The sequence below is a fragment of the Acinetobacter pittii ATCC 19004 = CIP 70.29 genome, from assembly GCF_000369045.1.
In the GTDB taxonomy this organism is placed as follows: domain Bacteria; phylum Pseudomonadota; class Gammaproteobacteria; order Pseudomonadales; family Moraxellaceae; genus Acinetobacter; species Acinetobacter pittii.
In genome coordinates this window covers 115,343-173,013 of sequence record NZ_KB849790.1, presented here as the reverse complement: position 1 = coordinate 173,013, position 57,671 = coordinate 115,343, and the positions used below count along the sequence as shown (strand labels likewise).

At 37.2% G+C, this 57,671-nt stretch carries 56 protein-coding genes; 35 read left to right on the top strand and 21 right to left on the bottom strand.

What is annotated here, in order from left to right; genetic code table 11:
- Positions 1 to 185: 185 nt before the first annotated feature.
- Complete coding sequence (locus F928_RS13405; protein ID WP_002122141.1) at positions 186 to 599, bottom strand: HIT family protein; 414 nt, start codon at positions 597 to 599, stop codon at positions 186 to 188.
- Positions 600 to 616: 17 nt separating this feature from the next.
- Positions 617 to 886 carry a YARHG domain-containing protein gene (locus F928_RS13400; protein WP_002122146.1) on the bottom strand — a complete coding sequence of 90 codons (270 nt, stop codon included), beginning with the start codon at positions 884 to 886 and terminating at the stop codon, positions 617 to 619.
- A gap of 855 nt (positions 887 to 1,741) precedes the next feature.
- Between F928_RS13400 and F928_RS13395 the strand changes: the two genes are divergently transcribed.
- A complete protein-coding gene (locus tag F928_RS13395; RefSeq protein WP_005076167.1) occupies positions 1,742 to 2,206 on the top strand; it encodes a hypothetical protein in 465 nt (154 codons plus the stop codon).
- Positions 2,207 to 2,319: 113 nt separating this feature from the next.
- Here F928_RS13395 and F928_RS13390 read toward each other — a convergent pair whose 3' ends face one another.
- Positions 2,320 to 3,405, bottom strand: a complete 1,086-nt coding sequence (locus F928_RS13390) for an alpha/beta fold hydrolase (protein WP_005076165.1) — start codon at positions 3,403 to 3,405, stop codon at positions 2,320 to 2,322.
- A gap of 136 nt (positions 3,406 to 3,541) precedes the next feature.
- On the opposite strand from F928_RS13390, the gene metZ reads away from it, so the two are divergent.
- The 5 genes from metZ to rnd all read left to right on the top strand — a co-directional run bounded on the left by metZ (position 3,542) and on the right by rnd (position 7,787).
- Positions 3,542 to 4,729, top strand: coding sequence for an O-succinylhomoserine sulfhydrylase (gene metZ, locus F928_RS13385; RefSeq protein WP_005076163.1), 1,188 nt, complete (start codon positions 3,542 to 3,544; stop codon positions 4,727 to 4,729).
- Positions 4,730 to 4,898: 169 nt separating this feature from the next.
- Complete coding sequence (locus tag F928_RS13380; RefSeq protein ID WP_005076161.1) at positions 4,899 to 5,135, top strand: hypothetical protein; 237 nt, start codon at positions 4,899 to 4,901, stop codon at positions 5,133 to 5,135.
- A gap of 265 nt (positions 5,136 to 5,400) precedes the next feature.
- Entirely contained in the window at positions 5,401 to 5,730 is a 330-nt protein-coding gene (locus tag F928_RS13375) for a YbaB/EbfC family nucleoid-associated protein (RefSeq protein WP_002113538.1), read from the top strand.
- Between the two features lie 9 nt (positions 5,731 to 5,739).
- Complete coding sequence (gene recR, locus F928_RS13370; RefSeq protein ID WP_002113756.1) at positions 5,740 to 6,336, top strand: recombination mediator RecR; 597 nt, start codon at positions 5,740 to 5,742, stop codon at positions 6,334 to 6,336.
- Between the two features lie 332 nt (positions 6,337 to 6,668).
- Entirely contained in the window at positions 6,669 to 7,787 is a 1,119-nt protein-coding gene (gene rnd, locus F928_RS13365) for a ribonuclease D (RefSeq protein WP_005076158.1), read from the top strand.
- A 464-nt stretch (positions 7,788 to 8,251) separates the two neighbouring features.
- On the opposite strand, the gene F928_RS13360 is transcribed toward rnd, so the two are convergent.
- Complete coding sequence (locus tag F928_RS13360; RefSeq protein WP_080632710.1) at positions 8,252 to 8,926, bottom strand: FMN-dependent NADH-azoreductase; 675 nt, start codon at positions 8,924 to 8,926, stop codon at positions 8,252 to 8,254.
- Positions 8,927 to 9,044: 118 nt separating this feature from the next.
- On the opposite strand from F928_RS13360, the gene F928_RS13355 reads away from it, so the two are divergent.
- The 3 genes from F928_RS13355 (at position 9,045) to F928_RS13345 (ending at position 10,774) form a co-directional block, all read left to right on the top strand.
- The gene (locus F928_RS13355) at positions 9,045 to 9,896 is read left to right on the top strand and encodes a LysR family transcriptional regulator (RefSeq protein WP_005076152.1); all 852 of its coding nucleotides are present in this window, start codon (positions 9,045 to 9,047) and stop codon (positions 9,894 to 9,896) included.
- 97 nt (positions 9,897 to 9,993) lie between these two features.
- Positions 9,994 to 10,260 (top strand): hypothetical protein, encoded by a 267-nt coding sequence (locus F928_RS13350; protein ID WP_005076149.1) that lies wholly within the window; start codon positions 9,994 to 9,996, stop codon positions 10,258 to 10,260.
- A gap of 178 nt (positions 10,261 to 10,438) precedes the next feature.
- The gene (locus F928_RS13345) at positions 10,439 to 10,774 is read left to right on the top strand and encodes a hypothetical protein (protein ID WP_005076147.1); all 336 of its coding nucleotides are present in this window, start codon (positions 10,439 to 10,441) and stop codon (positions 10,772 to 10,774) included.
- A gap of 72 nt (positions 10,775 to 10,846) precedes the next feature.
- Here F928_RS13345 and F928_RS13340 read toward each other — a convergent pair whose 3' ends face one another.
- Positions 10,847 to 11,011, bottom strand: coding sequence for a hypothetical protein (locus F928_RS13340; protein WP_002113596.1), 165 nt, complete (start codon positions 11,009 to 11,011; stop codon positions 10,847 to 10,849).
- A gap of 464 nt (positions 11,012 to 11,475) precedes the next feature.
- Here F928_RS13340 and F928_RS13335 point away from each other — a divergent pair, with 464 nt between their 5' ends.
- The 8 genes from F928_RS13335 to F928_RS13300 all read left to right on the top strand — a co-directional run bounded on the left by F928_RS13335 (position 11,476) and on the right by F928_RS13300 (position 18,880).
- On the top strand, positions 11,476 to 11,781 hold the full coding sequence (locus tag F928_RS13335) for a YcgL domain-containing protein (protein WP_005069366.1): 306 nt from the start codon (positions 11,476 to 11,478) through the stop codon (positions 11,779 to 11,781).
- Positions 11,774 to 12,160 carry a hypothetical protein gene (locus tag F928_RS13330; RefSeq protein WP_002113949.1) on the top strand — a complete coding sequence of 129 codons (387 nt, stop codon included), beginning with the start codon at positions 11,774 to 11,776 and terminating at the stop codon, positions 12,158 to 12,160. Before F928_RS13335 ends, F928_RS13330 begins: the two co-directional genes overlap by 8 nt.
- A gap of 29 nt (positions 12,161 to 12,189) precedes the next feature.
- Positions 12,190 to 13,041 carry an AAA family ATPase gene (locus F928_RS13325; RefSeq protein ID WP_002113662.1) on the top strand — a complete coding sequence of 284 codons (852 nt, stop codon included), beginning with the start codon at positions 12,190 to 12,192 and terminating at the stop codon, positions 13,039 to 13,041.
- A 15-nt stretch (positions 13,042 to 13,056) separates the two neighbouring features.
- The gene (locus F928_RS13320) at positions 13,057 to 14,244 is read left to right on the top strand and encodes a vWA domain-containing protein (RefSeq protein ID WP_002113937.1); all 1,188 of its coding nucleotides are present in this window, start codon (positions 13,057 to 13,059) and stop codon (positions 14,242 to 14,244) included.
- Positions 14,245 to 14,280: 36 nt separating this feature from the next.
- Entirely contained in the window at positions 14,281 to 15,486 is a 1,206-nt protein-coding gene (gene trpB, locus F928_RS13315; protein WP_002113726.1) for a tryptophan synthase subunit beta, read from the top strand.
- 236 nt (positions 15,487 to 15,722) lie between these two features.
- Complete coding sequence (prmB, locus tag F928_RS13310) at positions 15,723 to 16,730, top strand: 50S ribosomal protein L3 N(5)-glutamine methyltransferase (RefSeq protein ID WP_002113580.1); 1,008 nt, start codon at positions 15,723 to 15,725, stop codon at positions 16,728 to 16,730.
- 12 nt (positions 16,731 to 16,742) lie between these two features.
- A complete protein-coding gene (aroC, locus tag F928_RS13305; RefSeq protein WP_002113712.1) occupies positions 16,743 to 17,834 on the top strand; it encodes a chorismate synthase in 1,092 nt (363 codons plus the stop codon).
- A 329-nt stretch (positions 17,835 to 18,163) separates the two neighbouring features.
- A complete protein-coding gene (locus tag F928_RS13300; RefSeq protein ID WP_002113891.1) occupies positions 18,164 to 18,880 on the top strand; it encodes a hypothetical protein in 717 nt (238 codons plus the stop codon).
- A gap of 229 nt (positions 18,881 to 19,109) precedes the next feature.
- On the opposite strand, the gene F928_RS13295 is transcribed toward F928_RS13300, so the two are convergent.
- Positions 19,110 to 20,339, bottom strand: a complete 1,230-nt coding sequence (locus F928_RS13295) for a GGDEF domain-containing protein (protein ID WP_002113652.1) — start codon at positions 20,337 to 20,339, stop codon at positions 19,110 to 19,112.
- Between the two features lie 320 nt (positions 20,340 to 20,659).
- Between F928_RS13295 and F928_RS13290 the strand changes: the two genes are divergently transcribed.
- Positions 20,660 to 21,412 carry an iron-containing redox enzyme family protein gene (locus F928_RS13290; protein ID WP_002113940.1) on the top strand — a complete coding sequence of 251 codons (753 nt, stop codon included), beginning with the start codon at positions 20,660 to 20,662 and terminating at the stop codon, positions 21,410 to 21,412.
- Positions 21,413 to 21,460: 48 nt separating this feature from the next.
- On the opposite strand, the gene F928_RS13285 is transcribed toward F928_RS13290, so the two are convergent.
- A complete protein-coding gene (locus tag F928_RS13285) occupies positions 21,461 to 22,600 on the bottom strand; it encodes a hypothetical protein (protein WP_005076136.1) in 1,140 nt (379 codons plus the stop codon).
- 156 nt (positions 22,601 to 22,756) lie between these two features.
- On the bottom strand, positions 22,757 to 23,743 hold the full coding sequence (lipA, locus tag F928_RS13280; RefSeq protein ID WP_002113898.1) for a lipoyl synthase: 987 nt from the start codon (positions 23,741 to 23,743) through the stop codon (positions 22,757 to 22,759).
- Between the two features lie 362 nt (positions 23,744 to 24,105).
- On the opposite strand from lipA, the gene acoA reads away from it, so the two are divergent.
- From acoA to F928_RS13250, 6 genes are read left to right on the top strand one after another with little or no spacing between them, the layout of a single operon-like run.
- Positions 24,106 to 25,068 carry a thiamine pyrophosphate-dependent dehydrogenase E1 component subunit alpha gene (gene acoA / locus F928_RS13275; protein ID WP_001177517.1) on the top strand — a complete coding sequence of 321 codons (963 nt, stop codon included), beginning with the start codon at positions 24,106 to 24,108 and terminating at the stop codon, positions 25,066 to 25,068.
- A 13-nt stretch (positions 25,069 to 25,081) separates the two neighbouring features.
- Complete coding sequence (gene acoB, locus F928_RS13270; RefSeq protein ID WP_002113812.1) at positions 25,082 to 26,101, top strand: alpha-ketoacid dehydrogenase subunit beta; 1,020 nt, start codon at positions 25,082 to 25,084, stop codon at positions 26,099 to 26,101.
- 1 nt (position 26,102) lies between these two features.
- On the top strand, positions 26,103 to 27,638 hold the full coding sequence (acoC, locus tag F928_RS13265; protein ID WP_005076132.1) for a 2-oxo acid dehydrogenase subunit E2: 1,536 nt from the start codon (positions 26,103 to 26,105) through the stop codon (positions 27,636 to 27,638).
- 10 nt (positions 27,639 to 27,648) lie between these two features.
- Positions 27,649 to 29,052, top strand: a complete 1,404-nt coding sequence (lpdA, locus tag F928_RS13260; RefSeq protein ID WP_002113563.1) for a dihydrolipoyl dehydrogenase — start codon at positions 27,649 to 27,651, stop codon at positions 29,050 to 29,052.
- A 26-nt stretch (positions 29,053 to 29,078) separates the two neighbouring features.
- Positions 29,079 to 29,864, top strand: coding sequence for an acetoin reductase (gene budC / locus F928_RS13255; protein WP_005076128.1), 786 nt, complete (start codon positions 29,079 to 29,081; stop codon positions 29,862 to 29,864).
- 29 nt (positions 29,865 to 29,893) lie between these two features.
- Positions 29,894 to 30,952, top strand: coding sequence for a 2,3-butanediol dehydrogenase (locus F928_RS13250; RefSeq protein ID WP_005076126.1), 1,059 nt, complete (start codon positions 29,894 to 29,896; stop codon positions 30,950 to 30,952).
- 46 nt (positions 30,953 to 30,998) lie between these two features.
- Here F928_RS13250 and F928_RS13245 read toward each other — a convergent pair whose 3' ends face one another.
- Positions 30,999 to 31,910 (bottom strand): bestrophin family protein, encoded by a 912-nt coding sequence (locus F928_RS13245; RefSeq protein ID WP_000637009.1) that lies wholly within the window; start codon positions 31,908 to 31,910, stop codon positions 30,999 to 31,001.
- Between the two features lie 69 nt (positions 31,911 to 31,979).
- Positions 31,980 to 33,251 (bottom strand): sigma-54 interaction domain-containing protein, encoded by a 1,272-nt coding sequence (ntrC, locus tag F928_RS13240; protein WP_005076124.1) that lies wholly within the window; start codon positions 33,249 to 33,251, stop codon positions 31,980 to 31,982.
- A 191-nt stretch (positions 33,252 to 33,442) separates the two neighbouring features.
- On the opposite strand from ntrC, the gene F928_RS13235 reads away from it, so the two are divergent.
- From F928_RS13235 to F928_RS13220, 4 genes are all read left to right on the top strand, one after another.
- On the top strand, positions 33,443 to 34,138 hold the full coding sequence (locus F928_RS13235; RefSeq protein WP_005076121.1) for an MBL fold metallo-hydrolase: 696 nt from the start codon (positions 33,443 to 33,445) through the stop codon (positions 34,136 to 34,138).
- 9 nt (positions 34,139 to 34,147) lie between these two features.
- Complete coding sequence (locus F928_RS13230) at positions 34,148 to 35,803, top strand: bifunctional protein tyrosine phosphatase family protein/NAD(P)/FAD-dependent oxidoreductase (RefSeq protein WP_005076119.1); 1,656 nt, start codon at positions 34,148 to 34,150, stop codon at positions 35,801 to 35,803.
- Positions 35,804 to 35,997: 194 nt separating this feature from the next.
- The gene (locus F928_RS13225) at positions 35,998 to 36,789 is read left to right on the top strand and encodes a sulfite exporter TauE/SafE family protein (RefSeq protein ID WP_005076117.1); all 792 of its coding nucleotides are present in this window, start codon (positions 35,998 to 36,000) and stop codon (positions 36,787 to 36,789) included.
- Between the two features lie 109 nt (positions 36,790 to 36,898).
- Positions 36,899 to 37,903, top strand: coding sequence for a homoserine dehydrogenase (locus F928_RS13220; protein ID WP_005076115.1), 1,005 nt, complete (start codon positions 36,899 to 36,901; stop codon positions 37,901 to 37,903).
- Positions 37,904 to 37,936: 33 nt separating this feature from the next.
- Here F928_RS13220 and F928_RS13215 read toward each other — a convergent pair whose 3' ends face one another.
- Positions 37,937 to 38,854, bottom strand: coding sequence for a DMT family transporter (locus F928_RS13215; protein ID WP_005069324.1), 918 nt, complete (start codon positions 38,852 to 38,854; stop codon positions 37,937 to 37,939).
- A gap of 166 nt (positions 38,855 to 39,020) precedes the next feature.
- Between F928_RS13215 and lumQ the strand changes: the two genes are divergently transcribed.
- Positions 39,021 to 39,875 carry a helix-turn-helix domain-containing protein gene (gene lumQ, locus F928_RS13210; RefSeq protein ID WP_005076113.1) on the top strand — a complete coding sequence of 285 codons (855 nt, stop codon included), beginning with the start codon at positions 39,021 to 39,023 and terminating at the stop codon, positions 39,873 to 39,875.
- On the opposite strand, the gene F928_RS22045 is transcribed toward lumQ, so the two are convergent.
- The gene (locus F928_RS22045) at positions 39,872 to 40,267 is read right to left on the bottom strand and encodes a winged helix-turn-helix transcriptional regulator (protein WP_005069321.1); all 396 of its coding nucleotides are present in this window, start codon (positions 40,265 to 40,267) and stop codon (positions 39,872 to 39,874) included. The genes lumQ and F928_RS22045 overlap by 4 nt on opposite strands.
- 95 nt (positions 40,268 to 40,362) lie before the next feature.
- On the opposite strand from F928_RS22045, the gene acpD reads away from it, so the two are divergent.
- On the top strand, positions 40,363 to 40,971 hold the full coding sequence (gene acpD, locus F928_RS13205) for an FMN-dependent NADH-azoreductase (RefSeq protein WP_005076111.1): 609 nt from the start codon (positions 40,363 to 40,365) through the stop codon (positions 40,969 to 40,971).
- A gap of 83 nt (positions 40,972 to 41,054) precedes the next feature.
- Here acpD and chrA read toward each other — a convergent pair whose 3' ends face one another.
- Both chrA and pcaT read right to left on the bottom strand, forming a co-directional pair.
- Positions 41,055 to 42,404 (bottom strand): chromate efflux transporter, encoded by a 1,350-nt coding sequence (gene chrA, locus F928_RS13200; RefSeq protein WP_005076109.1) that lies wholly within the window; start codon positions 42,402 to 42,404, stop codon positions 41,055 to 41,057.
- Between the two features lie 183 nt (positions 42,405 to 42,587).
- Positions 42,588 to 43,874 (bottom strand): MFS transporter, encoded by a 1,287-nt coding sequence (gene pcaT, locus F928_RS13195; RefSeq protein WP_005076108.1) that lies wholly within the window; start codon positions 43,872 to 43,874, stop codon positions 42,588 to 42,590.
- Positions 43,875 to 44,390: 516 nt separating this feature from the next.
- Here pcaT and fatA point away from each other — a divergent pair.
- Positions 44,391 to 46,595 (top strand): TonB-dependent siderophore receptor, encoded by a 2,205-nt coding sequence (gene fatA / locus F928_RS13190; protein ID WP_005076106.1) that lies wholly within the window; start codon positions 44,391 to 44,393, stop codon positions 46,593 to 46,595.
- Between the two features lie 55 nt (positions 46,596 to 46,650).
- On the opposite strand, the gene aspA is transcribed toward fatA, so the two are convergent.
- A complete protein-coding gene (gene aspA, locus F928_RS13185; RefSeq protein WP_016806169.1) occupies positions 46,651 to 48,069 on the bottom strand; it encodes an aspartate ammonia-lyase in 1,419 nt (472 codons plus the stop codon).
- Between the two features lie 404 nt (positions 48,070 to 48,473).
- On the opposite strand from aspA, the gene F928_RS13180 reads away from it, so the two are divergent.
- From F928_RS13180 to F928_RS13165, 4 genes are all read left to right on the top strand, one after another.
- Entirely contained in the window at positions 48,474 to 48,656 is a 183-nt protein-coding gene (locus tag F928_RS13180) for a hypothetical protein (RefSeq protein WP_005076102.1), read from the top strand.
- Between the two features lie 110 nt (positions 48,657 to 48,766).
- Positions 48,767 to 48,988 carry a hypothetical protein gene (locus F928_RS13175; protein WP_014206692.1) on the top strand — a complete coding sequence of 74 codons (222 nt, stop codon included), beginning with the start codon at positions 48,767 to 48,769 and terminating at the stop codon, positions 48,986 to 48,988.
- Positions 48,989 to 49,534: 546 nt separating this feature from the next.
- Positions 49,535 to 50,428: a LysR substrate-binding domain-containing protein gene (yjiE, locus tag F928_RS13170; protein WP_002113716.1), complete on the top strand. Its 894-nt coding sequence runs from the start codon at positions 49,535 to 49,537 to the stop codon at positions 50,426 to 50,428.
- 233 nt (positions 50,429 to 50,661) lie between these two features.
- On the top strand, positions 50,662 to 51,555 hold the full coding sequence (locus F928_RS13165) for a LysR family transcriptional regulator (RefSeq protein WP_003651675.1): 894 nt from the start codon (positions 50,662 to 50,664) through the stop codon (positions 51,553 to 51,555).
- 48 nt (positions 51,556 to 51,603) lie between these two features.
- On the opposite strand, the gene F928_RS13160 is transcribed toward F928_RS13165, so the two are convergent.
- The 6 genes from F928_RS13160 to F928_RS22520 all read right to left on the bottom strand — a co-directional run bounded on the left by F928_RS13160 (position 51,604) and on the right by F928_RS22520 (position 57,346).
- Positions 51,604 to 52,776 carry a thiolase family protein gene (locus F928_RS13160; RefSeq protein ID WP_002113802.1) on the bottom strand — a complete coding sequence of 391 codons (1,173 nt, stop codon included), beginning with the start codon at positions 52,774 to 52,776 and terminating at the stop codon, positions 51,604 to 51,606.
- A gap of 65 nt (positions 52,777 to 52,841) precedes the next feature.
- A complete protein-coding gene (gene atoE / locus F928_RS13155) occupies positions 52,842 to 54,251 on the bottom strand; it encodes a short-chain fatty acid transporter (RefSeq protein ID WP_002113591.1) in 1,410 nt (469 codons plus the stop codon).
- Between the two features lie 116 nt (positions 54,252 to 54,367).
- Complete coding sequence (atoA, locus tag F928_RS13150; protein WP_002113731.1) at positions 54,368 to 55,009, bottom strand: 3-oxoacid CoA-transferase subunit B; 642 nt, start codon at positions 55,007 to 55,009, stop codon at positions 54,368 to 54,370.
- 1 nt (position 55,010) lies between these two features.
- On the bottom strand, positions 55,011 to 55,715 hold the full coding sequence (gene atoD, locus F928_RS13145) for a CoA transferase subunit A (RefSeq protein ID WP_002113873.1): 705 nt from the start codon (positions 55,713 to 55,715) through the stop codon (positions 55,011 to 55,013).
- Between the two features lie 245 nt (positions 55,716 to 55,960).
- Positions 55,961 to 56,842, bottom strand: a complete 882-nt coding sequence (locus tag F928_RS13140; RefSeq protein ID WP_002113536.1) for a LysR family transcriptional regulator — start codon at positions 56,840 to 56,842, stop codon at positions 55,961 to 55,963.
- 114 nt (positions 56,843 to 56,956) lie between these two features.
- Positions 56,957 to 57,346 carry a hypothetical protein gene (locus F928_RS22520; protein WP_025465552.1) on the bottom strand — a complete coding sequence of 130 codons (390 nt, stop codon included), beginning with the start codon at positions 57,344 to 57,346 and terminating at the stop codon, positions 56,957 to 56,959.
- Positions 57,347 to 57,671 lie beyond the last annotated feature (325 nt).

Here is a 57,671-nt window from a genome sequence, read left to right as displayed (position 1 = left end):
ACAAAAAGTTACAAAAGCTCACCAACTTGCTAAGCAGTATCGGCAAAATTTGTGACAGAGAAGTGAAGAATAAATGACAGTTTTATGACGTTTAAAATTTAGAAATAAATTAGTTGTTTTCATTTTTTTGATAGTTTTTAGACGAAAAAAAGCGGAGTCTAAACTCCGCTTTAACCATATAAAAATCAAAGAGCTGCTTTAATTTTTTCAGCTAATTCTTTAATTTTTTCTTGATCCCCTAACTCAACAGCATGGCGTCGAAGATGCTGCACATTTGTTGGAATTAGGTGAAAATGAACATGTGGAACAGTTTGTCCTGCTGCTGCTCCAGAAAGTTGCATCAATACAATACCTTCCAAATTGAGTGCTTTTTCCATTGCCTTAGCAATCTTCTGAACAATTTGTATAGTATAGGCTGCTGCTTCAGCAGGTAAGTCCAGCAGTGTTACAGCAGGTGTTTTTGGAATAACTAATGTATGACCATCGGCTTGAGGCATAATATCCATAAAAGCTAGAACTTGATCATCTTCATAGACTTTTATCGCTGGAAGTTCTCCACGTAAAATTTTTGCGAAGATATTTTGATCATCATATGCCATGTATTATTCCTTTAAAATTATTTACATTTCAATTCTTTTTGACGTTCTTTAATAGCGTCAAGACGTTGTTGCTCTTTGTCAGAAAACTTTGGTTTTGTCGTATGACAGTTCTCATTACCATATTTTTCTTTAGCATCAGGATCTTTAAAACAAAAGCCTTTTGACGCATAAATCAAATTGTAATCATCTTGCAATTTTTGACATTCTTGCTCAGGTGTTGCAGCTTGTACGCCTAAACTAGCAATGCTCACCATGCCAGTAAAGACTGCAACCATAAATTTATTCATGAGCTTTTCCTCAGTTAAAGGTATGAACCTGTACTCAATATAAGGTTTCTTACCAATATTTCAATGACTATTAATTACTCAAGTGTCATTTTGGTTTGAATTTTGGGCAAAAAATGAATAAAATCTTTATATATCAATGTTTTAAAAATAAACAATAAAAACAAAAACTTAACTAAATTTTTATATATCTTTCCATAATTTAACTACTATCTAATACCTTGTAATTGCTCATAATGAAGGAAATAGGAAGCTTGCTTCTATTAAATAAAAAAACAAAAAGTTCGTAGAAAAGCCATATTCATGACTCATCTTTTGCTGAAAAGACAGTTTTAGTTTGAATTTTGGTCAATGGAAAAGAAAGATATTAATGCCATGATCAAAGAACAAAGCGTGATAATTATCACATTTTGTATTTCAGGATTAGGTGGAATTCACTAGGCCCATTTATTTTAGACGGAAATGGGCTTCTCTTATTGAAACAGAGATAAAATTATTTTCGACTTTTATTTAAGATTAAAATTCACCTGAAAGATGCATTGATTTTACATATTTAAAGTCTTATTATATGCCCCATAATTGCTGCGTTTGATAGTTTTTGTTTTTTATAGCCCATTTCTCCCAATGAAATGGGCTTTTTTTTATTAAAGTTATTTCGAATCATTAAAATCTAGTATTTTATATTGAGAATAAGTTCGCCTTATATTTGGATTTTGTGGCATAGTCTAAATGTTGCTTTCATAATTGCCCTGATAGTTACTTTCTACCCTCATACCCTTACACATAGTAATAGTATATTCATCATACTTCCTTAAAGGATCAGTCGTTCGTTAAGACTAAATATTAAAGGAATAGGTGATGTCACAATTTTTACTAATTGCTGAAAAAGTTTATAAAAAGTTCGAAGAAGAAAAGCTTTTCTCCGAGGATGTAATTGGGCACTTGAATAGCTTAGTTAGTATTATCCGGCAAGAGATAAAAGACACTTCATACAAATTAAAATATAACTTTATTGATTTTGAAGAATGTTTAAATAAACCTGCAAAGGAATGTTCAGTTAAACTCGATATCAGCTTAATGCCAATTTATAAGAATAAAAGTGAGTACATTATGTGGTTAGCGAGTTTTATCGAAAAAATTACTCTAGGTGGAAGAGAAAAGTTTCCACCGCTTACAAATAGTTTACTTCCGAGCTGTATAGTGACTAATCCTTATGTAACAAAACTGGAGCAGGCCAAGGCCTCTTCTGAAAAAAGTGCACAGATGATTGTAAATTACTTTAAATCATCCGATTATAAAAAAGTTAACAAAGTGCCTTCATAGTGAAAATAATAATTTTCTATTAAAACAATAATATTATTGGTAAATGCACTGTTATAAGAGGGTTTATTCCACCCAACCGAATAAAAGCAATAGGTTGAATCATGACCTTATTCTTAAATTTGCGTTGATCGTTCGGTGAGCCATTTTGCTAGTTGTGGCCAGAACTCCAATGCACTTGCCTGACTCGACATGAGACCCAAATGTCCGCCAGGGATGAGAGTAAATGTAACATCTTGGCTACTGGTTAACTGGCTTAATGGTTGAGCTGCATCAGCGGTAACCAGTTGATCACTACGACCCGCGCCCACTAAGAGAGAGCAGTCGATATTTTTTAATTCAATTTTTTTATCTTTTAACTCAATAAAGCCGCGCTTCAATGGATTTTGCAACCAAACATTGAACAACATGTCCTGATTAATTCCACCCGGGTAATCAATCATATTATTTAAAAAGCTACTTAGAGTGGCATGCTCTTGTACGAACTGAAGATCATTAAGGTTTTTAAGTAATTGAATATGACCATCGAGCCAGCCTTTAGGGTCGAGAATTTTGAAACCTAAAGAATTTAAAATTCCTGGGCTATGAATCAGACGTTTTGGCAATCCAGAGTAAATACGTTTTTGAATTTTTTTATTGCGGCCAATCGTATTGTTTATGGTTCGATAGAGTTTCCCAATATAGCCAGAAGCATAACTGTCTATTGGGCTACCAAGAACAATAAGATTTTTAACATAATTTGGATGATTATGCGCTGTATATAAAGTGACGAATATACCTGCCATACTCCATCCGTGAAGCGAGATTTGCTCACTTCTGGAGTGTGTTCTGACAAGTTGTATGGCTTTAGGAATGAAATCTTCAATAAATGATAAAAAGTTAAGGTGTCTGTCTTTAAACTTTAAACGGCCCCAATCTACCAAATAGACATCAAAACCAGCATTTTGGAAGTATTTAATAAGAGAACGATAAGGATATAAATCATATATCGCCATATTAATAGCGAGTGGAGCAACGAATACTAAAGGTTCTTTGAATTGTTTTTGAGTAGCTGCGTAATAACGTATACGGGTTTGATTAAATTCACCAATCACTTCGTACGGAGTGCTTTGTGACAATACTAATGTTTGAGGGCGAAATAGTCGGGTAGAGAGGTGCTTGATTTGACTTTGTTCAGAGACAAGGGACTTTAAGCGTTTCATCTTGCTTTTACCAACTATTTACTAAAGTTGAATAAAGTCTAAGCGATAATTTTAAGGTTTACCTTGACCTTAAATACCCTAGACACTCAAAATGATGATAGTTTTTTAGTACATGACCAGTAAAGGCGAACATTTAATGAACCAGTCTGATGATTTAGAATACCAACTTGATACTTTAGCTATTCGTACCGGACATACTCGTAGTTTTGAAGGCGAACATGGCGAACCGATTTTTTTGACTTCATCATTTGTATATGAAAATGCGGCTGAAGCTGCAGCAAAATTTTCTGGTCAGGTTCAAGGAAATATCTATTCTCGTTTTACTAATCCGACTGTATCGATGTTCGAAAAACGTTTAGCAGCTTTAGATGGTGCTGAACGTGCCGTGGCTACAAGCTCTGGAATGGGCGCGATTTTGTCAGTTGCTATGGCATACCTAAAAGCGGGTGATCATGTTATTTGCTCAAGAGCAGTTTTTGGTTCAGTTGTTGCTTTGTTTGAAAAATATATTGCCAAGTTTGGTGTAGACATTACATTTGTTGATTTATGTGATTTAGACGAATGGAAAAATGCTGTACGTCCTGAAACCAAACTTTTCTTTGTTGAGTCACCGTCTAACCCTCTAGCTGAGATTGCAGATATACAAGCGTTAGCAGATATCGCCCATGCGAATGGTGCATTACTTGCGGTTGATAACAGTTTCTGTACACCTGTTTTGCAGCAACCACTCAAGTTTGGTGCGGATCTTGTGATTTACTCTGCGACTAAATACTTAGATGGCCAAGGCCGTGCATTAGGTGGTGCTGTTGTTGGTAATCATCAGTTGTTAGAAGAAGTTTTTGGTGTTGTTCGTACGCTTGGACCATCAATGAGCCCATTTAATGCATGGGTTTTCTTAAAAGGTCTAGAAACTTTACGTTTACGTATGAAAGCACACTGTGAGAGTGCTCAAATTCTTGCAGAATGGTTATCTACTCATGAAAAGGTAGAGAAGGTTTACTACGCTGGTTTACCTGCTCATGAAGATCATGAACTTGCTGCTAAACAACAAAATGGCTTTGGCGGTATTGTATCCTTCGTTGTTAAAGGCGAGCGTGAAGGTGCGTGGAAGGTTATTGATAATACTAAGTTTATCTCGATTACAGGTAATCTAGGTGATGTGAAATCGACGATTACCCATCCAGCAACCACAACTCATGGCAAACTTTCTGTTGAAGCAAAAGAAGCAGCTGGTATTCAAGAAGGTCTAATTCGTGTTTCTGTTGGTCTAGAAGATATTAATGACATTATTGGTGATATCTCGCGTGGATTAGATTTAATCTAATTAAATTATGTTTGTTATGGAAAAGCCACATACATTTTAATGTGGCTTTTTTGTGTTACTAATAAGCAACAATAGCAATAAAAAGTCTACGTATTGTTATAAATCAGTCTAAAATTTCAACGTATAAAAGTTCTAAATTTAATAAAAATAACAAAGAGAGTCTTTAGTCATGCTTAAACCAATAATTATTTTAGTTGCGATAGGGGCAATTGGACTGGTTGGATATAAAGTATTTGCTCAAAAAGATGAACCGACACAGATCAGTGAAACTGTATTATTAATTAATGATGCAAACAAATCCGTTCAAGATGCTGATCTTTCAATAGAAAAAGCCAATACTTCGTTCAAGAAAGTTCCTTTAAGTGAATATAAAACAAACAATAAAAGTCTACAGGCTGCCCAGTAACTTTTCTAAATTTTACTTTTTTCTATTCATCAAAAGTTTTTTATATAAAAGCTTTATAGTGGATTGACCATAGAAAATAGTTTCATAGATACCAATAGAAAACATTGATTTATTGTGTCAGAATTACGGATTAATTTTGATTTAAACGTACTAACCTCAATGATCTTGATGATCTATAGGGGGAGTAGAAAGAGTTTAAGTTTTGCAGTGTTATGTGACTATCAATAATACTTGAAATATTTGATAGAGATACGGAGTTAGGTTTATGAATATCAATATGCTTATGCAGCAAGCGCAGCGCATGCAAAAAGATATGGAATCAAATATAAAAAAGGCTAAAGAAGAGCTTGCTCAAACTGAAGTACACGCTGAAGCGGGCGGTGGTTTGGTTAAAGTCACAATGACTGGCCGTTATATCGTAAAACGTATCGAAATTAATCCAGAATTACTTCAAGATGAACCAGACATGATTGAAGACTTAATTGCTGCTGCAGTAAATGATGCTGTGCGTCAAGCAGAAGTGATTTCTGAAGAAAAAATGCAAAAAGCAAATTCTGGTATGGGTTTACCACCTGGCTTAGCGGGCATGTTCTAAGGAAATTCAGTGTTTAGCGATAGATTTGAACAACTCGTTCAAGCTTTACGTATATTGCCAAGCGTTGGTCCGAAGTCGGCTCAACGTATGGCTTTACATCTTTTGATGAAAAATCGAGAAGGGGCATTTGCATTAGCGCATGCTTTACATGAGGCTTCAAGTTATATACATGAATGCAGTGTCTGCCATTCTCTGACTGAACATGAAATTTGTGATATTTGCGCCTCAACTGACAGAGATGATCAGTTATTGTGTGTGGTTGAATCACCAGCGGATGTGATGGCGATTGAGCAAAGCGGTAGCTTTCGTGGAAAATACCATGTTTTAGGTGGCCATCTTTCTCCATTAGATGGTATTGGTCCGGAAGAAATTGGTATTCCTTATCTCATTCAGCGTCTAAGCCAAGGTACTATTGAAGAAGTCATTTTGGCAACTAATGCGACTGTAGAAGGACAAGCGACAGCCCATTATTTGGTAGAGGCGACTAAACATTTACCAATACAAATGACGCGTATTGCTCAAGGTGTACCTCAGGGTGGTGAACTCGAATACGTAGATAGTCATACTTTAAGTCAGGCAGTGCATAACCGCATGAGAATGAAATAAGCATTCCGATGCTTATTTCATTAATGAATGTACTATCAATTTGATTAAATTTATTAATTAAATTCAGTTATTAAACATAAATATTATTCTGTCTTTTATTATTAAAGATAGTTTAAATAAAATATGAATATAAGAATGAAAAAGGTCTTATAAATTTTAAATAAAGAACATTTGGAGATAAATTTAAAAAGTACAATTAAAAGATCAAAAAATTATCTATTTTCGAAAAATTGTTCAAAAATAGAGTATTCATAAAGGATTAAGTAGCATTTTTCTGCTTCTATGTTATATATACCAGAGTTTAAAGCACTCTTTGCAATACTTGAGAAAGCATGTTTCAGTTTATCCAACAGCAAACCGAATTGGTTGATGTTCTTCAAAAAATGGATCAATGTTCAATATATGGACTTGATACAGAATTTATTAAGGTTGACACACTCTGGCCTAAACTTGGAGTATGCCAAGTCAATGTAAATGGTGATGTCTATCTGTTGGATGGTGTTTCATTAGATCTAAGCCAGTTTTGGAAAAAGATTTTCCTCGCGCAGCAAAACATTTTTCATGCATGTGGAGAAGATATTGATTTAATCTATCATTATGCTGATCAAGAAGATTTGCTTAATGTATTTGATACTCAAGTGGGCCTTTCTTTTTTAGGTCATGGCCTGCAAGTGAGTTACCAAGGTGCTTTAAAACTTTGTCTTGATATTGAAAAAGATCAGACCAGATCTGATTGGTTAGCTAGACCTTTATCTCCTCAACAACTTTGTTATGCTGCTAACGATGTTTTGTATCTAATGAAGTTAGCTCATCATATTCAAGAACAGCTTAAGCAGAAAGGGCTTTATAACTATGTTCTTGAGGACTGTAGTAGTCTAACTAAAGAAATCATTAGTGAAACCCCTAACGAATTACTATATACCGATGTGGGAAATTATCGTCACTCACGTCGTCAGCTAATGCAATTACAAAATTTAAGTGAATGGCGTGAATACATTGTGAAAGCAACGAATCAGCCACGCAGTTTTATTCTTAGAAATTCAACCATGATTGATATGGTTGAAAAAAACCCTCGCAATAGCTTTCAACTTTCGCAAGTTAAAGATATTCGTCCAAACGTAGTTCGCGAGTACGGCAAAACGATTTTAGAACTTCTTAAAGATTTGCCAGTCGAAAGCAAATGGCCATCAAAGATTGCAAAACCATTTAAGATTACGTCTAAAGAGACTTTAAATAAAATGGATATGGTGCTTGCTCATGCAATAAATGAGACTTCTATTCCTAAAGAAGTGTTGCTGAGAAAAAAATGGTTAAACGCCATTCATCAACATGTTCTATTTCAAGGGGATGAACAGGATTTACCCGACTATCTGTTAGGATGGCGTTATGAGTTATTAACGCAACCATTAATCCAATTGTTTCAAGAAGAAAAACAAAGTTTATCTATTTAAAATGCAATAAATAATTAGAAATTTAAAGGCTCATCATATGATGAGCCTTTTTAACTAAAGTATAACCATTCTGTTAAATTTTTAATTAATTACTATTTAAAATGAGCTAATTATAATATCTAAGTATACAAAAAATAGATTTTCTGTAGTTTATCTAAATAATTATTTAGTCTAATAAAATTCATAAAATAATGTAATAAAGTAAATATAATTTGAAATTTCAATAATGAATTAAATTAACTTATATAATGAGAAAAATTCAATTGATTAAACATACAGGTCTGTATATTCTTGGATTTAAGAAAAACAACTTCAATTTATATAATATATAACTATAAGTTTGTTTCGGTGCAGAAATGAAAAGCCTACCCAATTGGGTAGGCTTTTTTATTTTTAATGATATGGCTTAGTTAAAGTAACTTAATTTTATGAAATTTAAAAATGAGTATTAAAATCTACAGATATTATCTAAATGAATCAGCAAGTTTAGAAACAACTTCTTCAGCTTTTTGAAAAGCATTTTCCAATGATTCTATATGCCTATGATCTCCAAACTCTTGATATTCAGAAGTAATTTCATAAATTTTTTCTACGCCTAAATATTTGCTCAGTGTACGAATGTGGGGTACAAGATGACTCATATCATGCCGAATCCCATCTTTCTCAAACCCAAATTCACCGCTGGAAGTGATAATAATTAAAATTTTTCCAGCTAAAAGAGGTTGTAAGGGAAAGTCTCCACGAGCTAGGTCAAAATCAAAGGTTTTATTGATACGAATAATTTGATCAAACCATGCTTTCAGTTGAGCAGGCATGCCGTAATTGTACATAGGTGAAGAAATTACAAGAATATCTGAGCTCGAAACTTCTGCTATTAATTGATCTGATATAGATAAAACATCACGTTGAGCTTCGGTCCTTTTATTGTCAGGTGTGAATACAGCATCAATCCAGGCTTGATTAATAAAGGGTGGTGGATTCATTCCTACGTCACGATAAATATACTCATCTATAGGCAATTGTTGTTTCCAAGAGTTGATCAACCGACTGGCAATATTTTTTGAAATAGAATTGTGATTTGGGTTGGGGTTAATCGCAGCTCTGACACTAGCATCTATATGTAATATTTTACTCATCATTAATTCCAGAAAGGTTAGGATTTAATTTATTTTGAGTTTTAAAACATAAGTAGACAAACGAGAAAATTACAATTATAGATGATTTTAGTTCATCTATAATTGTAAGTGGGGAGGAGACATGCAAGTTTCTTTGCAAGCACTTAAAGCATTTGAATCAGCCGCTCGATTGGGTAGTTTTAAGTTGGCTGCTGAAGAACTCTCGCTTACACCGACTGCAATTTCACATCATGTTGCGAATCTAGAAAGCAGATTAAATGTTGATTTATTTCATCGACAGGTAAGGAAAATAACGCTTACAACGACAGGGAAAAGACTTGCTGCAGCAATTTCTGAGGGGTTTCGTAAGATTGAAGATGCACTAGATGAAATAACAGTAAATGGAAACGTAGTGAGAGTCGCTAGTACGTCTTCACTAGCTGCAATGCTGCTAATTCCTTTAATAAATGAATTTTATCAATTGCACCCCGATATCTCTGTTGAGTTTTCTACAGGTGAAACTTTAGATAATCATTTATATACATTACCTATTCGATATGGCGACGTATCTTTGGTCCAGTCTCAAGATATCGTTAAATATGAGTCTTTTAATGTATTTGGTTCATCCAAACTTGATCTGCTTAAATGTTCTAGTGAACCAATAACTTTATTTACGACAGAATGGAAAAATAAGGCGTTACCAAGCCCACCACTAGAGGCTTGGTTTGAGGAAAATGAATGGAACCAAGATAGGGTGATAATTAAGAAATTTGATCAGGAAATTTTTGGGATACACGAGGCTTTATCTGCCAATGGATTAGTATTTTGCTCTACTACACTTACCCAAAGGTTTGTTAAGGCGAATCTTTTACAGGAATTTAAAACTAAAGCCGTTCAATCAAAGCTGTGTTACTACATTCCAAATAAGGAAGATCTTAAAAATAGAAATGCTAGAAAATTTATCGAATGGGTTGAAAGTTTATTCAATCAATAAACCTATATCTCTGATTGGTTTTAACTACACAACACTAAAACTTATATAGCGTTTTTATGATATAAAATTAGATAAATTAATAATTAGAGAGATAAATATGCTTAACAACTTTAATGCTGAACAAGCTCGTCAAAATGCTAAAAACTTTAAAATAAATCAAGACGTCATATTGGAAAAAATTTTGACTGGTACTGAGTCTGAATCTAAGGAGGGGAAACGAAAAGCAACTTTCTGGTTTCCTGTTGATGCTATAAGTCCTGATCATCTTACACTGGTTGAAGGGGAGCTTAGAAGCAGAGGTTTTAATGTCTCAACTGATATTGAGCACTCTGGTACCACGATTACAATTGAAATAAGCTTCTAATGAATGATAGTTTTAACTAAACCACTCTTAAAAAGGAGTGGTTTTTTATTGCATGATTTATTGTGAGTTAAAAGAAACTAAATATAAATTTATTTACAATTAAATTTATATTAATCAGGATATTATTTGACAGGTTCTATCTTCTTCTGTAGCTTTACTTTTTAAGTGGAATATGGATATGAACTTCCAAACAATACTTTTATCTTTCAAAAATCAATCTACTGGTACAGATGCATTTAAAGACTTAAAAAATGCATGTGAGCAGTCTCTTAAAGAATCTCAAGATACAAAAGAAAAAGCAGCAGTTTACCTAATCTACGGTTTTGCACGTAGTTATGTAATCTTATATGAAGATGAAGCTGTAACGACCGAATTCGCCCATACTTCTAAAACCCAACTCATTGCTTATATGGAAAGTCTTAATGAAGCTTTATTAAGTCAAGATGATAGCGCTATTTTGAGTGCCTTAAATCAAGTAAGCGATGACTATATAAAAAGCACTCGCGTCTTTTAGAAAAAATTTAACACGTTCTTAAATAAGAAATACTTCTTTAGTTTGAGCTAAAGAAGTATTTATTTTTATATATTAATGGGACTTTTTCTTACCGCCACCATCTTGTTTATTGACGGTAGACCATGCAATTCGTTCGGCTTCTTCTTGAGAATGGCCTCTATCTACTTCACTCTCAACAATATGTTTGGCCTGACGTTTTTGCTTTGCTGTATAAGCAGTTTTATCACCACGAGGCATAATTTCGTCCTCCATATCTATGAACAAGATACTTATTATTGAAACATATCTCGCTATTAAACGAGTTAAGTAACGTCTGGTGATGTGTAGTGAAGTAGTTAAAAGTTTTACTCAAGTGTATATTCTTAAATAAGTGAAAAAGAAATTTATTATTTTCGATAGCTTAAGTATAAATCTTGCAAGAACACTATTATCAAATCTTTGATGATGAATACTTTGTTAAAATCCAAGAACTGCTTTTATTTTAATAAAATAGTTTTTGTATTTTAATATTTAAAATCAAAAACTTATATTGTTTTTATGAAATCTAACTCCTGTTTGGAACAAAGTTATTATCGACCTTAATCAATGTTGTAGGTTAATATTTCTCAAGAATTAAAAAAACGACTGATGCGTAAACAAACCTGCGTGTGTGTGTCGTTTTTTTTCATGTATGCTGTCCTTAGTTCAAGAGTTGATTTGAAATGCACTGTGATATTTATAGATCGAGCAAAAAAGATGAAATGTACATGTATATTGCTCGTCCAAACTATCCTGACAATACGGAACAAGCTGATCCGTTTGAAAATGTTCCTGAAGCTGTTTTACAAGCGTTTGGTCGTGCAACGTTTGTCATGCATTTAGAGTTGGCTCCAACACGTAAATTGGCGCGTGTTAATGTTTTACATGTTTTAGACTCATTACAAACAAAAGGTTTCTTTATTCAGATGCCGCCAGAGGGGTTAATTAACCCGAATGCAGTTGAACCAGAGGGCTTACGTGGTGCGTGAAGATCAAACTGGAATAATGAATCAATTATTCTCTTTTTTGGATGTTATTCCTGAAGGTGTTATTGCTTTAACAGCTTATGGAATAGGCGCTATTATTGCTTTGTGGTGTTGGTGGCGATTAATGCGCCGTCTTCCTACCACCTTTGGTGCAATTAGCTGGCTGATTGTATTTGCTATTTTAGTTACACCAACAGTGTCTGAAGGACCGAATGCATCTGTAGCACCTGCTATTTTTGGACTCCTTTTTGGTGTTTTAACTAAAGATAGTCCGTTGATTTGGTCAAATTTATCTTTAATTCTGTTTGTAGTTGGTCTAGGTTTGGTAATTGGATATTGTTGGTCAAAATATTCAACAAACAAAAGCATGCGTTCCATCTAACCATTGAAATAGAAAAATAAGGTCTTTACATGTCTGCTGATACCCAACATTTTACCGGTACAGATCAATATATCGCGACTGATAGTCTTAAGCTTGCTGTAAAAGCAGCTCGTGCTTTGCAAAAGCCTTTACTGATTAAGGGTGAACCGGGCACGGGTAAAACTTTACTTGCTGAACAAGTAGCACAAAGTTTAGGTTTAAAACTGATTACTTGGCATATCAAATCTACAACTAAAGCACAGCAAGGGTTGTATGAATATGATGCAGTTTCTCGTTTAAGAGATAGCCAGTTAGGTGATGACCGAGTTTACGATATTAAGAACTATATTAAACCCGGTAAATTATGGGAAGCTTTCACCAGTGAAGAGCGTTGCGTATTATTAATTGATGAAATTGATAAGGCCGATATCGAGTTTCCAAATGACTTGTTGCATGAACTCGATAAAATGTCTTTTTATGTTTATGAAACGAATGAAACAATTACGGCAACGCAACGCCCAATTGTAATTATTACTTCAAATAATGAAAAAGAATTACCAGATGCATTTTTGCGTCGTTGCTTCTTCCACTATATTGAGTTTCCAGATGAAGCCACAATGCGAGAAATCATTGCGGTTCATTTCCCAAATATCTCTGCAACACTAGTAAACGAAGCTTTACAGGTTTTCTTTAAACTACGTGAAATTCCTAATTTGAAGAAACCACCATCAACCTCTGAGTTAATTGATTGGTTAAGCTTGCTCATGGCAGATGATATGCCTGAAGATGTATTACGTAATCGAGATACCTCTAAAGCTATTCCACCTTTATATGGTGCTCTCATCAAAAACGAGCAAGATGTACAACTTCTCGAACGCTTGGCTTTTATGTCTCGACGTTAAGGGAGGGAGTAACCCATGTTTGTGCGGTTATTTTACACCTTACGTAAATATGGTGTTCCAGTTACCACTCGTGAACTCATTGATCTAAACCGTGCGGTGAGTGAAGGTTTGGTTTTTGCCGACCAAGAAGAGTTCTATCAGCTTGCTAAAACTATTTTAGTTAAAGATGAGCGATTTTTTGATAAGTTTGATCGTGCCATGAAAGATTACTTTGATGGTATTGAAACTTTTGATATCGATGAGTTGCTTAAGCAAGTTCATAAATTACCAAAAGACTGGTTCGATTTAGAACTTCTCGAAAAGCATTTAACACCAGAGCAAAGAGCTGAACTCCAAAAAGCAGGTTCTTTAGAAGAACTGATGAAAATGCTAGAAGAACGTTTACGCGAACAGCATAAGAAACACCAAGGTGGTAACCGTATGGTTGGCACAGGTGGAACTTCACCTTTTGGAGCTTTTGGTGACCATCCAGAAGGCGTCAGAATTGGTGGGCCGGGGCGTAAACGTTCGGCGGTTAAAGTCTGGGAACAGCGGAAATACCAAAATCTAGATGATGACCAAGTTCTTGGAACTCGTCAGATGCAAATTGCGTTACGACGTTTACGCAAATTTGCTCGCCAAGGCGCAGCTGAAGAGTTAGACGTTGATGGAACTATTCGAGAAACAGCCAAACAAGGTATCTTGGATGTTCAGATGGTGCCAGAGCGTCGAAACCGAATAAAAGTACTGATGTTGTTCGATGTGGGCGGTTCGATGGATGCTCATATTGCTCAATGCGAAAAACTCTTTAGTGCTGCTAAAAGTGAGTTTAAGACACTCGAATACTTTTATTTCCATAATTGTCTCTATGACTATGTCTGGAAAGATAACTACCGAAGAACAGCAACGCGTATGAATACGTGGGATCTGTTCCATACTTACGGACGCGACTATCGTGTAATTGTCGTAGGTGATGCCAGTATGGCACCGTATGAGCTGAAATCGGTAGGTGGCTCGGTTGAATATATGAATGATGAAACAGGTGAGGTTTGGTTACGTCGCCTACGTCAACATTTTGATAAAACAGCATGGTTAAACCCTGAAACTGAAGGGTATTGGCATTACACTCAAACCATTGGTTGGATTAAAGAGATTTTTGAAAACCATATGTATCCAATGACCTTAAAAGGCATTGAGGACTTAACACGCTACCTTTCTCGATAAACTTGATAACTTTAATAATTTAAAAAGAGGGATGATATGCAACATCAAATTAATGGTATTGCTTTGCCAAATGAACAGGGATTTTTTGGTGAATATGGAGGCCAATTTATTCCTCCGCATTTAAAAGAAGCAATGGATGAAATTAATGTTGCTTATGAGGAAATTCGCCATACACCAGAATTTCAAAATGAACTATCAGACCTCTTTACAAATTATGTAGGTCGTCCAAGTCCTTTATTTCACGCAAAACGTCTTTCTGAGCAGTTAGGCGGTGCACAAATTTATTTAAAACGTGAAGACTTAAATCACACGGGTGCCCATAAAATTAATCACTGTTTAGGTGAGGCTCTTCTTGCCAAATATATGGGCAAAAAGAAAGTTATTGCTGAAACAGGTGCGGGACAGCATGGCGTTGCTTTAGCCACGGCTTGTGCTTTAGTTGGTATTCCATGTGAAATTCACATGGGACAAGTCGATATTGAAAAAGAACACCCTAATGTGGTCAAAATGAAAATTTTGGGTGCTCATTTAGTTTCAGTAACACGTGGTACAGCAACCTTAAAAGATGCTGTAGATAGCGCGTTTGAAGAATATTTAAAAGACCCTAAAAACTTTATTTATGCAATTGGTTCTGTGGTTGGACCACATCCATTTCCAAAAATGGTTCGAGATTTTCAATCGATTATTGGCAATGAAATTAAAGAGCAGACGCATCATCGTTTTGGTAAAAACCCAGATTATGTTGTTGCATGTGTTGGTGGCGGTTCAAATGCAATCGGTGCTTTTACGGCATTTTTAAATGATTCGGATGTGAAATTGGTTGGGGTTGAACCAGCAGGACATGGTTTAGAAACTCACATGCATTCGGCAACTTTAACCTTAGGTAAACCAAGTCAAATTCATGGTATGGCGTGTTACGTGCTTGAAAATGAAGCTGGTGAACCATTACCCGTGCATTCTATTGCTTCAGGATTGGATTATCCTGGTGTTGGGCCACAGCATAGTTTCTTAAAAGATTTAGGCCGTGTTGAATATAGCACAGCAACTGATCAAGAATGTTTGGATGCTTTTATGACCTTATCTCGTGTAGAAGGAATTGTTCCTGCGCTTGAAAGCTCACACGCTGTCGCATGGGCAATACGAGAAGCATCAAAGCTGTCGAAAGAAACCATGATTGTGGTTAATCTTTCTGGTCGTGGAGACAAAGATTCGGATTATGTGGCAGAAAAACTTAAGCTTTAAACCAACTAAACACAAAAAGCGGTCTTTAAATATTGACCGCTTTTTTATTTCATAGGCGAAATCTATACCTGGTTAAAAGTTCATTATTTCTTAATTAAAACAAAGTATTCTGATTTTAAGCTGTGATTGTTAGAGATAGGTGTGTAAAACACTGCTTCACAAGGCAAAGCGTTGCGTTGCTTTGTCTCACTCAGTAGAATAGTCACTTTGCAAAATTTGCCTTTGGAGACGCCTAAGTGGAGCGACCGACGATTAGCCCTGAACATTTACAGGAAGCTGCTGAAAATTTATCTACAATTCGAGATTTTATTCGCTTTGGGGTATCAGCATTACGTCAACATGATGCACATTTAGGACAAGGTACTGAAGATTATTTTGCAGAAAGTTCTGCATTAGTTTTACAAACCTTATCTCTTGAATGGTCAGCAGACTCAGAGATTTTAGATGCTAAGCTTTTGCCAAGTGAAAAAGCAGAATTCTTAAGTTTGTTAGAACGTCGTATTAATGACCGTATTCCGACTTCTTATTTATTAAATTTAGCTTACTTCTTTAATAAGCCATTTTATGTGGATGAGCGCGTACTTATTCCGCGTTCACCAATTGCTGAATTAATTGAACAGCGCTTTGCACCATATTGCTTAGATGAAAATGGTCAAATGCGTGAAGCACTTAACAACCTGCCAGAAAATGCAAAACCTAAAACTCCACAGCGTATTTTAGATATGTGTACAGGTTCTGGTTGTATTGCTGTTGCTTTGGCTTATGCATACCCAGATGCGGAAGTGGATGCAACGGACATCTCTAAAGAAGCCTTAGAAGTAGCATCGATTAATGTTGAACACCACAATAAGCAATATCAAGTTGCGTTACTTGAATCTGATTTATTTGCCAAGATTCCAGCTGAAAACCAGTACGATTTAATTGTAAGTAATCCTCCGTACGTTGATGCCGAAGATATGGCTGACTTACCGGAAGAGTTTTTACACGAACCTGAGCTTGCATTGGCAGCAGGCCAAGATGGTTTAGACCTCGTGCGTAAAATGCTTGCTCAAGCAGCAGATTATTTAACTGAAGATGGTTTAATTGTCATTGAAGTGGGTAACTCTGAATGGGCCATGCGCCAAAACTTCAATACGATTGATTTCAACTGGCTTACTTTCCAAAAAGGTGGTTCTGGCATTTTTGCTTTAACCGCAGAACAATGTCGTCGTTATAGAAAACTATTTGAACAGCAACAAGCATAAGGAGTTGTACATATGGCAGGGAACAGTATTGGACAACTCTTTCGTGTAACGACATGTGGTGAGTCTCATGGCGTTGGCTTAATGGCAATTGTTGATGGTGTGCCACCTGGTCTTGAGTTAACCGAAGAAGATCTACAAAAAGATCTGGACCGCCGTAAGCCGGGTACATCAAAATTTGCGACTCAGCGCAAAGAACCTGATCAGGTTGAAATTATTTCTGGTGTGTTTGAAGGTAAAACTACTGGTACGCCAATTGGTTTACTCATTCGTAATACTGACCAAAAATCGAAAGATTACGGCAATATTGCTCAGACTTTTAGACCGGGTCATGCGGACTACACCTATACACAAAAGTATGGTTTCCGTGATTACCGTGGTGGCGGTCGTTCGAGTGCACGTGAAACTGCGATGCGTGTTGCAGCGGGTGCTATTGCTAAAAAATATTTAGCAGAAAAATTCGGTGTATTGATTCGCGGTCACGTCACACAAATTGGTAATGAAGTTGCCGAAAAACTGGATTGGAATGAAGTTCCAAATAATCCATTTTTCTGTGGTGATGTAGATGCTGTTCCTCGTTTTGAAGCATTGGTTACGTCTTTACGTGAACAAGGTACAAGCTGCGGGGCTAAGCTAGAAATTTTAGCTGAAAAAGTTCCTGTAGGCTGGGGGGAACCTGTTTTTGATCGCCTAGATGCTGACATTGCTCATGCCATGATGAGCATTAATGCGGTTAAAGGTGTTGAAATCGGGGATGGTTTCGCAGTTGCTGGGCAATTTGGTCATGAAACACGTGATGAGTTGACGAGTAATGGCTTCTTAGCGAACCATGCAGGCGGTATTTTAGGCGGTATTTCGAGTGGTCAGACCATTCGAGTTGCCATTGCATTAAAACCAACTGCAAGTATTACAACACCAGGTAAAACGATTAATTTAAGCCGTGAAGATACTGATGTATTGACTAAAGGCCGTCATGACCCATGTGTAGGTGTACGAGCAACTCCAATTGCAGAAGCAATGTTGGCTATTGTCCTAATGGATCACTTCCTACGCCATCGTGCACAAAATGCAGATGTTGTTCCACCGTTTGCACCAATTGAACCATAGTCATAATTCTGACTGTAGTAAATTAAGCCCCCATATTTAACTTAAACTTGGGGGCTTTAATTTTTTATCACATTGGGCTCTATTAAATTTTAAATTATTTCCTTGTCTTATAATCTCTATATAAATATAATACGCGCGATTTATTTCTGAATATATTTATCTGCTTAAGTAAGAAATTAAAGTCTTATTAATTTTATACTTGCTCATGATATTTATATCTTAAAGCTAATTTTATTCAAATTAGTTTTATATAAGTTTATTACATATTTAAATTTTATTACTTTAAACAAATAATTTTCAAAGTCATCATTGAAATTGGGGAAATATCAATGAATCAATGTACATATAGAATTGGCTGTATGTCAAAGGATAAACTATTGCCTAAAAACTTAGAGGCAATGATAAAAGTTATTCATGACTTATCTTTATCCTCTCAGCTATCTGAAAATTGGATATATAGTGATGATAACCCAGATATATATATTATTGATTTAGACAGCGGCTATACAAATATTCTTCTTCCTAAAAAAATTAAAATTGTATTAAGTAATAATCCTGAGCTTTTAAAAGGTTATCAATATGGATTAAAGAGGCCATTAAGGTATCAGGAGCTTTTAAAAATTTTATTAGAAATTGAAAATAATGAATATTTTAAAAAATCTTATCGAGAACGAATAGGAAATATAACTGCTACAGATCCGTTTGAGACAAAAATTCTATATAAACTTGTTTGTTATCCAAACTTTAAAAATATTCATGCAGAGCAAATTGTTAATGTAACTAGAGTTTGTGCTTTATTATCTATTGAATCAAAGACAGTCCAAGAAATTAAAAAATTCTTGAACTTATCTGTAGATGAAATACAAAAAATTATAGAGATTATTAAAAAAGAGGCTTATCCGAACTATGAAACGATACATGAGAATATTGTCTCGATATTGCCATTTTCAAATGAAGTTGTTCAGACAACACCTCTAAGGATGGAGCAAAACTTATTGCTCTATTTTATAAATAAACTTTGGAAGAAGTTAAAAGGAGAATTCTGATGAACTGGAATTTTTTAGCTTAGAGTAGGTATGTATTAATCTTAACTAAATCATTCTTAATTTAATATTAAGAACTAAACAAAAATATTTAGTACATATTAAATCTAGATTACATTTTAGCTTTACCACGGATGGAAAAGCTAAATAGAGGGATCTTTTATTATTTTAATTTAAAAGAGTAATATCAAAAACAAATAATTTAATCACTAGCCAAAAGTTATTTTCCATTTTAAGTCAAATCTACAATTTGTTCTTCGTTTACAGCAATCTTATATTGATTACGTCCATTGGTTTTTGCTTTATATAATGCATGATCTGCTCGTGCCACAAAAGCAGAAATAGAATCGTTTAGACGTGGAATTGTGGTTGCGACTCCTACACTAATAGTGACGTGTGGTGAAACATCACTACATGGGTGTTTAATCGCAATTTTATTAATCGCATTCATTAAACGTTCGACTTGTATCAAAGCTTGCTGAGAATTTGTCATTGGAAATAGTAGTAAAAACTCTTCACCACCATAACGAGCAACTAAATCTCCACTACGAGCAGCAATAGAAGAAATAGCAATTGCGATTTCTTTTAAACATTCATCACCTTTGAGATGTCCTAGCGTGTCATTGTATGCTTTAAAATAATCGATATCGACCATCATAATAGTGAGTGGGGTTTCATGTCGTAATGCACGGCGCCATTCATTATCCAAAGTTTCATCTAGATAACGTCGATTGGCTAAACTAGTAAGTGCATCTTGCTGAGAAAGTAAGGATAACTGCTGCGCTTGTTGCATGAGCTCAATGCGATTCAGCTCAATCATACAGTTTTGTAGATAGTTTTCTCGATGTTGACGGTCCGTTGCATAGGCGAGGGTCATTCCCAAAAAACTACTAAAAGTGTAAGTTCGGTTTAAGAACGTCCAGTCGATCACACCATTTAAGTAGTTGCTTACTAAAATTCCAACCAGTCCTCCCATCCATCCAGCAAATATGGCGGTATAAAAGCGCATACCAACAGCACCATAAATAATAACGATTGCATACATCATGGCAGCATGAAAAAGAACATTATCTTGTCCATTCTCAATAACGTTAATTAAAATAAAAGTAATTGCTACCGCTAAAGCCGAGCCAACTCCTACATAATAATCAAAATACTGATTTAATTTTTTAATAAATGATAAAATCCAAGCGATAAGAACAATTACACCAACCCAACAATAATAGCTAAACCAGGATAAAACTTGTTCACTTGGTAAAACTTGATATATACCAAAGCTTAAAAATATATATAATATTAAAATAATAGGCGCTCTATAGCGGAACTCATAGGCAGCACCGTTTTGGTATTGAAAACGATAAATCGTTTCAAGCTGCTTTGGAAACCATACAAAGTTTAATCCTCGTGTGGTTAATAAATCTATTTGTTCCTGTCCCAATATATTGGAACCCTGCAACTTCATAATTAATGCTCTCTATATTGGAAGTTGTCATAAAATGAGACTTATTTTAAGTAAAGTTCCATCTAAAAATATTGATTATATAATGTGTGGTTTATTCAAAATAATAATACAGATTTTTTAAAAAAGTAATGATTTTTATCTATGTTAAATGTGATAAAAATCACGACATTTCAATGATTAGCCTAATAATTATCTAAAGTTCCACAATCCATCGAAAAAAGTTACAAATGGTCGATTAACGATTGTATCTTTATCATTTTCGGATAGACTTATAGCGTGAAATACAGATGATTGCTGTCATATAAATAGGAAAATTAGCAATGACTGCTCTAAATCAATATGGAATGAATTTAGAAATTACGCCGCATAATGGATGGTCACAACGGTTCTGGGACGACCTGTTACCAGCGAAAGAACGGGTGAGTAAACATCCGTTTTTTACGGAAATGGCCAATGGGGGATTGAGCCTAGATAGTTTCCGTTATGCTCTACTTAATTTCTATCCATTAGTCGCCCATTTCCCGTCATATATGGCTGGAGCATTGGGGAAAGCGACTGGATTTTCTGAACCGGGAGTTACTGAAGCGCGAGATTGGTTAATTCAAAATATTAAGGTAGAAGAGCGACACTTAAAATGGTATCGCGATTGGGCTGGAGGTTTTGGCTTAACAGTTGAAGAACTTGATCATGTACGACCACCCGCTGCTATGAATGCTGTAAACCATTTTCTATGGAATATGAGTCATCGAGGCAATTTGGCAGAATGTCTGGCTGCAACAAATTTGGCGATTGAATGGGCAACTGGAGATTGGTCTATTCAGGTGTATAAAGGTATTCATACCTATACTAATCATCCTGAAGTCACGATTGATAAACGTTCTTTAGCTTGGTTGCGCGCTCATGCACATTACGATGATCTTCATCCATATGAAGCTATGGAGTTGATTAAACGCTTATGTAATGACCGTCCTGACTGGCAGCAAAAAGCATTTCATGCTGCTGAAGAAGGGCTGCGATATTATGAATTAGCTTTGGACGACTGCTATAGGGTACAGCTTCAAGCCTCTGCTTGATCTAGCCTTAAAAAGGGAGAATATCGTATGGATATTCTCCCTTTTATTTTATTCGAGCAATTTTAAGAGTTTAGTTCGATAAGGTGTTTCTTCGGGTAATAATTCAAGTAAACGTTCAACGGCATCTACACGGTCTGGTACACGACTGACCACTCGTAATAATTGATCAATATCTTCAATTTGATAAATTACATGACTCAAACGAGCGTCAAAACAATCTCTCCATGCGCATAAAAAAGGACTTTCTGATTTAGCTAAGAAACTTCCTCTATAGAGTGTAAGCGTAGTTGATGTGAAGCCAAGGTTTAAGGCTTGCTCGGCCATTAAAAAATCAGATTGAATTTCGCAGTTAAGTCTATATGGTCGTGACTCGATAACGTCGGGTATTAAGTTTCTGAGTTGAGAAAGTTCTGCTTTTAAAGTGGTAGTACTTACAGGCCGATCACCATATAAAGCATAATGAAGTTCTTCAAGATTAATCCCTTCGGGACAAAGGGTTAGAATGCACAGAATCTCAATTTGACGTTGAGTCAATGTAAGGCTGTGTTGGTTATATTGAACTTTAGGAGTGCCGAAGGCTTTAATATATAAGATATTTTTTTGATGAAGCTGAATTGCTTGTTTAACAATGTCAGCACAACGCTCTACTGCTAAAACTCCAAGTGAATTATGTTTTTGATATTTGGTCGATAAATTCATAATTCCATAAAACTGACCTGTATTCGCATCGGTAATCGGTGCTGCATAACAGACCCAGTCTCTGACACTATTCATTTGGTTTTCATGTGAGTAAACACAACTTGCAGAATGTGTATTTAGGGCAAGACCAATTGCATTTTGACCAACTGCTTGGGTTGACCATTGTCCACCTTCAACAAAATGGACTTGTTCGGCAGATGAACGCATAGGCGTACTACTCCATGTCCAAAGTAGAGTACCATGAGGATCAGTCACACCAATGGCCATATCGGCATCTTCGGCAATATGCATTAAGTTGCGATGGCACTCGTGAATCGAACGACCAAATAATGAATGTTCCCATTCCTCACCCAGATCAAACAAAGGCGCTGCCTCAAGGTCAAGTGATGGTTTTTTCCCTAATTGTTTAGAATGAGATGAGGATTCCGGCCGAAATAAGGACGGGGTAGTATCTATTAAAGGCGATGATAATTGTTCTGACATATCCATATCGAAATTCCTTTATCATTGAAATGGCGTATCCTTAGCCGCTCAATAGTTATAACTTTCTTATTGTGACTATTTCCTAGTTATCTCCTTACCTTAAATAATTTCATAAGGCTTGACCATTATCCTATTGGATAAGTTTTGTTAATTGCCTAATCATTAAGATAAGACATCTTGTCGGCTAAAAGGCTTTGGCACTTCTTCTCCGAAATATTGTCGATCAGCAAAATAGCTAGAACGAACCATAGGTCCACTCCAAATATTTTTAAAACCTAATCGCTTACCGTGTCGGGTATATCGTTCAAATTCTTGTAAATTTACAAACCGATGAATAGGCGCATGTGATTTTGAAGGCTGAAGATATTGACCAATCGTGACAAGATCGACTTGATAGTCTTTTAAATCGTTGAGTAGGGCAAGCACTTCAGCCTCTATTTCTCCTAATCCAACCATCAGGCCAGACTTGGTTTTGATATCGGGACAATATGCTTTAAAGCGTTTAAGTAACTCTAGTGAATGTTGATAATCTGAACCGGGGCGCATCGCTTTATATAAACGAGGAACGGTCTCAATATTATGATTAAACACATCGGGAGGCGATAAGCTCAAAGTCGAAAGCGCCGTCTCTAAACGACCACGAAAATCTGGTACTAAAATCTCAATCAATGTTTCTGGACAACGTTTCCTAATTTCTTCAATACACTTTACAAAATGTGCAGCGCCGCCATCATGCAGATCATCACGGTCTACAGAGGTAATCACGACATACTTTAAATTTAGATTTTTGACTGTTTCTGCAAGATGCTTAGGTTCATCTTCATCTAGCGGTTTTGGACGGCCATGAGCGACATCACAAAATGGGCAGCGACGAGTACAAATATCGCCCATAATCATAAATGTTGCCGTACCTCCACCAAAACATTCCGGTAAATTTGGACACGCCGCTTCTTCGCAAACACTGTGTAACTTCTGTTGGCGTAGCAAATTTTTTATGCGGTTAATTTCTTCAAAATCGGTTATTTTGGCTCTAATCCAATCCGGTTTAGTCGGTAACTCTTCTGTAGGTAAAATTTTAATCGGAATGCGAGCAACTTTATCCGCTCCTCTTAATTTAATACCAGTTTCTATTTGCCTTTTTAAGTCCATATATAAAATTCCATTTTATATTAAATAATTTTCAACTAGACTCTATATAATAAAAATCCTTATAATTTAAATAAAGAATATGGAGTTTATTAATGAGCGTAGTACACAGCTAATATTATAAATTAATAAAGGTTGGTTAAAGGTTTGTTTCACAAGCTAATGAAATGTATTAAAATTTTTTAATTTTATTTTTGCTGTACAAGTTTTTGAAAAATAAAAAATAATAACCATAAAAACCATTTGAAACTTTTTAGTCTAATAGCATATTAAATTAAATTGAGCTTTATTATTTATAGCGAAATATATAACTCTCGCTGAAACTTGGTTGATTTTTAATAATCAAGATAATAAAGGAAAAGGATATGCAATTAACGGAAGAGCAATTACTCGCAGCATATAAACGCATGCGCGATATTCGTGAATTTGAGGATCGACTTCACGAAGAAAATACCAATGGTGATATTCCTGGCTTTATTCACTTATACAGTGGTGAAGAAGCTGTAGCAGTCGGGATTTGCGAAAATTTAACCGACAAAGACTATATCACTTCAACACACCGTGGACATGGACACTGTATTGCAAAAGGCTGTGACATTCACGCCATGATGCTGGAAATTTTCGGTAAAGATGACGGGCTATGTCGTGGAAAAGGCGGTTCTATGCATATTGCCGATTTAGATAAAGGTATGCTCGGTGCCAACGGGATTGTGGGTGGTGGACCTCCTTTAGCCATTGGTGCGGCGTTGACAGCGAAAACCTTAAAGACTGGTGGTGTCGGACTTTCTTTTACAGGCGATGGTGGTTCAAACCAAGGCCTTACTTTTGAAGCGATGAACATGGCTGTTGTACTTAAACTTCCAGTAATTTTCGTTTTCGAAAATAACGGTTTTGGTGAGGGGACTGGTCATGATTACGCTGTAGGAAGCAAGGACATTGCTGGTCGTGCAGCAGGTTTTGGTTTACCTGCAGTTAAAGTTGATGGGACCGATTTCTTTGCCGTCTATGAAGCTGCTCAAACTGCCATTGAACGTGCACGTCGTGGTGAAGGTCCGAGTGTTATTGAAACCATTACAAACCGTTTTTATGGCCACTTCGAAGGTGATCCTGGCTTGATTCGCTCTAAAGAAGAAGTCGAGTTCATCAAAGAAAATAAAGATCCTTTGAAAATTTTCCGAGAGAAAGTTAAAGGCAAAATTGATGAAGCTAAGTTAGACGAGATTGATGCAGCTTCTAAGGCGAATGTTGATGACGCCGTTGCTAAAGCTCGTGCTGCGGCTTATCCAAAACCAGAACAACTCCTTACTGACGTCTATGTCTCTTACTAAAGGAATAGTAAAGATGCCAAATAAAAGTTTTCGTAATGCAATTAAAGAAGCCATTGAATCAGAAATGCGTCGTGATCCAACCGTATTTGTTGTTGGTGAAGATGTTCGTGGTGGGCACGGCGGTAAAAATACCGAAGAGAACGAGCTTGAAGGCTTCGGTGGGGTACTTGGTGTAACCAAAGGTTTATGGACGGAGTTTGGTTCAGAACGTGTGATTGATACACCAATTACCGAGTCTGCAATTATCGGTATGGCCGCCGGTGCGGCTGCAACAGGTTTACGTCCTGTTGCTGATTTAATGTTTATGGATTTCTATGGCGTGTGTCATGACATGCTTTATAACCAAGCCGCTAAATTCCGTTATATGTTTGGCGGAAAAGCAAAAGCGCCAATGGTTGTACGTGGCATGATTGGCGCAGGTTTTTCTGCGGCAGCTCAGCATTCTCAGTCACCATATAACGTATTTGCCGCGGTTCCAGGCTTAAAAGTTGTGGTTCCATCTAGCCCATATGATGTGAAAGGGCTATTAATTCAGGCCATTCGTGATGACGACCCTGTGGTGTTCTGTGAGCATAAAATGCTCTATGACATTAAAGGCGAAGTTCCAGATGCTGCCTATACCATTCCTTTTGGTGTAGCAAATTACACCCGTGAAGGGACAGACGTGACCATTATTGCTTTAGGGTTGATGGTACACCGTGCCAATGAAGTAGCAGACAAATTGGCAAAAGATGGCATTTCGGTTGAAGTGGTAGACCCTCGCACAATTTCACCTCTGGATGAAGAAGGAATTTTAGAGTCTGTTGCATCAACTGGGCGTGTGGTTATTGTGGATGAATCAGCAGCACGCTGTGGCTTTGGTCATGATGTGGCTGCACTGATCGCGCAAAAAGGTTTCCACTATTTAAAAGCACCTGTTGAACTCGTAACGCCACCACATACGCCTGTTCCATTCTCTCCGGTTTTAGAAAAAGAATGGATTCCAAGTGTAGAGCGTATTGAGCAAGCTGTGCGAAAAACATTGGAGGCTTAGGATGAGCGAAATTAAAACGCTGGAGATCCCGAAATGGGGATTATCCATGGAAGAAGGCACGATTGCCCAATGGTTGATTAAAGAAGGCGATAGCTTTAATAAAGGCGATGAAATTTGTGAAATTGAAACCACAAAAATCGTCAATGTATTAGAAGCGCCTTTTGCAGGAACGCTCCGTAAAATTTTAGCGAAAGATGGTGATACTTTACCTGTTGGTGGTCTTATTGCGGTATGTGCTGATAGTGAAATTTCTGATGCAGAAATTGAGCAGTTTATTGCATCACTAGGTGGTTCAGCAGCTAAAGCCCCTGAAACACCTTCGGAGCAAAGTAAAGCGGAAACATTTGCACCTGTTACTGAAAAGGCAGAACAGCCACAGCCTGTAGCTGCAAGTGCTTCAGTTCCAGTAAAGACTGCTAAAGGTGACTACGCTGTACCCGAGTCATTACAAGGCTATCAAGCATCTGATGAGTTGTTTACAACACCGCATGCGTTAAAGCTTGCAGAAAAGCACAATGTGAACTTGGCAAAAGTCACAGGTTCTGGTCGTGAAGGACGTATTAGTGTTCAAGACATCCAGAAAGCTGTACAAGCTGCTGGTGGTCAATGGCCTGATGTTAAGCAGCAAACTCAAACTAAAGTGGTTAAATCTACAGCTGATGATAGCCAAATTTTAGCGACGCCTGTAGCACGCCGTTTAGCAAAACAATGGGGCATTAACCTAAATGACTGCCGTGTTTCAGGTACTCGTGGCCGCGTCTGTAAAGAAGATGTTGAAGCAGTTTACTATCGTAATAACCCAACGTCGGTAAATGAACAACCTGTGCAATGTGCAGCTCAACCACAATCGACCGTTACAACTGTGGCGATGAATGGGATGCGTAAAGCGATTGCTTCACGGTTACAGGCTGCAAAACGTAATGCGCCGCATTTCCGCTTAGTGGTCGATCTAAACGTAGAGGCTTTGCAAAAATTACGTAAGCAGATTAATGAAACGGTTCCTCAAGTCAAACTTTCTATTAATGACATGCTAATTAAAGCAGCTGCTGCGGCACTGATTAAAGTACCTGAAGTGAATGTTCAATTTGATGAGGCGACTCAATCAATTTTACAGTTCTCTCAAGCGGATATTTCGGTGGCTGTAGCGATTCCAAACGGTTTAATTACACCCATTGTGAAAGCTGCGAATCAAAAATCTTTGGCACAAATTTCTGATGACATGCGTGATTTGGCAACCCGTGCTAAGACTGGCAAGTTACAACCTGACGAGTTTCAGGGTGGTAGCTTTAGCATTTCAAATTTAGGAATGTTAGGCATTAAACAGTTCGATGCCATTATTAACCCACCGCAAGGTGCAATTATGGCCTTAGGTGCTTCGGAATCTCGCGCTGTTGTCGAAAATGGCAATGTAGTGGTTCGTGAGATTGTCACAGCGACATTGTCATGTGATCACAGAGTCATTGATGGCGCAGTTGGGGCGAAATTCTTGGCCAGCTTTAAGCAGTTTGTTGAAAACCCTGCTTTAATTTTGGTGTAGGAGAACCCGCATGTCAGAAGCTCAGTTTGATTTAATTGTGATTGGCGCGGGACCGGGTGGGTATGTGGCTGCAATTCGTGCAGCCCAGCTCGGGTTAAAAACCGCAATTGTAGAAGAGCAACATTTAGGCGGAATTTGTCTAAATTGGGGCTGTATTCCCACTAAAGCTTTGCTTGCAGGGGCAGAGCTCGCAACCCAGTTTAAACATTCAGGACAGTTTGGTTTTCAGGTATCGCAACTCGATTTTGATATTCAAAAGCTTGTGCAACATAGCAGACAAGTGTCAGCTCAATTAGTACAAGGTATCGATTACTTACTAAAAAAGAATCACGTCACTGTTTTTAATGGTCGTGCTCAGCTTACGGCGAAAGAAAAAATTGAAGTGACCGATGCTCAAGGTAAAAGTCAGGCTTTGAGCGCACCCCATATTATTTTGGCAACTGGAGCTAAAGCTCGACATGTTCCTCAACTTCCTGTCGATGGAACGTACGTCTGGAGCTATAAAGAAGCGCTTGTGCCAGAGGATTTACCGAAAAGTTTACTGGTTGTGGGCTCAGGTGCAATTGGTAGTGAGTTTGCTAGCCTTTATCAAGACTTGGGGTGTCAGGTCACGCTTATTGATTTAGCCAAGCAGATTTTACCAACCGAAGATGCAGAAGTTGCTCAATTTGTCAGAAAGCAGTTTGAACAAAAAGGAATGAAAGTCTTAACTGATGCTGTCGTTCAAAGTATTCAAATTGTAAATGGTCAAGTTCACTGTGTGATTGAAACGGCAAATGACGTTCAAACGATTGTTTTTGACCGTGTCCTTTCGGCAATTGGTGTACAGCCTAATGCCACGGGGCTAGGACTAGAACATTTAGGTGTCGAACTCAATCCACAAGGTTTTGTGGCAATTGATGACTATTGTAAAACCAATGTAGCAGGGCTTTATGCCATCGGTGATGTGGCTGGTGCACCGTGTCTTGCCCATAAAGCAAGCCATGAAGCCATGATATGTGTCGAGAAAATCGCTGGTGTAGCAAACGTCCATTCACTCGATCGTAGCCAGATACCGGGTTGTATTTTTACACATCCACAAGTGGCGAGTATTGGTTTAACGGAAAATGCAGCAAAAGCTCAGAATCTACCTATACGAATCGGTAAGTTTTCTTTAACTGCAAATGGTAAAGCTTTGGCAATTGGAGATGCGTCAGGTTTCGTTAAAACGGTGATACATGCAGAAACGGGTGAATTACTTGGTGCACATATGGTGGGTCATGAAGTGACCGAACATATTCAAGGCTTTGCGATTGCGAAATATCTAGAAGCAACTGATGAAAGTTTAGCTCAAGTGATTTTCCCACATCCAACATTATCAGAAGCCATGCATGAATCCATTTTGGCTTCAATGCAACGAGCGATTCATATGTAGAAATTCTACATTTACAGGAGTTGAACATGGTTAAGGGATTAAAAAATAAAGTCGTTTTAGTGACTGGGGCAGCTCAAGGCATAGGCCGTGGGATTGCCCTGCGCTTGGCGCAAGAAGGGGCACATATTGCATTAGTTGATATGAAACAAGATCGACTGAATGATGTGCAGCAGGAAATTCAGGCTTTAGGTGTAAATGCGAGCACATTTATTGCTAATATAAGTGACCGCGAGCAAGTGTATGCCGCTATAAATCATGCTGAGCAGACACTTGGTGGGTTTGATGTCATGATTAATAACGCTGGAATTGCACAAGTACAAGCGATTGCGGATATCACACCTGATGAATTCCAAAAAATTGTTGATATTAATATTGGCGGCGTGCTGTGGGGAATACAGGCTGCTGCTGCAAAATTTAAGCAACGTCAACATAAAGGAAAAATCATTAATGCTTGCTCAATTGCAGGCCACGATGGGTTTGCTTTACTCGGTATTTACTCGGCAACCAAATTTGCGGTACGAGCACTTACCCAAGCTGCGGCAAAAGAATATGCCAGTCACGGTATTACGGTAAATGGATATTGCCCCGGAATTGTCGGAACTGATATGTGGGTTGAAATCGATAAACGTTTTGCTGAAATTACCGGTGCCGCAATTGGTGAAACTTATAAAAAGTATGTGGAAGGTATTGCTTTAGGTAGAGCCCAAACACCAGACGATGTAGCCGCATTAGTTGCTTTTCTGGCAAGTGAAGATTCGGACTATATTACGGGTCAATCCATTTTAACAGACGGCGGCATAGTCTATCGCTAAAACAACATCCTGATTTGAGGGAGATAATAATGAAAGCAGCACGTTTTTATGACAGAGGCGATATTCGTATTGAAGATATCCCTGAACCAGAAGTCACTCCCGGCACTGTAGGCATTAAGGTAGCTTGGTGTGGAATTTGTGGTACAGATTTGCATGAGTTTATGGAAGGGCCAATTTTTATTCCACCGTGTGGACATCCACATCCTATTTCAGGTGTATCTGCGCCGATTACCATGGGACATGAATTTTCAGGTGTAGTCTATGCAGTTGGTGAAGGTGTTGATGATATTGAAATTGGTCAGCATGTAGTCGTAGAGCCTTATATTGTGGCCGATGATGTACCGACCGGACCGGGCGATAATTATCATCTTTCCAAAAATATGAACTTCATTGGTTTAGGCGGTCGTGGCGGTGGCTTATCGGAGAAAATTGCGGTTAAACGCCGTTGGGTGCATCCAATTTCCAATAAAATTCCACTGGATCAGGCGGCCTTAATTGAACCGTTATCGGTAGGTCATCATGCCTATGTGCGCAGTGGCGCAAAGGCTGGTGACATTGCACTGGTTGGCGGAGCCGGCCCAATTGGTTTATTGCTTTCGGCAATTTTAAAAGCGAAAGGGCTTAAGGTCATCATTACTGAGCTAAGTGCAAAACGTAAAGAAAAAGCCAAAGAGTCGGGTGTTGCAGATTATATTTTAGACCCGTCAGAAGTTGATGTTGTTTCTGAGGTCATGAAAATTACTAATGGCGATGGTGTCGATGTCGCGTTTGAATGTAGTAGCGTTAACAAGGTGCTAGATACCTTGGTTGCGGCAGTGAAACCAACAGGCGTCATAGTTATCGTTTCGATTTGGAGCCATCCAGCATCGATTAATGTGCATAGTGTAGTAATGAAAGAGCTTGATGTACGAGGCACAATTGCCTATGTAAATGACCATCAAGAAACTATTAAACTGGTTGAAGAAGGTAAAATAAATCTGGAACCTTTTATTACGCAGCGTATTCAACTTGATGATTTGATTTCACAAGGTTTTGAAACCTTAATTCATAACAATGAGTCAGCCGTTAAGATTATTGTACATCCATAAATAGACATTTAAGCCTATAAAAAGAGCGATGATTCGCTCTTTTTTATTAAAGTAAATTGTTGTCTTGGGCTTCAATAATGGGTGGTAATGGCTGCCCTAAAGAGCTTAGAGATTCTCGCTCAATCAAACGCACAATAGAGTCGAGCGGTAAATCATTTTCTTGCAAACCGAAAGGTTCTTCAATTTGAGCGCTTAAGGCATCTAAACCTAAAAACATATAAGCGATTAAACCCACAATAAGCGGTGTCCAAATACCTAAAGCTGCTTCAAGGCTAAACGGTAATATAAAACAGAAACAGTAAACGGCGCGGTGTAAAAGTACTGAATATGAATAGGGTAAAGGTGTACCAGCAATACGGTCACAACCTGCTTGGATATTGCCTAGCTCAACAATATGTCGATTTAAGGTGCTATAGATAATGTCACTAATTTCGCCGTCTTTTAGTATTTTAACTAAATCTTTTTGAATATTTTCGAGTACAAATTGCGGTGCATTAATATGCTCATTTAAATAATTAAGTGAAGAATTATTTAAATAGGCATGTTCAAGAAATTTTGTGGGTTCGACTGTTTGTTGACGCAGTCGATCACGCAACAAGTTACTAAAAATTAAGACCTGATGAATTAAATGTTCACGTTGTTCATTAGATAAAACATGGCTGTCTCTAACAATATGTCTGGCATTGGCAATTAAAGCCCCCCAGAGCTTGCGGCCTTCCCACCAACGGTCATAACATGCATTATTTCGAAAACCTGTACAAATCGAAAGAATCACGCCAAAGATGGTAAATCCGATCGCGGGTACGGTAGGAATTTGAATCCAATGATAATAAGAGAGCCAGACCACACATGCTGAAATAAGTACAACAAAACTCAGTGCTGGCAAGACCTTTGGTAAAATTGTTCCTTTCCAAGCAAATAAGAGTTTAAATACATTGCTTTTATCACGAACAATCATATAAAGCCTTTGAACTAACGAACCTAACCAAGTGCAATATGATACGCCTTAGATGAGCTAAATACATAGCTAAAGCTTATGCTTTTGTCTGTATCGCCAAAGAGTAGTGCGGCTAATACCAAAAATATTCGCGACCATATTCAGGTTATGGTTATATTTTTCTAAAGCGGCTTGCACATTTTCTGGACTAAGTTCTGTATTTGTCTCGGGTAATTTAACGTAATCCTCTGCATTTAAGAGCTCATTCGGTAAGTCTTCGACTTCAATTTCATCCTTACCATTTGCCATGGTTAACGCATAAAGCAGGGTATTTTTTAGTTCACGAACATTTCCCGGCCAGTCATAGTTCAATAAAACTTGCATGGCTTTTTGATTGACGTGACGAGGCATTGTGTCGAGTTGAGTGGAGCTTTCTTTTAAAATCTGGTCGACAATCAGTGGAATATCGACTTTCCGCTCTCTGAGTGGTGGTATAAAAATTGGAATCACACGCAAGCGGTAAAGCAAATCGTGACGGAAACGTCCAGCTTTAGCTTCTTCGCGTAAAGCTTTATGTGTTGCGGTAATAATTCGGACATTGGCTTGAATCGGTTTTTCACCACCTACAGGCGTAAATTCACCTGTTTCTAACACTCGTAATAATTTAGCCTGAAGCTCTAAAGGAATCTCGGCAATTTCATCTAGAAATAGGGTTCCGCCTGCGGCACGTTCAAACACGCCTTTATGGTCACGAATTGCTCCTGTAAAAGCACCTTTCACATGTCCAAAGAGTTCACTTTCTAGAATATTGGCAGTGAGGGCCGCACAGTTAATCGCTACAAAAATCTTATTTTTGCGCTGGCTATAATCATGAATTGCTTGTGCCACCAGTTCTTTACCGCTACCAGATTCGCCGCGAACGAGCACTGGAAACTCAGTAATAGCAACTCTTTGAATGATTGAAAACATACGAGCCATTTCTGGTGAGCAACTATTGAAAACTTTAGCCAAGTCTTGCAATTGGTCTGTTAGCTCTACTTGATCAGCAATATCATTCTCTATGCTAACGGGCTGTAGAATATGCAATTTCCCGATAATGCGATGCTCTGCGATGTAAATATCGTGTTCTTGATAGATGAATCGCTTTCTCATTTTAGGAGTATTAATTTCAAGATACTGATTATGATGGTCTTGAGTAAGCGCTGCCATGCTCTCTACAGAAATATCGTCTGTATTAAATTTATAGTGAATTGCTTGAGTCGTTGTTTCTGCTAAAAACAGACTCGCATTTGGGAATAAAGCTTTTAATTGCTCAAATAAAATAAAAAAATCCTGTTCTGACTCAAAATTTAACTTTGCCATTTCATGTGTTTCACAATCGTTTCATTGAAACATACTTGAGTTTCAAAGGAACATCAAGCTGAGTCTGTTTTCTAACTTTAATTTTACTTGTTATTTTAAATATTTGATTTTTATATTTATTATTTAATTTTAAATAATTGGCATCTTATTTGCAAAATATAGGAAAGAAACAAATTATTGGGGTATAAATCATGTTCTTTAAGCAGTTTTTTGAAAAAGAAAGTTCGACTTATACATATATGCTTGGGTGTGAAGAAACACGAGAGGCTGTTTTAATTGACCCAGTTGCATCAGATATAGAGATTTATGCAAAAGAGTTAGAGCAGCATCAATTTACACTCATCTATACCTTAGATACTCATGTTCATGCAGACCATATTACCGCTGCGAATTTGCTTCGGGAACGTCTCGATTGCAAATCGGTTTTACACCGTAATTCAGATGTAAGTTGCGGAGATATTTTAATTACAGATGGTTGCATGCTTAAAGTTGGCAACCTCAGTATTGAAGCGCGCTATACACCAGGTCATACCAATGCTTGTACGAGTTATTTAGTTGAAAACATGGTTTTCACTGGTGATGCATTATTAATTGACGGCTGCGGTCGAACCGATTTCCAGCAAGGTAGTGCGGGCACACTTTATGACAGTATCCATAAACAACTTTTTAGCCTACCTGACGACACTATTGTGTATCCGGGACACGATTACAAAGGTCGCCTGTCTTCAACAATTGGTAATGAACGTTTAAATAACTCACGTTTAGGTCAGAATCGCTCACGAGAAGATTTTATTGAATTAATGAATAACTTAAATCTGCCATATCCAAAACAAATCGATAAAGCACTTCCTGCCAATCAGGCTTGCGGCTCAATTTCACAATTATAAGGTGGCAATATGGAACTTAAACGAGTTAATCAAGATTTTTATGTTGCTGACCAGATTACTGCCAACGATATTGCAAAAATTGCAGCCCAAGGAATAAAAACTCTGATATGTAACCGACCAGATGGAGAAGGTGCAGATCAACCCAATGTGATTGAAATTGAAGAAGCAGCTCAGCGACATGGCCTAAACGTAATCTATCAGCCTGTTATCAGTGGCAAAATTACCGACCAACAAGTTGTCGAGTTTAAGCAGCTTTATCAGAATGCTCAGAAGCCCGTTTTAGCGTATTGCCGTTCTGGTATGCGTGCAATCAGTTTATGGGCTTTGGCTGAAGTTGCTCCACAAGATGCAGCACTGTTAGTAGAAGCAGGTAACAAACTTGGTTTTAACTTAAAAGGCTTAGTGCCACGTATTTTAAAACGTGATCATGAACCAGCGACAATTCCTTGTTATAGCGTTGTGATTGTGGGCGCCGGAGCAGCAGGAATTTCTGTAGCGTCTAGTCTTTTATGTCGTGAACCTCATTTAGATATTGTGATTATTGATCCGGCAGATACCCATTATTATCAACCGGGCTGGACCATGGTCGGTGGCGGTATTTTCAAACCACAAGTAACCGCACGCTCAATGGCAAGTGTGATTCCTTCAAAAGTGAAGTGGATGAAAGCAGCAGTTGCCGGATTCGATCCTGAGCATAATCAAGTTATTTTGGAAGGATGCCAACCCATTCAATATAAAGCCTTAGTCGTCTGTCCTGGTTTAAAACTCAATTGGCATGGCATTGAAGGCTTGGTTGAAACTTTAGGTAAAAATGGGGTGACGTCTAACTATCGATATGACTTAGCGCCCTATACATGGGAACTGGTGCAACAGCTAAACGGTGGAAAGGCAATCTTTACCCAGCCGCCTATGCCGATTAAATGTGCGGGTGCTCCTCAAAAAGCAATGTACCTTTCAGCTGACTACTGGTTAAAGCAAGGCAAACTCAAAGATATCTCTATCCATTTTTATAACACTGGCGCTGTTTTATTTGGTGTGAAGGAATATGTGCCTGCACTAATGCAATATGTCGAAAAATATGGTTCAGAACTGCACTTTAACCATCAACTTGTCAAAGTAGATGGGCCTGCAAAAAAAGCATGGTTTAAGGTAGTGAACGATGAAAATGCAGCATTGGTCGAGACTGATTTCGATATGTTGCATGTTGTTCCACCGCAACAAGCCCCAGACTTTATTCGTGCCAGTACACTCACTGATGAAGCAGGCTGGGTGAGTGTAAATCCACAAAGCTTACAACATACACAACATGCCAATATTTTTGCTTTAGGCGATGTGATGAATGCACCTAATGCCAAAACTGCTGCTGCCGCACGAGCACAAGCTCCAATCGTTGCTGTAAATGTTCTAGCCCAACTGAAAGGTGAGCAAAATTTATGTGAATACAACGGCTATGGCTCATGTCCACTTACTGTAGAACGTGGAAAAATCGTTCTGGCTGAGTTCGGTTACGGCGGCAAATTACTCCCAAGTTTTCCAAAATCGGTGATTGATGGGCAAAAACCATCTCGGTTGGCATGGTTGCTTAAAGAACAGATTTTGCCACCTATTTACTGGCAAGGCATGCTTAAAGGCCGCGAATGGATGGTCAAACCTGAGCGAGGATAAGTAAAGCAACGCTTTACCCTGAGAAGCGGTTAAAGCTTCGCAAGAAGACGAGAACTATGTTCGAGTGGAAGAGGATAAATAAAGCAACGCTTTGTCCTGAGAAGCGGTTAAAGCTTCGCAAGAAAACGAGATCTACTCACTCATTAACCAGCAGTCTACTGCAAATAATGTATATGCAATTTTAGGCTTTTGATATGTTATTACTTGTCGTTGAAGGCATCGTGATTGGTTTTTTACTTGGTCTTACTGGTGCTGGTGGGGGTATTCTTGCTGTACCCGCGCTTATGACCAGTCAAGGCTGGAGTGTGGCGCAAGCTGCACCGATTGGGTTGTTGGCGGTTGCGCTATCTACTCTCATAGGAACCATTGAAGGCTTATTTAAAAAGATTGTGCGTTATCGCGCTGCAATCTGGATTGCCCTAATTGGTGCTCCTATGGCACATATCGGCATTTTAATAGCTAACACGATTTCACCTATTTGGCTCATGTTAATGTTTAGCTTGGTCATGTTTACAGTGGGCTATCGACTTATTAGTAACCGAGTATCAGACTTTCATAACCCGCCGTGTCAGGTTAACCCAAGTACGGGGCGCTTTATCTGGAATTTTAAAACGGGAAGCGTTCTTGCCAGCATCGGAATTATTGCTGGGCTTTTAACAGGCATGCTAGGGGTTGGTGGCGGCTTTGTAATTGTACCAGCGCTTAGAAAAGTCACAAATTTGGATATGCATAGCATTGTGGCAACGTCACTTATGATTATTTTTCTCATTAGTGGAGTGAGTATTGTGATGCATATTGCAGAGGGTTTTCACTATCCAGTAGGCATTACTAGTGCGTTTGCGCTCGCATGTGCAGTTGGTATGTTATTAGGGCGCAGAGCTATTCGTTTTATTCCGTCTGCAATTGTGCAAAAAGTCTTTGCTTTAATGGTTTTTGCTGTCGCAATTTATATGGTCATTAAGATAGTTAATCTAACAAATATCTAAGTAATATAGTATTTTAACTATCTCTGTAGTTAGCAATTTTCCAAAGACGAGATGTTAAAATTCTCTTTGGAAATTTGATTTAAACCATATAAATTTTTGAGAAAGTGATATGAAGCGAGTTAACTTGGCAATTTGCGGTTTTGGACGGATTGGACAACAAATTGCAGAGCTCCTTTTAAATCGAACGACCTACTATAAACAAAAATATCAAATTGATGCCCGTTTAGTGGGTGTCTGTAACTCATCGTCAGGCTTAATTGATCAAGAAGGTTTACAAGCTTCAAAGTGGCTAGATAAAACACAATATCAAGCAGGCCTAACTGAGCAGAAGTTTTTAGAACAGGTTCAAGCAGATGTCATTATTGAGACAGGGCCAAGTGACTATGTAACAGGTGGAAAAGGCCTATTTTATTTAGATTATGCTTTAACACATAGCATGAATGCGATTGCGGTATCTAAAGGTGCTTTAGTCGTAGATGGTAAAAAATTAGTTAACTTGGCACCTCAGCACAATAAAAAACTATTTTTTAGCGGTGCAACAGCTGCTGCCTTACCAACTGTTGATTTGTTTGAATATAACTTAGCTGGCTGCCAAATTTTAGAAATAGAAGGTGTGTTTACAGGCACCACGAATTTTATTTTGAATGATATGTTGCAACATGAATGTGCGTTTGCAGAATCTCTTGAAAAAGCTCAAGCAAAAGGTATTGCAGAACCTGACAGCTCTTTCGATGTAGATGGATGGGATACTGCTGCCAAAATTACGATACTAGCCAATACTGTTTTGGGGGCTGATGTAAAAATTCAAGATATTCCAAGACAAGGAATTAGTCATGTGACTGCCGATCATATTCGTGATTGGAAAAAAGAAAATGTAATTCCTCGTCTGGTCGGTTTTATTCATATTAAGAATCAGCAAATTCAAACCGGTGTTGAATTAAGATTAGTTTCAGCAAATCATCCTTTTGCTCATCTGCAAGGTTCCAATAAATGCATTCGGGCGTTAACGCAAGAAATGGGGGAATTTGTTGTCAGTGGAGGGGCATCTGCGCCTTTAGCCACAGCAGCCGCGGCTTTAAAAGATTTTGAGTTGATGCTTAAAACGGGCTGCTAGAGATGAATTATTACTTATAAAAAAAGCAGGCTTTTAGGCCTGCTTCTCACAATTTTTTTGACTATTAAATAACTTTTTTCCAATTTCTAACTTACTAAACATTAAGTAGTTACCAAGTAAGATTAATAAAATTCCAAATACAGCATTTATAGTCCATACATATCCTTCAAAGAATGTAGAAACTGTTAGAGCAACTAAAGGGAATAGCAATGTGCTATACGCTGCTTTGGCTGCGCCAATTCGTCCAACAAGAGAAAAGTAAGCAGAGAACCCAATAACCGTACCAAATACAGCCAAGTAAAGTACCGAGCTTAAAAATGGGAAATTCATTGGAGGCATTAAATCTTGGCCAGTAAATAAAGCTAGACTTAACATCACCAATGCCCCATAAGTCATGGCATAACAATTTGTTGAAAAAATATTTAGGCCACGTTTTTGGTGTCTAACACTAATCATGTTCCCTAAAGAAAAACCGTAAGTGCCTACTGCACACAGACCGATACCCATCAATAACTGTGCATTAAACTGACTATTAATCAGGTCATGCCAGAACAGTAAAACAATACCTATGAGCCCTAAAATTGCGGCTGGGGCAAAGTTTGGCGATGGTTTTTGCTTAAAAAAGATAAGTGCATTAATAGCATTAAAGAAAACAGCCATCGAAAAAATGACAGACTCTAAACCACTGTTTACATATTTAACGGCGGTATAAAAACAAATAAAGTTTAGGCCGAAAACACAAAGGCCTTGCAGCATACAGAACAAATGATCTTTTAAAGCAATCCGCTGTAATTTTCCTGAAAATAGTAAAACAACCCACAGTAATAAGGCTGAAATAGCAAAACGCCATAAAATTGCGACAACGGGCGTTGCATAGTGGCTTTGAACGGCAATTCCAATCCATGTTGTTCCCCAAATCAACACCACCGCAACATAGAGTAAAATATTCATAACTTCATCCTCGATTACCAAGCTTAAGTATCTAGGAATGCTTCATTTTTCACGTATATATTCTTGTGTTGCACATGCAAGATCTTGCGTTTTTTATAGATCTAAACTAGCTGAATTTTGCTGAATATGGTTAACTTAAGCTCAATGATATTCGTTTTAATTTTGCATGGCCTATCAAACTTTAGAACAGCTACAGCAATCTAAAGCCAAGCTTCACGAAACTGTGGTGCTTGATGAGAATATGCAACTTGCATTTTGGTCTAATCAGCAAGATCGTGTAAGTGTCTGTAGCGATCACCACACTTTAAGTCTCTATATTCAAGATGGCTATGAAAGCTATCAAAAAACCCCTGCAGGCTGGAAAAACGGCGGTGGGCCGGGGCGTTTTTGCTTATTGCCTGAGCATCAGGAGTCGACTTGGGACATACGTGGTGGGCTTAAATTCGTTCACTTGTATTATACCGACCAACATTTGCGTGATGTTGCCGAAAAAATATGGGACAAAGAACCTAATCAAATTGAACTAAACGAAGTTGTTTTTAACGATGACGAAAAGATTCGAGCGCTTTATCAGTTTTTCTTGCTAGATTGTGATTGGAAAGATTCAGCAAACCATTTACAAATGAGTACAACTGCCAGTTTATTGCTGAACCATTTAATTCGAAGATATAGCAGTGTTCAATGGCAACAACCTACTATCAAGGGTGGGCTCGCTCCTCATAAACTCAAATATATTCAGGACTGGATTGAAGGGCATCTAGATCAAGCACTTACCTTGTCTGATTTGGCGAATGTTGTGAATTTAAGCGAATACCATTTTGCTCATATGTTTAAACAGTCCATGAATATGGCACCTCACCAATATGTCATGCAAAGACGCTTAACCAAGGCCAAAGGGCTAATTCAGTCATCTCAGCTTTCTTTGCAAGATATTGCCCTAGTATGTGGGTTTAGTTCAGCAAGCCATTTAAGTCATCGCTTTAAACAATTTTATGGCATAAGTCCTTCGCAGTTACGTTAAGTATCTAATGTAATTGGTTTATCTTGAGCTGCATCAAACGCAGCTCTTGCCGCATCAATATCCGCAATATGCTGCTGAGCCCATTGGCCTAAAGCAATTACAGGTTCTGTAAGTGAATGGCCCAATGGAGTTAATTCATATTCAACATGAGGTGGAACTACAGGATAAACCGTACGTTTAACCAATCCATCTCTTTCTAAACCACGCAAACATAAGGTAAGCATACGCTGTGATATTCCATTGATACTTCTTTTAATTTCAGAAAAGCGATGAGAACGTGATGCAAGTGTCATTACAATGAGTATACTCCATTTCTCTCCAACTCTAGCCAACACTTGACTGACTCTTTGACAATCTGAACTTTGGATATCGTGAGGTATGGTTACAGTCATATTACTTGGTTCCCTAAATGTGCCTTCTTGTGCATCAGAATAATAGTAGTAACATAATTAGTTCAAGTAACAATTTTATACTGTAGGTATAAACGATGAAACTACTTCAAATTGACACAAGTATTTTAGGTGAGCAGTCTGTTAGCCGCCAACTCACCTCATCTGTTATTGGAAAGCTCAGCGCAGCTTATCCTGATGCAGAAATTATTCATCACGATTTTGCTTTAGAACCAATTCCTCATTTGTCTGATGCTGAGTTTTTGGCATGGCAAGGTGTTGAACCTAATAATGAAATAGCGCAACAACGTGTTGCAAGAAACACCCAATATTTGGACGAGTTCTTATCGTCAGATATCGTTGTAATTGGCGCACCAATGTACAACTTTAGCTTTCCATCACAGTTAAAAGCGTGGCTTGACCGTCTATCTGTTGCTGGAAAAACATTCCGTTATACGGAAAACGGCCCTCAAGGTTTAGTAGAAGGTAAACGTGTCATTATTGCTTCTTCGCGTGGTGGTGTGTATTCAGAAGGTTCACCAGCCGAAGCTTTAGACTATCAAGAAACTTATATCAAAGCGTTTTTCAATTTTATTGGGGTGACTGATATCACTTTTGTGCGCGCGGAAGGGATCGCTTTCGGCCCAGAAGCACGTCAAGCTGCCTTAGATAATGCAGCAGCACAAATCGCACAATTAGCGGGGTAAAAATATAAACAGCCGAACAGAAAAGAAACTGTTCGGCCTTATTGATAAGATTTTCTGAATTTAAAAAATATTTAAATCAATAGTTAACTAAAAAAAGTGACAGCGAGTCCAACCAGCGCTGATGCAAAAATCACATATAACACGTTCACGTTAAAGCGGAATAAAGCAATAAATGCACCAACAGTAATGAAGGCTGCAACAATGTCAAAATGCCCTGAAAAGCCTTGTGGCCATAACACGTGATAACTAAAAAATAGTGCGAGATTTAAAATTACACCGACCACAGCCGCGGTAATTGCAGTGAGTGGCGCAGTAAATTTAATTTCATTATGTGTAGATTCAATAATGGGCGCACCCGCAAAAATAAATACAAATGAAAAGAGAAAGGTAAACCAAGTCACAATGACTGCACCAAGTGCTCCAGCAAAAAATAGATGCTCAAAGCCAAGTAATGAATGATTGACGCCTCCTAAAAAGCCAACAAAAGCCACTACCATAATCAGTGGACCCGGTGTAGTTTCACCTAAAGCTAAACCATCAATCATTTGTGTAGGTGAAAGCCATCCAAAATGATTTACAGCTCCTTGATAGACATAAGGTAAAACTGCATAGGCCCCCCCAAACGTAAGTAAAGCAGCTTTGGTAAAGAACCACGCCATTTGAGTATAAGAATGATGCCATCCAAAATATGCGCCTAAAGCTAAAATTGGCAATAGCCATAAAGCGATTGCTACAAAAATAAGTTTAGCTAACCGTGGCCAATGGAATTTAGCATGCTCTGGGGGCGGGGTATCATCATCAATAAATGCCGAACCATAATCTTTTTGACTAGATTTATGTCCTGCTGCTGAGGAAAATAGTTCCGGGTATTTTTTACTTGTTAAATAGCCAGCAATACCTGCTGATAAAACAATAAGCGGGAAAGGGAGCTTTAAGACAAAAATGGCAAGAAACGCAGCAATTGCGACGAACCATAAAAATTTATTCTTAAGTGAGCGGCTACCTATACGGTATGTTGCATGAAAGACAATTGCGGTGACGGCAGGCTTGATCCCGTAGAAAATGCCTGCGATAACGGGAACATCTCCAAATTTTATGTAAACCCAAGACAGCCCAATTAAAATAAATAAGGAGGGTAATACAAATAGAATACCTGCAACTAATCCTCCAGCAGTTCTATGCATAAGCCAACCAATGTAGGTTGCTAATTGTTGTGCTTCAGGACCAGGTAATAACATGCAGTAGTTCAGGGCATGCAAAAATCTTTTTTCGGATATCCAGCGTTTTTGCTCAACGAGTTCCTGATGCATCACAGCAATTTGTCCAGCTGGTCCCCCAAAGCTAATAAAGCCGAGCTTGAGCCAAAATAAAAAGGCTTGCCAGAAGGTGACTTGAATAATACTTTCAGGTAAAGGGGATTTTTCGTTTTCCATTTTTTATCCCATCAAAAAATTGATTCATACGGATCAAGAACATCAAAAACTAGTAACTTTTAGTTAATTGAATAAGTTAGATGTGCTAGGCAGCTATAGCATACAGAACAAAAATGACTTTCTTATTATTTTAAAAAGATATTCTTCTAAAAAATCTCTAGAAGAATATCTATCTTTTACTTTTTAATGATCATGTTCTAAATAATCTGGTTTTTTAGGAAGCGCAAGGCTACATAAGAAACAGATAATCAGCATGACAATGACATATATAAAGAAGGTATTTTCAATTCCGGCAGCTTTAAACTGTAAGGCAACTGAAGGTGCAGAACCACCAAACAGCGCATTACCCACCGCATAAGAAAATCCTACACCTAAAGCTCGCACATGAGGTGGGAACATTTCAGCTTTTACCAAGCCACTGATAGATGTATAGAAACTGAGTAACATCATCATAAAAATGAGTAGCAAGGCAATAATGATCGGCGAATCAATATAGGCACGCATCCCGATCACCATGACTGGGTAGATAAAAATCGCAGACAATAAGCTAAAGGCCAACATTGAAGAGCGTCGCCCAATACGGTCGGAAATAGCACCAAATACAGGTTGAGCACACATATAGACAAATAGGGCGAAGGTCATGATATAACCAACGGTTTTTCCATCCATCCCTAAATTGGTTAAATAGGTTTTTGAATAAACGGTCTCTACATAAAACGTTAATGAACCAGCAGAAGTGTATCCAACCACCAATAAAAAGGTTTTCCAATGTTTCTTAAAGAGTTCTCTTAAGCTGCCAGATTCTTTTCGTTCGCTGTCTTGATGAGAGAGCGTTTCTTCTAAGCGACTACGTGCAAGCAAAGAAAAAATTGCTGCAATACCACCAATAACAAACGGAATACGCCAGCCGCCATCATGTAATTGTTGTTCACTTAAGAACGCCAACAAAATAACGCCCAGTAAGCTGGCAAGTAATTGACCACCAGAGAGGGTGACATATTGGAAAGACGAGTAAAAACCACGTTGGCCTTTTAAACCCAATTCACTCATATATGTTGCTACTGCACCATATTCACCACCAACCGATAAGCCTTGAAGTAAGCGCACTACCAGTAAAAGAAAAGGGGCAAATAAGCCAACTTGGTCATAAGTAGGTAGGGCTGCAAATAGAAAAGAACTCAAAGCCATCAGACAAATTGAGATGACCATCGACTTTTTTCGACCATGCCGGTCTGCAATTCGTCCAAATACCCAACTACCAATAGGACGCATAAAAAAGCTTGCAGCGAATACGCCCCACACATAGATAGATTTAGTCGTACTATCCATATCAGGTGCTGTTAATGCTTGAGTAAAGTAGGCAGCAAATACTGCATAGATATAAAAGTCGAACCATTCAACTAAATTACCAGAGGCTGCGCCTACAATCCCACGTATTCTGCTACGTTTTTCTTCCTGAGTGTATGTCATATTTCTTCCATCATTTTGCAGACAAAAATGAGGAATTTTTAGATATGCTAGATAGAAAATAGAATGAAACTTTAAATATCACTCAATCCTGAGCACTTCCTTAAATTCCTAACCATTCATTTTTTCTAATTTTAAAATTCGTTTCTAGTAAGATTATGTCCTTTTGTTCGATTTAAAGAGATTTTCACCAATGATCGAACACTTCCTTTCATTTAACTTAATAATTAATTCTATTTAAAATCAGTGAGCTAATTTACAACGGTACTTTTCTATTTTATTTCTCCTTTTAAGTTTCATTTCGAGCTTAAGTTTATTTTGAATATTTGGTAATACTTAAAAAGTTATAGCGTCAATTCCTAATAAAATAAATGAAATTTATATAATGATAAGTTCATAAAATTTGTATCAAATACACTTAATCGAAAAAGTACAGAATGTATTGTTTCTCAATATATGTAGCTGTATTCTTGCGTGTCTAAAAATAGACTCCGCACTCATTTCTAGCGCTTTAGAATTATGCACGGTATGGCAGGTAGTTATTCAATGGAAAGACGTTCGTTAAATCTTCACTTCATGACATGCTCTAAAACAGCATTGGCTTCATCTATTGCACTCATAACATCTGTCGTCTATGCAAATGAAGCGGAGGTTTCGCAGCTCCCAACCATTACTGTGAATGCTACACAAAATAATGATGCACTATATACGTCTAAAAAAGTTAATTTATCTGGTTTTCAAACTAGTGATGTAAAGAAAGTTCCTGCATCTATTACAACCATTACCTCTGAGCGTATAGCAGACCAACACGCAAAAACTTTAACTGATGTTATTAAAAATGATTCCTCTTTAGGGGATGGCTATGCTGCAATTGGCTACTATCCAAATTTTGTAGCACGTGGTTTTGCGCTTGATTTAGGCTCAAGTTATCTCATTAATAGCCATACTATACGTGGCGAACAAAATGTGGCTTTAGAAAATAAAGAACAAGTTGAAATTTTAAAAGGTATTTCTGCAATTCAATCTGGAATGTCGACGCCAGGTGGTGTGGTTAACTATGTCACCAAAAGACCTGCCGATGTTAAAAACATTACTGTAGATGCAAATTCAGAAGGCGGCTATACACTGGCAACAGATGTCGGCGGCTTTGTTAATGATAGTTTTGGTTATCGAATCAATTTAGCCCATGAAAGCATCCATCCAAATGTTGATCACGCAAATGGTAAACGAGAGTTTGGTTCAGTTGCTTTAGACTGGAAAATTAAGGATCGTTCTAAATTATTGTTTGATATTGAAGCTCAGCATCAAAGTCAACGTTCAGTACCAGGTTATCAACTGCTTGATGGGCAAGAAGTACCAACAAATGTAGATCAAGACCGTTTATTGGGTTATCAGTCTTGGAGTAAACCTGTTGTAAATAACAGTGTAAATGCAAGTTTGAAATATAAATATGCATTTAATGATCAATGGAATGCTAGCTTAAGTGCATCGCAAAGCCGTGTTGTGATTGATGATAATAGTGCTTTCCCATGGGGATGTTATAACGATAATTGTGAAGTTACTGGTTTGGGCAATACTTTTGATAAACACGGGAATTATGACATTTATGACTTCCGTAGCCCAGATGATACACGTATTACTAACCAGTTCGCTGCTGGGTTAAATGGTCAATTCAACACTGCTAATATCCAGCATCAAATCGCTTTCGAATTACAACGTACATATAAAACCTTAAAGCACCATACACCACTGAATGTAGCGGTAGGAACAGGCAATATCTATGAAGATACGATTGACTATAGCCCGTCATCTGAAAGCTTAGGTGATCGTTATAAAGCCTTAGAAAGTGATCAGACTGCATTTACTATATCTGACCGAGTTCAATTTAATGATCAATGGTCAACTTTACTCGGTGGAAAACTTATTCATCTTGATGAGCAAACTTATAATTCAGATGGGCAACAAAGTCGTAATACCGACTTAAACAAGTTCTTGCCACAATTAGCGCTCATGTATAGTCCAACTGCTGGGACTAACCTTTATGCTTCATATGCCAAAGGATTATCGGATGGTGGAGAAGCTCCGTGGTTCGCTAATAATGCTCTAGAAGTTCTATCTCCTAAAAATTCTGAACAATATGAAGTTGGTGTTAAACAACAAATACGCAACTTCTTAGTAACAGCAGCTATTTTTGATTTAAAACAAGACAATCAATATAGCAAAGTAAATGCTGATGGAACTTTCGATTTTATTGAACAAGGTGAACAGCACAATCAAGGTATTGAATTAGGTTTAACTGGTGCATTAACCGATACAGTTGACGTAAGCTCTGGCATTACCTATACCAAATCTCGTCTAGTTGATATTGATAGTGACAGCTATAAAGGTCATCAAACTCAAAATGTACCGAAAGTACGCGCAACTGCACAGTTATCTTATAAAGTTCCGTCAGTTGAAGGATTAAGATTATTGAGTGGCATGCAATACAGTAGCAGTAAATATGCAAACAAAGAGGGAACTGCAAAAGTAGGCGGTTACAGCGTTTTTAATATTGGTGCGGCCTATAAAACAAATTTTGCTGGGCATGACACAACTTTTAGATTCAATATTGATAACTTGTTTAATAAGAAATATTGGCGTGATGTAGGTGTATTTATGGGTGATGACTATTTATTCTTAGGTAATCCACGTACAGCCCAGTTCTCTACAACTTTCAGTTTTTAAAATATAGAACAAATAAAAAAGGAGCCTATAAAAGCTCCTTTTTTATTTTCAGGAATTAAGCCGACATTTTTGGTTTAACCATATTATTAATCGACAAGATATCATCAAGCACTTGTGCCGATAATAAACCTTCATTTTGAACTAAAGCCAATACGCTTTGTCCAGTTTCGTTTGCAGTTTTAGCAATACGAGTTGTAGTTTCATAACCTAGATATGGGTTAAGTGCAGTCACGATACCAATTGAGTTTTCAACCAAAGCCTTACAATGCTCAGGGTTCGCCGTAATTGTATCAATACACTTAGTTTGGAACATTGCCATTGCTTTACCGAGCAAGTCCATCGATTCAAATAGTTTGAATGCAATAAGTGGTTCCATTGCATTTAACTGTAATTGACCAGCCTCAGCAGCTAAAGTTACAGCCAAGTCATTTGCAATAATTTGGAAACAAGCAAGGTTCATTGCTTCAGGTATAACTGGGTTTACCTTACCCGGCATGATCGAGCTACCCGGTTGGCGAGCTTCTAAATTAATTTCATTAATGCCAGTACGTGGACCACTTGAAAGTAAACGTAAGTCATTGGCAATTTTTGAAAGTTTAGTTGCGGTACGCTTTAATAAACCAGATAAAAGAACAAAGTCACCCATATCTGAAGTTGCTTCGATTAGATCAGGAGCAGACTTAATTTTCTTACCAGAAATTTTTGCAAGCGCTTGAATCGCAAGTTCACGGTAACTATATTCAGTAGTAATTCCCGTACCAATCGCCGTGCCACCAAGGTTCATATACGCTAAAATATTTGGAATAAGCGTATTAATTTGCTCAAGGTCTTTTTGTAAAGTTACTGCAAAAGCACCAAACTCTTGACCTAATGTCATTGGCACAGCGTCTTGTAACTGTGTACGGCCCATTTTTAGGATGTGAGCAAATTCTTGAGATTTATTGCGGAAACTTAAGATTAAATTGTTAAAAGGAAGATTTAGTTCATCTAAGCTTAATAACAAACCTAAGCGAATCGCAGTAGGGTACACGTCATTTGTTGACTGTGACATGTTAATGTCGTTATTAGGATGCAAATATTGATATTGGCCTTTTGCATGTCCCATATATTCTAAAGCGACGTTTGCTAATACTTCATTTGCATTCATATTCGTTGAAGTACCAGCACCGCCTTGCATCATATCAATCGGGAACTGATCGTGAAAATTACCACGAATAAGTTGATTACAGCTGTATTCAATCGCTTCAAATTTAGTCTGATCTAAGCTTTTTAGATTATAGTTCGCTTCAGCACAAGCAAGCTTTACCATTGCTAAGGCTTTAATAAGGTGAGGGAAATTTCCGACCTTGCTTTGAGTTAAATTAAAGTTTTCTAGAGCACGTAATGTTTGAACTCCGTAGTAGTCGTTATTATTGATCTCTCTATAACCAATAAGATCCTTCTCAATACGGGTGGTAATTTCAGCGTTCATCATTAAACTTCGAATTAGTAAAGAAGATAATTCATATTAGATTTCGAAATGCTTCACTTCTAATGCATTTATCAAGTTGATTATGCATTTTTTGCATATCAATTTTTTAATTTTATAGTCAACTAACTAGGAAAGTTCATTTTTAACTATTAATTTCAATATATAAATTAACAACTTAACAATTAGATGAAGTTAATTTCAAAATTTGCTTGATATAATGAATGGTCATTTAATTTTTAAAAGCAACCCATTGCAAAAATTAAGACTAGTTAATTTAAGTGAAATATCAACTTAATTATCTTTATTATTAGCTTTTAAAGTGAAGCATATCTAACAAATTCATATAAAAATGTGATGCATTTCACATAAAAAACACTATAATACGAAAAAATCTTAGTTTTAAGTTTATGTTAAAAGTCACAGCCGCATTAATTATTTTGGGAAGTTTTACATACTATGTGCTTTTCCACGGTGAAGAGAAAAGTGAGTCTAAACCTTCTCGTCTGCTTAAAGAAGCAGAGCAATCAATCGCTTCTGCTGAAACCTCGGTAAACAAGGCTAATAGTATTGTGCCCATATCTTACAAGTAGCCTTAGTTCTTAGGTTAACCATTCCATATTATCCATCAAAATATTGTTTTATCTAGATTTTCTTAAAATCTGGGTAAAAGACTGTATGTATAGAGACAAAATTCATGAGAATGAAGTTTATCGCCTATGATCCCAATTCTGGGGAAAAATTAAGCTTAAAAGAGCATATCCACCATATGGATAAATACACCACTTATATCTTTTTTAGTGATGAAAATGACAATATGGTGTTCAATCCCCAGAAAAAGCAAGTTTTTGAAATTACTCAATATACTTCTAATATGATGGTTGAAATTTCAAGAAAGTTATATTACCTCATTGGTGAATATTAGAAATTCAGTTTTTATTCAATCTTAAGTTAAATACTTTAGTAGAATAGTCAGGTTTTATGGACTGAGCTATACTACAAGCATATCTTCTGATTTAAATGAATTTATTGAGTCAGAGAGTTTAATTCCTGAAATAAGCAGATAGTCATTTTCAGTTTTACAGTCCGTATTCTTCCCCAAGGTGCGGACTTTTTTTATAAAAAATAAAACATGATTAAAGCATAGGATTATTTCTATTTTTTATTAACTTAAAACTTGTTATTTACTTGCGTTATATACTCCTTACTTTTTGATTTAAAATAATTTTTAGATTAATAATTTTATATTTGTATGAGTTCTTGAGTTAAATCAAAGTCTTTTATTCTCTTACGCTCTTTTCTATGTCAGAATTATTTAAATACTTACTTTTATTGTTTGGCTTTGCCAATCCTCCATCGCATTTTTGCAGGTACTCCCATGTTTTATAGTTTTTATTCATCTATTCAGCTATTTATTCAGCTTCCCAACCAGACAGATTAAGGACATAACTATAAAAAGGGAATGCATAAAATGAACTTAGAAGTACGTTGGGTAGAAGACCTTTTGACACTTGAGCGTGAGCGTTCTATTTCAAAAGCAGCCGAAAAACGATTTATTAGTCAATCTGCGTTTACGCGTAGAATTCAGCAAATAGAAGAGATGATCGGAGCTGAAGTTATTATTCGAAATAATAAAAATAATATTGAATTTACAGACATTGGACGGATTATGCTGGTGATGTCTAAAAATATTGAGAAGCAGGTAGAAGAAACAGCAAAGCTGATTAAAAACATCAAAAATGAAACCGAATCTACGATTCGTTTCTGTGTTGTCCACTCATTAGCATCAGGTTTTTTAACCACTTTTTTAAAAAAATTCCCAACATTTATGCGTGATTTAAAAATCGAAATTGTCGCGACAAATAGTGGTGAAGGCTTATCTCTTTTAAAAGAAGGTGCTTGCGATTTTATGATTTGTTATGCAGATCGATCTAATATTAATCGAGTTGGGGATGATATTTTAAGTGGCATCAAGATCGCTGAAACAGAGATTGTTCCAGTGTCAGCTACTGAAGCAGATCATACGCCTAAGCATACAATTCAGAGTAATTTTTCATTACTTGCTTATAGTAAACATGCTTATTTGCGCAAATTGGTCGATCAATTGATTGAAGGTAAACTGATCTATAAAACCTTATATGAAACTGACAATGCTACCAACTTGAAAGAGCTTGTATTACAAGGTTTAGGTGTAGCATGGATTCCAAAAATTAATGTAGAGGAAGATCTCGCTACCGGAAAATTGGTCATGTTGGACCATAATGAATACTGCCTGCCGCAAGATATTTACATTTTTAAAAATAACTTGAGCGATAACAAATCAGTTCAGCAAATCTGGAAGGGCTTCCAAACTCAGCATGATTAAAATTTATAATGATATGTGATGTCTTCAAGATATTTACATACAAAGTAATCAATTAAAGAGCTCACACCTTTGTCTTTGTGATGAAAGGCTTTATAAAGCATTGCTCATGGTCTAGATTCTTTGTTAATTTAGACCATATATCAATAATTCAGAAATCTAGTGAGCATTTTTATATTTGCTGTGCCTGATTTCATTCCTTTTGAATGGATTATTTGATCCAGACGGAGACAATTTTGTTTGATCTAGATAGTAGATTACTAAATATTTTTTATCATATTTATCGGTTTAAAAGTGTTTCAATGGCTGCTGATGCTATTGGCCTTACACAACCGAGCGTTAGTAATGGACTGAACAAAATCCGTCAGCATTTTAATGATCCACTTTTTATTCGTGTTGGGAATGAGATGATCCCAACCGAATTAGCAAAGGAGATTTTTCCGCTCATTAGTGAAGTTATTGATAAAGTGGAAAGCATTAATAACTTTAGTGTGAACTTTGATCCGCTAACTTCAGATCAGCTTTTTACAATTGCAATGACAGATGTATCTCATCTGGTTTTATTACCGCAATTAACAAACTATTTAAAAGAGAAAGCGCCTTTAATTCGCTTGAATATTAGGCCGATTACACCAGAAACCAGCTATCAAATGGCAAATGGTGAGATTGATCTTGCAATTGGCTTTTTACCCCAATTAGAAGAAGGCTTTTATCAACAAAAGTTTTTTAAACAACATTATGTGGTGATTAGCTCTAAGAGCCATCCTCGTTTAGACCCAAATAATTTTACTTTAGATGATTATATGCGCGAGTATCATATCGACATTGACGCGGGAATTGGGCATTACCATATTAAAAATGAATTACAGAACAAAGGATTGGATCGAAATATTTTAATTCGATTACCGAGCTATCTTGGAGTGGGATTAGTCGTTCAAGAAACAGATGCGATCGCAACAGTGCCGTATTATTTAAGCCAAGTCTTATTGGTGAGAGAAAATTTACAGATTTTACCAGCACCTCTAGACTTCCCAACTTATGATGTTAAACAACATTGGCATATGTCTTGCCATCATAAAAGTAGCCATAAATGGTTCCGTCAAACCTGTTATGAACTTTTTAAAGTCTAAAAAAGAAGATGTAAGAAAAATTCTTACATCTTCTGCGTGGTTTGATTTTTAGACTTCAATTGCAACAGCTGTAGCTTCACCACCACCAATACATAACGCAGCAACACCTTTCTTCTTACCAAGGCGTTTTAAAGCATAGATAAGAGAAAGAATAATTCTTGAGCCAGTTGCGCCAATTGGGTGGCCTAAAGCACAAGCACCGCCATGGATGTTTACTTTTGCTTCGTCAATCCCGAGTTCATGAATTGGCGCCATTGCGACCATTGCAAAAGCTTCATTAATTTCCCAAGCATCTACCTCATCAACAGACCAGCCAGCATGCTCAAGTACTTTTTGAATTGCACCAATTGGAGCAATGGTAAATTCGCTTGGATGTTGTGAGTGAGTAGAAGTTGCAACAATTTTTGCTAAAGTATTTAAACCATGGCTTTGAGCATATTCTTCAGTGGTGAGTACTAATGCAGCAGCACCATCAGAAATTGAGCTTGAGTTAGCTGCTGTAATTGTCCCATCTTTACTAAAAGCTGGACGCAATGTTGGGATCTTCTCAAGATTCGCTTTTAATGGTTGCTCATCTTGATCGATAACTTCGACACCTTTACGTGTTTTTACTTCAACAGGAACAATCTCTTCTTTGAAGTAACCTTCCGTAATCGCAGTTTGCGCTTTTTTAAGTGAAGAAATTGCAAAGTTATCCATTTGCTCACGTGTAAAGCCTTTAGTGTTTGCCATGTCTTGCGCAAACGAACCCATTAAGCGGCCTGTTTCTGCATCTTCAAGACCATCTAAAAACATATGGTCCTTAATTTCACCGTGACCCATACGGTAACCACCGCGAGCTTTGGGTAAAATATAAGGCGCATTGGTCATAGATTCCATACCGCCAGCTACAATAATATTGGCACTGCCTGCTTTTAGAGTATCTGATGCCATTAACACCGCTTTCATGGCAGAGCCACACAATTTATTAATGGTAACTGCACCGACATGATCAGGTACACTAGCTTTACGCATCGCCTGCCGAGCAGGGCCTTGGCCAATACCTGCACTTAATACGCAACCAAAAATAACTTCATCTACTTGGTCAGGTGCAACACCTGCACGTTGAATAGATTCACGGATAACAGCAGCGCCAAGTTCTGGTGCAGTTAAAGCCGATAGACTGCCTTGAAAACCGCCCATTGCAGTACGGCTACCTGAAACTATAACAATTGAACTCATCTTAATATCTCTTATTGATGTATTTGCTAAATTTGCCTTTAGCCGAAACTAAAGGCGCCAGTAAATTAAAAAGTAGGTGGGGTGTAGCTAAGTGTTCTTCCAAAGAACCATAATAAAAATAAAACTAATGGAAAATGCACAACGAGCTGAGTGACTGTAAAACCAATCACATCTTTTGCTTTTAGTTTTAGAATCCCTAACATTGGAAGCATAAAGAATGGATTGATTAAGTTTGGTAAAGCTTCGGCTGCATTATAAATTTGTACAGACCAACCCAAATGAACCTTTAAATCATTTGCTGCTTGCATGACATATGGGGCTTCAATAATCCATTTTCCACCGCCAGATGGCACAAAGAACCCAAGGATGGCAGAGTAAATTCCCATCACAATTGCGAAGGTTTCTTTTGAGGCGATTGAAACGAAAAACTCAGCTATATAATGCGACAGTGATAAATCTTGACTGTTTAAAGCTTGCGTCATAATAAAGGCGATGCTTCCGTAAAGTGGAAACTGAATTAAGATTCCTGAGACAGCCGGAACTGCCTTTGAAACAGCATTTAAGAAGTTTCGTGGTGTGCCATGTAACGCTAAACCAAGCATTAAAAACACAAAGTTGTAGGTGTTTAAACTTGAAATAGCAATGATTGGATTACTTTTTGAAAACTCAAAAAACATCCAGATTAAGCCTAATGCAACCACAATAATCGTTAAGATAGGCGAGTTTTCTAACCAGTCACCTGGACGATTAGATTTTTCCTCGTGTGGTTTGTCTTCTTCAAACTGCACATCAAAACTATCAATCGTTTTAACATTATTACCTTTTGGAGCTGACCAATACGCGATTGCGATTGAAACAATGACCAAAATAATGGTCATCGCAATTGATTGCCAAAGGAAAATCGTTTCAGTAAATGGAATAACACCAGTTAGGTTGTAAATTGACTCAGGTAAACTGGTTTTATTCGCTTGAAGCTGTGCTGCCGAAGAGCTGATTCCAAGTGCCCAAGTTGCCCCCATACCAATAATTGCTGCCGCTGCCGCTGCACGGTAATCCATATTCAGCTCTTTACGTTTTGCTAATGCAATCACTAAAAGTGCAGTAAGAATCGTGCTTACTGCCCAATTGACCAGTGAAATTAACAAGCTGACGGTTGCAACTAGAACAATAGCACCACGTCCAGAATTTGGAATACGTGCCATTTTTTGGATTAGGAACTTTACGGGCTTAGATACAGAAACGACATAACCTACAATAATGAGCATCGTCATTTGCAGGGTAAAGGGAATAAGACTCCAGAAACCGTTACCGAAGGAAGTCGCAACATCGTGAATAGGTGCACCAATACCTAAAGCGGCAACTGACACGATAATGACGCCAAGTAATGCAAAAATATATGAATCAGGAAACCATTTTTCAGACCAGTCACTAATCCGAAGAGCAAATCTTTCAAAAATTCCTTGCTGTTTTTCCATAGCTGAAAAAATCCTTCTCGTTCTTATTTATAGACAGCACATCCGGTGCTTAAAAGGGCTAAGACTTAAGCTCACTTTCTAACTTAAGTCTTATCTGGCTTACTAAAAATTAAAATTTAAGCGACTAAGGTTTTATAAAACTCAACACCTGTAGCAGCTTGAATCTGTTCAAGCGTGACATCTTTAGCAAGTTCAATCAGCTCTACGCCTTGTTGTGTAATGTCCATTACACCTAAGTCAGTAATGACGCGATGAACCACACTTTTACCTGTTAAAGGTAGGCTACAGTTTTTAACGATCTTTGGCGTACCATCTTTTGCACAGTGTTCCATAAGCACTACAACTTTTTGGACACCAACAACCAAGTCCATTGCACCACCCATACCTTTGACTTTCTTGCCAGGAATCATCCAGTTCGCCAAGTCACCATTTTCAGAAACTTCCATTGCACCTAAAATTGCAATGTTGACATGGCCACCGCGGATCATGGCAAAAGATTCTGAGCTTGAGAAAAAAGCAGCACCAGGGCGAGCAGTAACCGTTTGTTTCCCAGCATTAATTAAATCTGCATCGACAGTTTCTTCGGTTGGAAACTCACCAATACCTAATAGGCCATTTTCAGACTGAAGCCAAACATTAATATTTTCAGGAATATAATTAGCAACTAGAGTAGGTAAGCCAATACCTAAATTGACATAAAAACCGTCTTCAAGTTCTTTTGCAGCACGTTGTGCCATTTCATTACGCGACCAAGCCATTTTATACTGCCTCCGTGCTTAAAGTTTTATGCTCAATACGTTTTTCAGGTGACGCATTAAGTACAATGCGGTTTACATAGATACCCGCTAAATGGATCTCATCCGGATCTAATTCACCAATTTCAACAACCTGTTCAACTTCGGCGATTGTAATTTTTCCAGCCATTGCACATTCAGGGTTAAAATTCTGAGCAGTTTTACGGAACACTAAGTTACCAGCCTTGTCTGCCTTATAGGCCTTAACAAGAGCCACGTCTGCTGTTAAAGATTCCTCTAAAATGTAGTTTTTGCCATTAAAGGTACGTTCTTCTTTACCTTCTGCAATGAGTGTACCAACGCCGGTTTGTGTATAAAACGCCGGAATTCCAGCACCGCCAGCACGTAACTTTTCAGCTAAAGTACCTTGTGGAGTAAGTTCTACATCAAGTTCACCATTTAAATATTGGCGCTCAAATTCTTTGTTTTCACCAACATAAGAAGAGATCATTTTTTTGATCTGTTTGGTTTGAAGCAATATACCTAAGCCGAAATCATCTACACCTGCGTTATTTGAAATACATGTGAGACCAGTCACACCACTTTGCTTAACTGCAACAATCAGTTTTTCCGGAATTCCACATAAACCAAAACCACCTACGGCAAGTGTTTGATTATCTGCAATAACGTCTTTTAGTGCTGCCTCTGCATTGGCATAAACTTTATTCATTCTATTGTTATCCTATATCCCTTAGTAATCTTAGTTTTAGCATCACATTTTGCGTTATAGAAGTTAATTTTTTTAAATGATTAATAAGTATAATCAATGAATGGTTTCAAATCGTCTACAAAAGATCAGACGAACATAAAGAAAAATACTTTAAAAAATCACCTCATATCATTGAAAATTATAATAATTAATAATTTTAGCTTAAGCGTATGCTTAGCTCATCCTAAAAAGCAGTCTTTAATTTTTTAAAATTTATATTGAATCAAAGCTTCAATAAATTGAGTCGAAATATTTGAAATTTCAAAGTTCTTTTTATAAACAATTCCTACAGTCTTATGAATAGATTCATCCTTTAACTCAATGAGTACGTTATGTTCTTTATCAATGTGTTTAGCAAAATGCCTTGGAATTGCACTCACCCCAATTCCATAAGCCACAAAGCTTGAGAGTGATGAAATTTGATGACATTCAACTTTCAAATCGAGCGTTATATTATTTCGCAAACAATTCTGCTCAACCAAATATCGAACAATTGAAGGTTTTTGCAATGTCACGAATGGATTTGAACAAAGCTCTTGCCATGTAATAGAAGATGATTGAGCAAGTGGGTGAGTCTTTGGTAATAGAGCTAAGAAATCTTCTTCAAATAGTGGTTTGAACTCTAGGCCTTCGGTGAGATCAGGTTCAAAGCAGATACCAAGCTCAAAAATACCGTCTTGTACTTTTTCTATAATGGTCTCATTTGGAATATCTTGAATTGAAAAGTTCAAGTTGGGATGAAGTTCTAAAAATTGATGAATTACTTCAGGCAGAATCGCATGAGTCACGAAGGGCATTGAAGCGATACTTAAAGTTCCACGATTGAGCTTAAAACGTTGTTTAACATCGTTTTCCATTTCATCCCAATTGGCGAGTAATTTTTTAGCGTAGGGAATAAGGGATTTACCTTCTTGGGTAAGCTCAACACGGCGAGTATTACGGTTAAATAGTTTTCCGCCTAATTCTTCTTCTAAGCTTTTGATAGTAAGACTTAAAGCAGACTGGCTGAGATGTAGCTCTAATGATGCATTAGCATAGTTGAGTGTACGCGCAAGGGCTAAAAAAGCTTTTAATTGTTTAAGCGTCATTTCTATCCTTTAGATTGCCCAACTCATCTAGAAGGGTAATTTATACGAAAATTTGTCTAATATGATGTTTTTTTGACAAAAAAATAAAAATAAAGCAGGGGACAATAGGCTGAGCTACTTCAGTAAATTTTCCCAACAAAACTCATCTGTGTTATTAGCAAAGTATAGAGCCATTCCAACTACATGGAAAAACAAATAACCTAGCCAAATTGCTTGAGGAGCAACTTTTAAGCCTTCTAATAAAATAGTTGTTGAATAGATTGCTAACAAAAAGGTGAAGAGAATAATGTATGTAGCACTCGCTACAAATTTATATTTTGGTGCTAATTGAGGGATTTTATAACCAATCAAAATTTGCATACCGCAATTTATGATCAATGAAAGTATAGCTACAATGACTTGTGGCGTATTTAGGTATGTTAAAGAGAGTTGCGTAATTATGAAAATAATTTGCCACAGTACAAACATCCCCAAAGGGTATATTATAAATTTAATCCATATCATATTTTGTTTTCTTATCAAGATTTTATATTGTTATTCTATTGAATAATTTAAATTAAATAAATGCTATTTTTAAAAATAAAGAGTATAAATTTGTCCACCCCCATAAAGATAAAAAGATGAATAAAGCTAAAAATTAGACGTCAAAAAATTAAATGCGCATCCTTAATGAGTGAACGGCACTTTTATAATTTAGTTAGTAAGTATCCAAAAGAATATATTAATTTTTACTATTTTGAGATAAGGCTTTATAAAAATCATATGAAAGGTTTGAACATGTCATTGTCATTGGTTTTTGATTCATTTGAGTAAGGCCTAAATTGAATAT

Excerpts from the sequence above, each read along its gene's own strand:
- F928_RS13340 (WP_002113596.1), bottom strand. The coding sequence starts at position 11,011 with ATGCCTCGTGGTGATAAAACTGCTTATACAGCAAAGCAAAAACGTCAG.
- F928_RS13405 (WP_002122141.1), bottom strand. The coding sequence starts at position 599 with ATGGCATATGATGATCAAAATATCTTCGCAAAAATTTTACGTGGAGAA.
- F928_RS13400 (WP_002122146.1), bottom strand. The coding sequence starts at position 886 with ATGAATAAATTTATGGTTGCAGTCTTTACTGGCATGGTGAGCATTGCT.
- rnd (WP_005076158.1), top strand. The coding sequence starts at position 6,669 with ATGTTTCAGTTTATCCAACAGCAAACCGAATTGGTTGATGTTCTTCAA.
- lumQ (WP_005076113.1), top strand. The coding sequence starts at position 39,021 with ATGGCCTATCAAACTTTAGAACAGCTACAGCAATCTAAAGCCAAGCTT.
- F928_RS13380 (WP_005076161.1), top strand. The coding sequence starts at position 4,899 with ATGCTTAAACCAATAATTATTTTAGTTGCGATAGGGGCAATTGGACTG.
- acoA (WP_001177517.1), top strand. The coding sequence starts at position 24,106 with ATGCAATTAACGGAAGAGCAATTACTCGCAGCATATAAACGCATGCGC.
- aroC (WP_002113712.1), top strand. The coding sequence starts at position 16,743 with ATGGCAGGGAACAGTATTGGACAACTCTTTCGTGTAACGACATGTGGT.
- F928_RS13245 (WP_000637009.1), bottom strand. The coding sequence starts at position 31,910 with ATGATTGTTCGTGATAAAAGCAATGTATTTAAACTCTTATTTGCTTGG.
- pcaT (WP_005076108.1), bottom strand. The coding sequence starts at position 43,874 with ATGACATACACTCAGGAAGAAAAACGTAGCAGAATACGTGGGATTGTA.
- acpD (WP_005076111.1), top strand. The coding sequence starts at position 40,363 with ATGAAACTACTTCAAATTGACACAAGTATTTTAGGTGAGCAGTCTGTT.
- F928_RS13290 (WP_002113940.1), top strand. The coding sequence starts at position 20,660 with ATGACTGCTCTAAATCAATATGGAATGAATTTAGAAATTACGCCGCAT.
- lpdA (WP_002113563.1), top strand. The coding sequence starts at position 27,649 with ATGTCAGAAGCTCAGTTTGATTTAATTGTGATTGGCGCGGGACCGGGT.
- atoD (WP_002113873.1), bottom strand. The coding sequence starts at position 55,715 with ATGAATAAAGTTTATGCCAATGCAGAGGCAGCACTAAAAGACGTTATT.
- atoE (WP_002113591.1), bottom strand. The coding sequence starts at position 54,251 with ATGGAAAAACAGCAAGGAATTTTTGAAAGATTTGCTCTTCGGATTAGT.
- F928_RS13250 (WP_005076126.1), top strand. The coding sequence starts at position 29,894 with ATGAAAGCAGCACGTTTTTATGACAGAGGCGATATTCGTATTGAAGAT.
- atoA (WP_002113731.1), bottom strand. The coding sequence starts at position 55,009 with ATGGCTTGGTCGCGTAATGAAATGGCACAACGTGCTGCAAAAGAACTT.
- F928_RS13230 (WP_005076119.1), top strand. The coding sequence starts at position 34,148 with ATGGAACTTAAACGAGTTAATCAAGATTTTTATGTTGCTGACCAGATT.
- F928_RS22045 (WP_005069321.1), bottom strand. The coding sequence starts at position 40,267 with ATGACTGTAACCATACCTCACGATATCCAAAGTTCAGATTGTCAAAGA.
- F928_RS13375 (WP_002113538.1), top strand. The coding sequence starts at position 5,401 with ATGAATATCAATATGCTTATGCAGCAAGCGCAGCGCATGCAAAAAGAT.
- F928_RS13300 (WP_002113891.1), top strand. The coding sequence starts at position 18,164 with ATGAATCAATGTACATATAGAATTGGCTGTATGTCAAAGGATAAACTA.
- yjiE (WP_002113716.1), top strand. The coding sequence starts at position 49,535 with ATGAACTTAGAAGTACGTTGGGTAGAAGACCTTTTGACACTTGAGCGT.
- F928_RS13140 (WP_002113536.1), bottom strand. The coding sequence starts at position 56,842 with ATGACGCTTAAACAATTAAAAGCTTTTTTAGCCCTTGCGCGTACACTC.
- F928_RS13360 (WP_080632710.1), bottom strand. The coding sequence starts at position 8,926 with ATGATGAGTAAAATATTACATATAGATGCTAGTGTCAGAGCTGCGATT.
- F928_RS13320 (WP_002113937.1), top strand. The coding sequence starts at position 13,057 with ATGTTTGTGCGGTTATTTTACACCTTACGTAAATATGGTGTTCCAGTT.
- budC (WP_005076128.1), top strand. The coding sequence starts at position 29,079 with ATGGTTAAGGGATTAAAAAATAAAGTCGTTTTAGTGACTGGGGCAGCT.
- acoC (WP_005076132.1), top strand. The coding sequence starts at position 26,103 with ATGAGCGAAATTAAAACGCTGGAGATCCCGAAATGGGGATTATCCATG.
- F928_RS13160 (WP_002113802.1), bottom strand. The coding sequence starts at position 52,776 with ATGAGTTCAATTGTTATAGTTTCAGGTAGCCGTACTGCAATGGGCGGT.
- F928_RS22520 (WP_025465552.1), bottom strand. The coding sequence starts at position 57,346 with ATGATATGGATTAAATTTATAATATACCCTTTGGGGATGTTTGTACTG.
- F928_RS13390 (WP_005076165.1), bottom strand. The coding sequence starts at position 3,405 with ATGAAACGCTTAAAGTCCCTTGTCTCTGAACAAAGTCAAATCAAGCAC.
- fatA (WP_005076106.1), top strand. The coding sequence starts at position 44,391 with ATGCACGGTATGGCAGGTAGTTATTCAATGGAAAGACGTTCGTTAAAT.
- F928_RS13355 (WP_005076152.1), top strand. The coding sequence starts at position 9,045 with ATGCAAGTTTCTTTGCAAGCACTTAAAGCATTTGAATCAGCCGCTCGA.
- F928_RS13175 (WP_014206692.1), top strand. The coding sequence starts at position 48,767 with ATGAAGTTTATCGCCTATGATCCCAATTCTGGGGAAAAATTAAGCTTA.
- F928_RS13395 (WP_005076167.1), top strand. The coding sequence starts at position 1,742 with ATGTCACAATTTTTACTAATTGCTGAAAAAGTTTATAAAAAGTTCGAA.
- chrA (WP_005076109.1), bottom strand. The coding sequence starts at position 42,404 with ATGGAAAACGAAAAATCCCCTTTACCTGAAAGTATTATTCAAGTCACC.
- F928_RS13350 (WP_005076149.1), top strand. The coding sequence starts at position 9,994 with ATGCTTAACAACTTTAATGCTGAACAAGCTCGTCAAAATGCTAAAAAC.
- lipA (WP_002113898.1), bottom strand. The coding sequence starts at position 23,743 with ATGGACTTAAAAAGGCAAATAGAAACTGGTATTAAATTAAGAGGAGCG.
- F928_RS13220 (WP_005076115.1), top strand. The coding sequence starts at position 36,899 with ATGAAGCGAGTTAACTTGGCAATTTGCGGTTTTGGACGGATTGGACAA.
- acoB (WP_002113812.1), top strand. The coding sequence starts at position 25,082 with ATGCCAAATAAAAGTTTTCGTAATGCAATTAAAGAAGCCATTGAATCA.
- F928_RS13235 (WP_005076121.1), top strand. The coding sequence starts at position 33,443 with ATGTTCTTTAAGCAGTTTTTTGAAAAAGAAAGTTCGACTTATACATAT.
- F928_RS13180 (WP_005076102.1), top strand. The coding sequence starts at position 48,474 with ATGTTAAAAGTCACAGCCGCATTAATTATTTTGGGAAGTTTTACATAC.
- F928_RS13215 (WP_005069324.1), bottom strand. The coding sequence starts at position 38,854 with ATGAATATTTTACTCTATGTTGCGGTGGTGTTGATTTGGGGAACAACA.
- metZ (WP_005076163.1), top strand. The coding sequence starts at position 3,542 with ATGAACCAGTCTGATGATTTAGAATACCAACTTGATACTTTAGCTATT.
- F928_RS13295 (WP_002113652.1), bottom strand. The coding sequence starts at position 20,339 with ATGAAGTTGCAGGGTTCCAATATATTGGGACAGGAACAAATAGATTTA.
- F928_RS13225 (WP_005076117.1), top strand. The coding sequence starts at position 35,998 with ATGTTATTACTTGTCGTTGAAGGCATCGTGATTGGTTTTTTACTTGGT.
- trpB (WP_002113726.1), top strand. The coding sequence starts at position 14,281 with ATGCAACATCAAATTAATGGTATTGCTTTGCCAAATGAACAGGGATTT.
- ntrC (WP_005076124.1), bottom strand. The coding sequence starts at position 33,251 with ATGGCAAAGTTAAATTTTGAGTCAGAACAGGATTTTTTTATTTTATTT.
- F928_RS13285 (WP_005076136.1), bottom strand. The coding sequence starts at position 22,600 with ATGGATATGTCAGAACAATTATCATCGCCTTTAATAGATACTACCCCG.
- aspA (WP_016806169.1), bottom strand. The coding sequence starts at position 48,069 with ATGATGAACGCTGAAATTACCACCCGTATTGAGAAGGATCTTATTGGT.
- F928_RS13325 (WP_002113662.1), top strand. The coding sequence starts at position 12,190 with ATGTCTGCTGATACCCAACATTTTACCGGTACAGATCAATATATCGCG.
- F928_RS13335 (WP_005069366.1), top strand. The coding sequence starts at position 11,476 with ATGCACTGTGATATTTATAGATCGAGCAAAAAAGATGAAATGTACATG.
- F928_RS13345 (WP_005076147.1), top strand. The coding sequence starts at position 10,439 with ATGAACTTCCAAACAATACTTTTATCTTTCAAAAATCAATCTACTGGT.